This window comes from Pseudoalteromonas sp. DY56-GL79 (assembly GCF_041414765.1).
Classification (GTDB): domain Bacteria; phylum Pseudomonadota; class Gammaproteobacteria; order Enterobacterales; family Alteromonadaceae; genus Pseudoalteromonas; species Pseudoalteromonas piscicida.
This window is the reverse complement of the sequence record NZ_JANHZS010000036.1, coordinates 1-57,671: the sequence shown is the minus strand read 5'-3', so window position 1 is coordinate 57,671 and position 57,671 is coordinate 1. Positions and strand designations below refer to the sequence as shown.

Genomic DNA, 57,671 nt, shown 5'->3' with positions numbered 1-57,671 from the left:
ACGATTTTTGGTTTGATAGAAGTCATTATGCTCGCTTTTTTGTTTATCGGCATTCATTGCGGTTATTCTAAAGTTCCTGCTCACTGTAAAGCAAGAAAGCACGACTAAATTGACCTTGTTGTAAGGTTTTTAGTAAAGATTGTGCTTGATTGTCGTCGGTAATTGGGCCGACTCTAAGCTTGTACAGGTTGTTTTCAAACGTGATGGGTGTACCTAACCCGAATTCTTGTTTTAACTGACCTGCTAATAACTGTATGTTCTCAAGTTTACTGCCAGCAGCAACTTGTACATAGGTTAGCCTTGGAGACTCGCGCGATAGAGTAATGGCTTCGACCTTAACGCGCGCTGTACCCTGAAGGTGATAGCCTAGCTTATAGGCTGCTGCGTAAGATAGGTCGATTAATCTATCGTCGTGGAATGGACCTCGGTCGTTAATTCTAACGATGGCAGAGCGTCCGTTGTCTAAGTTTGTTACTTTAGCGAAGCTAGGGAGTGGCAGTGTTTTATGTGCCGCTGTCATATCGAACATATTAAAAATTTCACCATTGGAGGTGTGGTAGCCGTGGAATTTACGGCCATACCAAGAGGCGATACCTTGTTGCTGATACCCATGCTCGTCCGAAATTGGCGTGTAACGTTTTCCAAGTACCGTGTAGGGGCGATTGGCACTCACGCTCTTTTTCTCGTTGGTGACAATGGCATCTTGCATTTCCAGTTCGGTAGGTTCGCGCAATGGCGCTTTATCATGACGAATATGATAACGGCTACCACAAGCGCTGAGCACGCTTAACAGGGCCAATACTAAAACCAGTTTTGAAATTAGGGTAATACGAACTGTCATTATTTTAACAACATCCTCTTATCTGTTGCGATTGCCATAATAATGCCAAAACCGGCCATTAAGGTCACCATCGATGTGCCACCATAGCTAATTAGGGGCAGTGGTACACCTACTACTGGCAAAAGACCAGAAACCATTCCAATATTTACAAAAACATAGACGAAGAAGGTCAACGTCAGTGCTCCCGCAAGCAGTTTACTGAAAGCGTCTTGTGCTTGCACTGCGATATACAATCCACGACCAATTATAAAAAGATACAAGCTGAGTAAAATAGTGACGCCCAACAAGCCAAATTCTTCGCTCAGCACCGAGAAGATAAAGTCGGTATGGCGCTCGGGTAAAAACTCTAATTGAGATTGGGTGCCATGTAGCCAACCTTTGCCTTCCACGCCACCGGAGCCTATCGCAATTTTCGATTGGATTATATGGTAACCAGAGCCCAGCGGGTCGCTTTCTGGATCTAAAAAGGTCAGAACACGTTGCTTTTGATAGGCATGCATTCCGTAATGCCAAAACGCATAGCCGCCGGGGACCGCAAGTAACAAACCAGAGCCGATTAAACGCCAACTTAACCCAGCTAAAAAGAGCGCAAAAATACCTGAGCTGGCGATTAAGATAGAAGTACCTAAGTCGGGTTGCTCTTTGATCAGGATAGTTGGCACTAACACAATCACAAAGCCGATTGTTAAATTCAAAATACTAGGAGGTAAGTGAGAGCGGCCAATAAACCAAGCGACCGTCATGGGCACTGCTAGCTTCATTATTTCAGAAGGTTGAAAGCGGGTTACACCTAAATCGAGCCAGCGCTGAGCCCCTTTACTACTGACTCCAAAAAACAGCACGGCGACGAGCATACCAAGCCCTAAAAGGTAAACGGGAATTGCCACACGCTTAAGTGTATTGGGGGAAAACTGCGCCATAAATAGCATGGCAACTAACGCACCAAACATGCGTGTGCCGTGGCGCATCATCATGCCCATATCTTGTCCACTAGCACTATAAACAATCGCGAGACTACCAATCATCATAGTGATCAAGGCTGCAAATAACGGTAGGTCGATATGGACTTTTTCAAATAGCGAACGCGGCTTATTCAGCGGGCTCATTGCTGTTGCTCCTTATCAAGCGGGTAGGCTGAAAAGTAATAATCCATCACTTGTCGTGCCATTGGCGCTGCGATAGCACTACCACCACCTTGGTTTTCGACAACCACAGTGATAACAATTTGAGGGTCATCAAAAGGTGCAAAACCTACGTAGATACCATTGTCTCTGTGTTTTTCTTTTAGCTTTTTGGCATCGTATCTTTCGCCCTGAGCAATGCTGACAACTTGTGCGGTACCTGTTTTACCTGCGTGGTCATAGGTCACGCCCTTAAATGCGCTTTTTGCGGTACCTATTTTTACTGTGTTGTGCATGGCTTTTAATGCAATATCCCAGTGATAAGGGTTTTTCAACACAACGGGTGGTTTTTCTTCCGTAAATAGTTGTTCCACTTCAGTGTCTTGCTTAGAAATTTGTACTAAGTGCGGTTGGCGGTGTATACCTTTATTGACCAAAATGCTCAGCGAGTTCGCTATTTGCATTGGCGTGGCAGTCCAGTAGCCTTGTCCTATCCCAACAGAAATCGTATCTCCCGGGTACCACGACTCTTTAAAACGTTCTCTTTTCCATTCTACCGATGGCAAAATGGCAGAGGTTTCTTCATGAATATCGATACCCGAAAGCTCACCAAAGCCAAACTGGTTCATAAAGTCGCTAATTTTGGTTATGCCGAGTTTATATGCGGTTTCGTAAAAATAGGTGTCACAAGACTGTTCAATAGCCTTATACACATCAACATGCTCATGGCCCCAAGGGCGCCAGTCACGCCATTTATGTTTTACATTGGGAATTTGAAAAAAGCCGGGATCCCAAATTTTGGTTGTTTCGGTGACAACACCTTCTTCCAGTGCAAGCACTGCAAGATGGGGTTTCACTGTGGAAGCAGGAGCATAACGGCCTTGAGTTGCACGGTTGATAAGCGGTCTGTCTGGGTTGAGTAAGGCTCGATAGTCTTTGCCGCTGATCCCGTGAACGAACAGATTCGGGTCGTAACTTGGGTTAGAATAGAGCGCTAAAATTCCGCCGTCGCGTGGATCCATAACGATGATCGCGCCTCGGGTGTCTTTTAGTACATGTTGGACGATTTGTTGCAAGCCGATATCAAGCGTTAGCACCAAGTCTTTACCTGGTTGTGGCGTTTCCATGCTTAGCGTGCGAATGATACGGCCGCGATTATTCACCTCGACGCGGCGAGAGCCCACAATACCGTGTAGCTGTTCTTCATAAAACTTCTCGACGCCGAGCTTACCGATATCATGAGTGGCACGATAGTTAGTGTCTTTGCCTGCTAGTTCGAGGTCAAAGAGTTCCTCTTTATTGAGCTTTGCGACATAGCCAAGGGCGTGTGTGAGGGTATCGCCATAAGGATAATAACGGGACAATCGAGCTTCAACACTAAAGCCTGGCAAACGGTGTTGGTTAACCGAAAGAATCGCAACTTCTTCTTCATTCAGACGACCCTTTAATACTTGGCTTTTGAAGCGACGGTTATGCTTGATTTCCTTTTTGAAATCTTCTACTTCTTGCTCAGAAATTTCGATGAGTTGACGTACAGAAGCTAATGATGCTTCGAGATCTTCGACATCTTCTGGGATCACTTCAAGGTTGTAAACAGGGCGGTTTTCGGCGAGCAAGACACCATTGCGGTCGTAAATCAGACCACGATTAGGGGCGACCGGAATGACTTTAATACGGTTATCGTTGGAGCGGGTGCGATAGGTCTCGTGCTCGGTTACCTGAAGCTTGTAGACATTGTGAAACAAGATCCCAACAATAATAACGACAAAAACAAAGCCGACAAAGGCCCGTCTCGCAAAGAGGTTAGCCTCGGCAGAATGATCCCTAATCGTCGGCCGTTTTTTTATCATTATTATTCTCTGTGGTAAGGGTGATTGTTATTTAAACTCCAGCCGCGATACAAGCTCTCGGCAACCACTATACGCACCAAAGGGTGGGGTAGGGTTAAGTTTGATAATGACCATTTTTGTTCAGCCGCAGCAATACATTCTGGTGCAAGCCCTTCAGGGCCGCCAATCAGTAAGCTAACATCACGACCGTCCAACTGCCACTTTTCCATATTGCTCGCAAGTTGGTGTGTATCCCATGGCTTGCCAGTCACTTCTAAGGTTACGATGCGATTGCCTTTTGGAATAGCGGCTAAGGTTTTTTCACCTTCTTGTTGCAAAATGCGTTTAATATCTGCGTTTTTCCCCCGTTTGCCAGCGCTAATTTCAATTAACTCCAGTGGCATATCTTTGGGAAAGCGTCTTTGATATTCGGTGAAGCCAGTTTCAACCCACTTCGGCATTTTGGTACCTACTGCAATGAGTTGGATCTTCACATTAGCCCCACAGCTTTTCTAGGTCATAAAAATCACGGGTTTGGTCTTGCATTACGTGAACAACAACGTCGCCCAAATCAACCAATACCCACTCACCAACGTCTTGACCTTCTTGGCCAATTGGTGTTTCTCCAGCATGACGTGCTTCTTTTGCGACATGATCGGCAATCGATTGTACATGGCGTTTTGAGGTGCCTGTACAGATCACTAAGTAATCGGTGATTGAAGAAGTTTCGCGAACGTCGAGCTTAACAATATCACGCGCTTTCATATCATCTACTTTGTCTAGCGCGAAATCTAATAACTGTTGTGAATCCAAGTTTTTGTCTCTGTATTTCAAATAATCGGCGATTTTAACATGCTTTATAGGGTTAATCAGCATACAAGCCATGGCTATTTATATAATCTATGACAGAAGCAGGCAGCCAATGTTCCAAATATTCTTTGTCATGCTGTGCAATTGCAGCTCTTATTGTACTCGATGCAATGTCTTTTTGCTCACCGTGAAGGAAATAGCAATGTCCAGCCTTGGTGGTTTGGAGCTTATTTAAGTTATCTGTGCGTGCTTTGGCTAAATAAGCCGAGACTTTAGCATCTGGTGAGCAATGTTCTTTTGGGCGTTGATACACCACAAGATGGCACAGCTTTGTGATTTCTTGCCATTGATACCAAGTGTGCAGGCTATTAAACGAGTCCATACCCATTAAAAATAAAATCGGCTGGTCCTGATATTCGTTACGTAGTTCTTGCAGGGTTAGCAGGCTGTAAGAGGGTCCTTGTCGGTCAAGCTCACGTCTATCAATAACCAGTTTTTGTTGCCCTGATAGCAAATTTGCAACCATCGCTAGGCGATGCTCGTCACTGATGCTGGGCTTTTGCTTATGAACCGGTATGGCACAAGGTAAAAACTTTAACTCAGCCAGACTTAACTCGTCGACGCAACGCATCGCCATATTTAAATGACCTAAATGCGGAGGATCAAAAGTACCACCAAACAAAGCTATCATACATGCTCACTCTGGCTAATTGGTAGCGGCATCGTGATAGGTGTAGCAAAGGCCAGCGCGATGTGTGCTAGAGCTTGATATGGCGCAGTGAGCCTGGCTTCTTTATATGCGGTATCAAAGTCTGCCATCATACAAAGCAACTGTTTCATCTGCTCTAGCGTTAATCTATCTAACGCTTGCTGCGTGATGGTTTGCTGATTTTTCCAGACATTATGCTTTTTATAGGCATCTGCAAGAGTAGTGCCGGTTTGCCACAAGGTTTTAACACCCAGCAGGGTGCGTGCTTGGTTTTGCAAGGTCCAGAGAATACTCGCGGGCTCTACATTATCGCTTGCGAGCTTATTCAATACTTTGATGATTTGTTTAGGGTTGCCACTTAGCAATCCGGTATTTAAATCAAAGATATCGAACTTAGATTGATTTAATAAGCCGCTCAGCAATTGCTGTTCATCAACCGGGTTTTTACCAAATAGTAAGGAGAGCTTTTCGAGCTCCTGATGCGTTGCAAGCAAGTTGCCTTCTGTGGCGACGAGGAGGGCGCGCTTGCCTTGTGGAGACACCGACAGCTTCAGCCGCTTACATTCGTCATCAAACCAACGTTCAAGATGACGGCCCGTTAACGCATAGCAAGGGACGAACAGGCCTTTAGGCTCTAATGCTTTGAACCAAGCTGTGCGTTGAATGTCTTGACCCGCGCCCAGTCCTTTAAAAATAACAACGACATCTGGATTGAGCTGTTCGGCCAAAGACTTCAAAACTGCAACACCTTGGGTAGGAACTTTTTGCTCGTTAAAGTCGAACTCGATGAGCGTACGCGCACTGAACAAAGACATACTGTTGTACTGCGCACTGAGCTCTTGCCAGTCAAATCCCGGAAGTAGAGCAAATTTAATGACTTCGTCAAAGCCTTGTTGCTTAGCTGCGGTTCGTATGGCAAGTGCACATTCGCCTTGCTGAAAGGGTTCTTCACCAAAGACCAGATAAAAAGGGGCAAGCCCTTTATTTAGGTAATTGGAGAGTTGATTGGTATAACAACGCATTACAGTTGCGACAACTCTCGAATAATACGTTGGCTTGCAAGACGACGCATCTCGGTTAGGATCAGCTCAAGCTCTTTTGCTTTTGCTAATGCATTGTCTGGGTCGTCCTGATAGTTGCGATACAGCTCGAACATTTGTTTAACGGGTTCTTGGCCCGGACGACTCAAACGGTATGACACGCGATATGCCAGTTCATACTGAGCAACTTGACCATTTTTGAACAAACTGAGTGTTTGACGTTCAAGTGAGTCATTGTACAAGTACAACTCAGCGGCTTGTTTGGTATTTTTTGGCGTAAGGGATACCTGAGCGCGCTGAAGATCGGACTGTAGCTGTTCAAACAAGGCTGAACGCTTGTCGTCACCGCTTAAGGTGATTTCTTTTAGATCGTCAGGCAGATAAGAGGCTTGCTTGAGGTGAAAACCACAGCTCGCCACGAACAAGCAAGCTAGCAAAACTGCTAGCTTGCTGGTGTGCCAAAATAGGCTACGCATCTTAGTTTGCAACCACATTAAGTAGCTTACCAGGAACATAGATCACCTTACGGATGGTCTTGCCGTCAGTAAACTTAGTGACGTTTTCTTCGCTAAATGCAATCGCTTCAACTTGTTCTTGCGTTGCATCTGCCGCCACGGTGATTTTAGAGCGCAGTTTACCGTTGACTTGTACAACGATAAGCTTTTCATCTTCAACGAGCGCACTTTGGTCAACAACAGGCCATGCCGCATCAAGGATATCGCCAGCTTTGCCTAGCTCAGCCCATAATTCGTGACACATGTGCGGTGTGATAGGCGCAAGCATGATCACCATGGCTTCTAGCGCTTCGTTTGCTAGTGCAATGTCTTGCTCATCGCTCAGTGGCGCTTTGATAAGCTTGTTTGAAAGCTCCATCACCGCCGCAATTGCCGTGTTGAACGTTTGACGGCGTTCGATATCGTCTGTCACTTTTGCAATGGCTTTGTGGATATCGCGACGTAGTGTCTTTTGCGCTGCATTTAGTTTGCTTAAATCAAGCTCGGCAGTGCCTGCTTGCTTTACGTCAACCGCGTATTTCCAAATACGACGAAGGAAACGGTGCGCACCTTCAACGCCTGAGTCAGACCATTCAAGCGTTTGCTCTGGTGGAGCCGTAAACATCATGAATAAGCGAACCGTGTCAGCGCCGTATTGCTTGATAACCGTTTGCGGGTCAATACCATTGTTCTTCGACTTAGACATTTTGCTCATGCCTGCAGAGAATACCGGCTCGCCGTCTTCTTTATGCCACGCTTTAGTGATGCGGCCTTTGTCGTCAGTCTCAGTTAATACGTCAGTTGGTGCGATCCAAATATCGCCGCCTTTCTCGTCTTTGCGGTAGTAAGTGTCCGCAAGTACCATGCCTTGACACAGTAGACGCTCAAATGGCTCATCAGAGTTTACTAAACCGAAATCACGTAGCAACTTGTGGAAGAAGCGCGAGTACAACAAGTGCAAGATAGCGTGCTCAATACCACCAATATATTGGTTTACTGGTAGCCAGTAGTTTGCAGCACCTGGTTCAAGCATACCTTCATCGTAGCGTGGGCTACAGTAACGTGCATAGTACCAAGATGATTCCATAAAGGTGTCGAATGTATCGGTTTCGTGGAATACCGCTTCACCATTTATTGTTGCTTTTGCCCATTCTGGATCTGCTTTAATCGGTGAAGTTACTCCATTCATGACTACGTCTTCAGGTAGACGAACAGGGAGCATGTCTTCAGGTGCAGCAAGCTCAGAACCATCTTCTTTGTTTAACATTGGGATTGGCGAACCCCAGTAACGCTGGCGGCTTACACCCCAATCGCGAAGACGGAAGTTTACTTTACGTTTACCTACGCCAAGTGATTCTAGTTTAGTCGCGATGGCGTTAAATGCGCCTTCAAAGTCTAGGCCATCGAACTCGCCAGAGTTTATAAGCGTACCTTTTTCGATAAATGCCGCTTCAGCCAGATTAGCTTCTACTTCTGCGCCGGCTAGAGGTTGAATAACTTGTTTGATCTCAAGACCATAAGCGGTTGCAAACTCATAGTCACGTTGGTCGTGACCCGGTACTGCCATCACGGCACCTGAGCCGTAATCCATTAGTACAAAGTTAGCCACCCAAATTGGCACTTCTTGTCCTGTGAGTGGGTGGATAGCTGTAAAGCCAGTTGCGATGCCTTTTTTCTCCATTGTTGCCATATCCGCTTCGGCAACTTTGGTGTTTTTGCACTCTTCAACAAAACGAGAGATCGCATCACTGTTTTTCGCCGCTTCTTGAGCGATTGGGTGACCTGCCGCAACTGCCACATAAGTCACGCCCATAAAGGTATCAGGGCGGGTGGTGTATACGGTGAAGCTTTCGTCGTTGTCGGCACGTTTAAAGTCGATTTCAACGCCTTCTGAGCGACCAATCCAGTTACGCTGCATGGTTTTAACTTGCTCAGGCCAGTGGTCAAGCTTGTCTAAGTCATCCAGTAACTCTTGTGCATAATCGGTGATCTTAATAAACCATTGTGGAATTTCTTTTTGCTCGACAATGGCACCAGAGCGCCAACCACGGCCGTCAATTACCTGTTCATTTGCCAGTACTGTTTGGTCAACTGGATCCCAGTTTACCGTTGACATCTTTTTATATACTAAGCCTTTTTCGTAAAGCTTAGTGAAGAACCACTGTTCCCATTTGTAATATTCAGGGTGACAAGTCGCGATTTCACGATCCCAGTCGTAACCAAAACCAAGTAACTTAAGCTGGTTGCGCATGTAGTCGATATTTTCGTAGGTCCATTTCGCCGGTGCAGTATTATTTTTAATTGCTGCGTTTTCAGCTGGAAGACCAAACGCATCCCAACCCATAGGTTGCATAACGTTTTTGCCTTGTAGGCGTTGGAAACGAGAAACCACATCACCAATGGTGTAGTTACGTACGTGACCCATGTGGAGGCGACCACTTGGATATGGGAACATTGAGAGACAGTAGTACTTCTCTTTACTTTCGTCTTCGACAACTTTGAAGGTATTGTTTTCTTCCCAGTACGACTGTACTTTGGCTTCGATATCTTGCGGGTTATATTGCTCTTGCATCTAGGTTTCCAAACATCTGGCAAAATTAATAGAAAATTGCTCGATAGCATACCCGAAATTGGCCAGCAATCACAGCACCTAGAGTGGAATTATTTTAGTCGATTGTCGCGGACGAAAGAGCGTGTTGAAGTGGAGATAAACTACGCGAAGACCAGCAGCGGTAAAAGCGTAAATTTTGTGCTGTTGCAAGTAAGAGTTATTATCACTTACTATTGCTAAATATCGAAAGAAGTTTGAGAATTCCCTTGATAAAATTGTGGTTACGCCGTGCTCACCTAGTAATGGCGCTAGTGGTTGGTGCATTTATTATTTGCTTAAGCTTAACTGGGGCACTGCTTATATACGCCAAAGATATTCAATACCTTACCCAGCCTCAGTTGTGGCGAGTTGAGCCGCAGTCTAAGCCTCTTGGGGTAGAGCAAATAGTCACCTCAGTTGAATCTACAACCGCTGAAAAAGTTTCACTGTTTATGCCTGAGCAGCAACCGGATTTGGCGTGGCAACTGAAGTTGTCTAGCGGTGATTATGTCAGCGTTAACCCCTACAGTGGCAAGATCCTTCATCGCTACGAGTATTACTCTACGCTATACGGTTATACGATGGCGCTACATCGTTGGTTGTTGTTTGAAGATGCTGACAACAAAAAGCCGCTTAGAGATTGGGTATCTATTTGTGCACTTGTACTTATTATTGAGCTAGTGCTGGGTTTTTATCTTTGGGTAAAGCCTAAAAATCGTTTGAAACGGCTAGTGATAAAACCAAAAGCTAAGCTAAGGATCCTGCTTTATCAGTTACACACCGTATTGGGTGTATATTTGCTTTTACCTATCCTGCTCATTGCTTTCAGTGGTATGGCGTTTAACTGGCAGCCGCAAACCAAGGCTGTGGTTGAGTGGTTAAGCTTTGATGAGGTCGAAGCAAGACCAAAACCGCCTACTATTGCGGTTAATTTTCATGGCTTACCCTATGATTTAAATAGCGCTACAACACGCGCGAAATCTACCTTCCCAGACAGTCAGTTGTTCCGTATCTATATGCCTGACAAAGCGTCCGACAGCATCGCTTACAGAGTTCAAAATCCAGGCGAAAGTCATGCCTATAGCTGGGTTTGGGTAAACCCTTATAACAGTGAGGTAGTGGCGCAATATGATGCATCAAAAGCGGGAGTCGCTACGCAAGTTTGGAACTTTAAGTACAAGTTTCATATTGGTGATTTTGCTGGCCCCATCGTGCAATTTGTCTGGTTAATGCTTGCCTTAGCTCCGACCTTTTTCACGGTATCCGGCCTGTATTTTTGGTTACAACGCCATCGCAGGAAGAGGTAATTAACTTCACTCTAAGTTACTGTTATGTAGATATAATTGCAAAAAGTGGTGCAGAGTAGGATAATTTTTCAGTAAAGGGTAGTGCAAATTATTCACATTCGCCTTGTTTTTACTGAGGTTTGCCAATATTATATTGCCGCTTTTTACATCATTATTATTCTAAATCCAGCAAGGATAACCATGTTAAAAACTACTCTCAGTATGGTAGCGTTGGCTGTTAGCGCAGCAGCCATTGCAGACGATACCAATGTTAAAGATCTTCAAGCTGCAGATATGGAGCATATCGTGGTCTCGGGCAGTCGTGTGTTTGAAAGCATCGATGAAGTGCCTGCCTCTATTACGATTATTAATCAAAAACAAATCGAAGATCATTTAAAAGTAAATCCAGAACTACAAAGTTTGTTATCTCAAATTGTTCCTGGTCTTGCTCCGGATACGGGTAGTTCAAGTAATACTGGGCAATCGTTGCGTGGACGTGCACCACTGGTGATGATTGATGGTGTACCTCAGTCTACACCACTACGAAATGGTTCTTTAGGTGTAAAAACACTCGATCCAAGTGCCATCGCCCGTATAGAAGTGATCAAAGGGGCAACCTCAATTTATGGCAATGGTGCTTCAGGCGGGATCATTAACTACATCACCAAGCAGGCCAAAAGCGATGGCAAACCAGAAGGTGAAATTAGCCTATCTAGCCGCTTTAGCGCAGTAAAGCTTGCAGAGAGCGCCGGTGCTCGAATTGCGGGCGCGGTTAATGGCCGCGTTGACCAATTTAGTTATTTAGTCACGGCAAGCTATGAAGAAAATGGTGTTCAGCGTGATGCTGAAGGTGATATTCTGGGTTTACAGTATGGTCTGTCGGATACTGTGACAGAAAACTATTTTACTAAGCTTGGCTATGACTTTGATGAAGACAAGCAACTGCAATTTAGCTACAACTTCTACAGTTCTCAGCAAAAAACTGACCTAGGTGATGTGTTTGGTAACATCAATTTAGGTGAAAAATCTTACGCTATTCACGTGCCACCAGCTCAGCAAAAACAAGGTAAGCCTCAAGGGCCAGAAGGTAATGAAAACATTACTTTGAAATACACCGATATAGAAGTTTTTGCTAATACACAAATGACGCTTGATGCGTATATGCAAGACATTGAGAACGTGTTCTTCTTCTCTCCAAGCTTAGCAAACCCTGATGAAGGATACACTGGCGGTCAATCTATCATCCGCTCTGAAAAAAAGGGCGCGCGTGCGACATTTAATACCTTGGTTGATTTTGACAATGTCCAAGCTACCTTCATTTATGGTATCGATGCGTTGAATGATGTGACCTCACAGCCACTTGTCGATGGTCGTATTTGGGTGCCAGAAATGGACATGGAAAGCATCGCAGGTTACCTACAGACCAAGTGGATTGTTGCGGATGACCTAGTGTTAAAAGCGGGAGTGAGACAAGAAAGCATTGATCTTGCGGTAGCTGATTACCAAACACTAAAACTTTGCCGTTCAGCGGGTCAGTGCTCTGTGCCACTTAACGTGAAAGGCGACACCATTGACTATGATGCCACAACTTACAATGTGGGTATTAAATATAACGCAAATGAAAAGTTTAGCCCATTCGCCAGTTACTCGCAGGGCTCTGATATCTCGGATATTGGCCGTCTGCTGCGCAGTGCAACGGTAGAAGACATTGGTCAAATTCAAACAGAAGCATCGATTGTTGATAACTACGAAATCGGCTTTAACTCTCAATTTGAGACGTTACGATTTGAATTTGCGGCATATAGAAGTACGTCTGAGTTTGGTACAACGAATAAATTCAATGAAGTAACCGGAGTTTATGAGCCAGTTCGAGCACCACAAAAAATATGGGGTTATGAGGCACTTGTCGATTACAAGATCAACGACACGCTAAAGCTCATTGCGACATATAGCTATGTAGAGGGTAAAGATACTGAAGCCGATACTTATCTTGGCTCTAGACAAATTAGTCCACCAAAGCTTACGGCAAACCTAAACTGGCAGCCAGTTGATGCGTTATCGATGACATTAAGCTGGTTACATGTCGGCGACCGTAAACGTTTCGAGCGGAACGATAAAGGCAACTATGTTGGCGATCAAGGTCCAATTGACAGCTATAATGTGGTTAACTTTAGTGGTCAATATCAATTCGACCAAAGTTGGCAAGCGTTTGTTGGTATTGAGAACTTATTTAACTCAGACTACTTCCCAGCTCGCGCACAAGCCTATACGTACGGTGGCTATAACATTAAAGGCCTTGGTACAACAGCAACGGTTGGCGTGAAGTATCGTTTTTAAGCTAATAGCAATGACTTTTGGCTTCATAATCTGAAGAAAAATGGGTTTGCTGAGCACCAAGTTCAGCAAACCCTAATACAATGAATGGTATATCTGGTCTACACTTAATCTATTGGCGAAACAGGAGTGTAGCAATGGCGGATTATCAAAAATGGCTGGATCAATTTTCCGATTGGCTCAAAGACGTCAAAGAACATGAAATTGACGATTTATCTAAGCGATTCTGGGAAGCGCAGAGCGCACTGAAAGACTACACCAAACAAACCTATGATGATTATAGTTACTATCTAAAACGTGACTTGGAACATCTTCTCGAAAACAAAACCTTCTACGATGAAGCGGCTTGGAGTGAACTCAAAGCCAACATCTTATTCGAAATATCCCAATTAGAAGATAGAACTCAACTTGAGTGGTCCGCACTTTTAAAAGATTTTGAACACCAAGGCATTTATAAAGAAGGTGAATGGATAGCTTTGGGACAATTAGTGTGTAAGAATTGTGGCTATAAATTAGATGTTTATTATGCCATCAAGATCCCAGCTTGCAGCGAGTGCGGGCATGGGGAATATACTAGAAAAGCATTAGCGCCCTAAAGTGTGGGCGCTCAGCTCGGGAGCACCAAGCTGAGTAGACTAACGTATGCGAATAATACAAAGAAGTTAGAATGACCAAATCTAAATTGTCGTCTGAAAAAGCACTGCCTGCGAGCCAGCTCGCGCCATCAGTTTCGTTGACTCACATAGAAAATTGTATCCAAAACCCTTACCCAGAAGCGCTACCGTTTATTGGCCAGCAGCGCGCTCAAACCGCGCTAGACTTTGCCTTGGGAATGGAGCTTCCTGGTTATAATGTGTATGTCATGGGAGAAGCGGCGCTGGGTCGTTTTACCATGGTAAAAGACAAGCTTGAGGCACACAGTAAAACTAAGCCAACGCCTAAAGAATGGTTGTACGTCAACAACTACGACGACCACCGCGAGCCTATCGCGCTATTTATGCAGGCGGGTGAAAGTAAGCAGCTTGAGGCTGATATTGACGCCTTTATCGATGAGATCTTAGATACTTTTCCTGCAGCTTTTGACAATCCGGGTTATCAACGCAAGAAAAAGTCGCTAGATAAAGAATTCGAACAAAAATACGATGCTGCGATCACCGCTGTTGAGCAGCAAGCTATGAATATGAGCGTTGCACTGATAGAAGATACGGGGACTGTTGGCTTTGCTCCTGTGGTCGATGGTAAGCAGCTCAGTGATACGGAGTTTTCGGCTTTGGACGAGCATGTTCAGGCACACTTTTTAACCGCAATAGAAACATTAGAAGATGCCCTAATCGAATCGCTTATTGAGCTGCCAAGATGGAAGCGTGAATCTTCTGAGCGCTTACGTAATCTTAAAAAAACCACCATCGAAGTTGCGACTAAACCGCTATTAAAAGCACTTGAGCATAAGTATGCCGCACACATTGGCGTGCTGCGTTATCTTAAAGATCTGAAGGTTGAAATTGTCGATGCGGTATTAGATTGGCTAGACGACGATAGTAGCAACGGCGATGAAAACAAAGATGACTTTGACTCAAAGGGAATGCTCACGGACTTTTTTGCGCCCAATATTCTGGTTGAGTTTAAAGAGGACGACCCTGCGCCTGTGGTGTATGAGCCAAATCCGACCTTTGGTAATATTTTTGGTAAGGTGGAATATGCAACCTCTCAAGGTAATTTGATCACCAGCTATCGCTCTATTCAAGCCGGTGCATTGCACCGCGCCAATGGCGGTTATCTGATCATGGATGCTGAAAAGGTCATGGCTAACGCGCAAGTGTGGGATGGCCTTAAACTGTCGTTAAAAACCCACCAAATTAAAAATGACCTACCGTATCAAGACAATTCGGTGGGCAGCAGCTTTACCTTAAAGCCGCAGTTAATTCCATTGGATGTCAAAATTATTCTTTTGGGTTCGAGAGATCTATATTACACCATAGGTGAGTACGATGAAGAGTTTGCAGAACTATTTAGAGTGCTGGCCGATTTTGATTACTATTTACCAAGCTCGGACAAAATGCAGTATCAATTTATCACTAAGGTGATGGAATACTGTAATGATACCTTGAAGATTGAGCTTAGCTCAGCGGCGCTGGCGCGTATGCTTAAATTTAGCTATCGCCAAGCGGAGCACCACAGTAAGCTTTCGGCGCGCTTTGCTGATGTTTTGGAGCTGGTGGCAGAAGCCAGTTTTTATGCCAAGCAAGATGGCGTAAACCAAATAGCCGCTAATCACATCGATGAAGCGATAGCTGGAAAAGAATATCGGACTGGGCAGTTGAGTGAAAACATGCTCAGCGATATTCAAGAAGGGCATACTTTGATTGCAACTGAAGGCACCGCAATTGGTAAGGTAAATGGCCTGACGGTACTGCATATTGGTGACACCGCATTTGGTACGCCTGCGCGTATTACCTCTACGGTATACGCGGGTGCTGACGGGGTGATTGACGTTGAACGTGAGGTAGATTTAGGTAAGTCAATTCACTCAAAAGGCGTGATGCTGCTTACGGGTTACCTAGGTAATAAGTATGCGCAAGACTTTAGCCTGACACTTAGCGCAAATATCGCCATTGAACAAAATTATGGTTTTATTGACGGTGATAGCGCATCACTTGCAGAACTTTGTGCGCTGCTATCGGCGGTGACGCAACTACCCGTAGATCAATCTTTAGCGCTCACTGGCTCAATAAACCAACACGGTGAAGTACAAGCCATTGGTGGTGTAAACGAAAAAATCGAAGGCTTCTTTAAACTCTGCAAAATGCGAGGCCTCACAGGTAAGCAAGGGGTGATTGTCCCTGAATCTAACAAGGTCAACTTAGTGTTAGATGATGAAGTGATTGCGGCTGTTGAAAAAGGCTTATTCCATGTCTACGCCGTTGCCACAGTAGATGAAGCGCTTAGCTTGTTAATGGATAGACCAGCAGGGGCGCTAAGTGATGAAGGCTATCCCGAAAACAGTATCAATGCAGTTGCAATGGCGAAACTTGAACGTATTGCAAAAGTAGTAAACGGCGATGACGACAAAGGAGAAGAAAGCCATGACGACAACTAACATTATCCTCGTTATCGTTGCACTGGTGATTGCAGTGGTGTTTTTTCGAGGTGGTCAGAAACAAAAGCAGCTTGCGCAGTTTAATCGAATTCAAGCGGCAGACTTTTTGAAAGAAAACGAAAAGCGCGCAGAGGTACATAAAACTGACTCAGGTCTTCAGTACGAAATAATCACTCAAACTGACGGCGGCAAACAGCCAAATGCAACGAGCAAAGTTAAAGTGCATTATCATGGCACTTTACTTGATGGCTCCGTATTCGACAGTTCGGTACTGCGTGACCAACCCATCAGTTTTGGACTTAATCAAGTGATCCCGGGTTGGACCGAAGGTGTGCAGTTGATGAGCGAAGGGGATAAATACCGCTTCTGGATTGGTCCGGATCTAGGCTACGGTGACCGCGCAGCAGGTAAAATCGAACCGGGTTCGTTATTAGTGTTTGAAGTTGAGCTGCTCGCGGTAGAGTGATGATCTCAAAGCGATGAGTCCCTAGCAGCTATCTTTATTTGCCCAAGCGTGATTAACCATCGCTACAATTGTTAAAGTGGGCTGCTAGAGAGGAATGATGTTATTTAAGCTCAGGTTATTTAACCTGAGGTTTGGATAAGGAATGTTCCAACTCATTGTTGCTAAAGCACAACTTAGTTTTTTCCTTGTCTAGCCAGAGAGTTTTAGGGAAAACACCGCTTTCGCGTCCTGCTCTCGCTAAGGTACCTACATCCTGTAGGCAAGGCGAATTTACGCACCAATAGCTGGCTATTGGAAGTGAATTCAACGCAGTTAGCGCTAAAACTAGCTGCTAGAAAGGCATTAATTATCCGCAGCTCAGGTTATTTAGAGCCATCCTGTGCTGATTTTGTGACAAGGACGTCACAGAGGATATTTTTGAAGATGTGTATGCCAGCAGCTAATGCTCCTAAAATTAATAGGTTGGAAGATAATGGGTCATCTTCCAATAAGTAGTTATTCAATAATGCTATTAGTAACATCATGATGACTACGAAAATAAGTGGTTTCACACTATGTTTATCAATACTTTTCTTAATCTCTGCTTCTGTCATCGTTCCCTCTTAGGTTGTAGCTTTAACTATTTAAAATAGTTGGAGAATTAATGGGTTGGTATTACTGCTCACTTCTCTTTATTTTCTGTATAGCGACTAAGCAGCATGTTGGCGACTTGCTGTTTTACAGCCCGTTTGTCGTTGGGGTCAACGCCAAAACGTTCCGCCAGTAGTGCGATTTCATCATCGGTTAGATTGAAGGATAAGCGTTGCCGAGTTTTCTTCGATTTAACTTCTAAATTAAGGATCTTTCTGATCATATCGGATGGCGTTAGCTCTTCGTCTATCGCCTGCTTTTTAATGCTTTTTTGTACTTCCGTGGTTAAATCGAAGGCCATTTGTGTGGCCCTCAATGCCACTTCTTGACGTTTCCACTTGTCTTCTCTTGTGGTCACGAGTTAGCTCCAGGAAATAAGTCGACAATATCGCTCAGTGGGCGGCACATAGTTAGTGACACGTCAGTTTCCCCCCCATCCCAGATCTCGATGTTGATAGCGAACTTTTCGTCAGGACTCAGTAACTCGATAACTTCACATACTTCGCCACTTTCATCTTGATAGCGTGGCAAGGTGCGACCGCGATAATCACTATCGTAAAAATAGCAAACGTATGGCGCTTCACTTTGTTGATAGCTTTTGCCTAAAAATCGCTCGAAAATCTCTGGAGTGGTGTGGGTGTTGATGTGGGTCAGTGCTTCTTCATCGAAAATACGCGCAAATTCATCAAGCGTAAAAATAGCATCGACATCTTCTCTTTGGATTTTGATAGAGAAATTCGCGTATTCCTCACCGTCACTTTGTTCAATTTGCAAGAAAGTAATGTTACCTGAATCACTTTCGAGAACAAATTCATATGCAGCGCTGCGCTCAAATTGGTAAGTTTGTACGCCAACAACTTTTAGGGTTTGTCCCTTGAGCCAGCTTGGGTAAGCGAACGAATCGATGATGGTGAGCATGTCCCCAACTTTCAGATCTTTTGCATGAGTAAGTTGTCGCTCAGGAGTTTTTTTTGATTTAAAAAAGCCAAACATAATGCACCTACATAATCAAAAAGGGTAAAAAGGAGGCGAGGCCTCCTTTTTCTAATCAGTAAATATTAGTTGCTTTGTTTAGCTCTAATACGTTCAAGAATATCATTACTCTTTTGCGTAGAGCCAATACCTGCTTCTGCCATTTTAGCTTTTAGATCTGCACCCGTTGCAGCGGCTTCAAGCTCTTTTGCCGCAGCCAGTTGATCTTGCCTATCTTGCTGGCGTTGCTTGATACGCTCAAGCGACTGACGTGCATTTACCATAGATGACGCATTGGTATTTAGCGTACTGTTTACTGCCATGGTTGCTTTTTGAACGCTGTCTGTGGTTTTCACCATTGTCAGCTGGCGTTGGTTTTCTTTAATCGTTTTTTCAGCTTCTTTGATCTGCTGTTTTAACAGGATCACATGTTTACTAAAGCCGTCTAGCACTTGCTGATGCTCTGCGCGCTCAACTTCAAATTCACCGATTTTCTCTGCGATTTCTACCGCTAAAGCTTCGTTACCTTTTTCGAGCGCTTGTCCAGCATAGTTTTCATGCTCGATAATGCTTTCGTCAAGTGCAGCTAATTTGCGTTTTGTCTGCATCTCTTTCGCCATAACTTCTGTTAAGCTTTTTTTGGCTTTAGCTAATGCGTTTTGTGCGTCAGCAATTTCTTGCTCAAAAATACGAATGCCATTTGCATCAACAATTGACTCACCAACTTCTCTAGCGCCACCACGAACAGCAGTAAATAATTTCTTTAAAATACTCATTTCACAACTCCAATATTATTCATTCAAATACACAGTCACTGCATCTAATGCTTCGATTGCATTGTCCGCGAGGGTGACCAGTTCGTGCGTGATCTCATCAATTGAGGAGGAAACGGCTAGAGCACCAAATATCGCATACTGCTCATCAATTTTAGCAAACGCACTCAGCGGGATCGGCACATTCAATTTTAATAGTGCTTCGTTTAACTCGTTTAGCAACTCAGGCTTTACCTCATTCTCTTTAAATAGGTAACTAATGCATACAAGTTGTTCTTCAGTCTGAGTCACAAAAATTGGTAATTCGTCATTTCCGTCAACAATCACTTGCAATACATCTTGCTCGCCTTCATTGGCGATTAAGAAAGATTCGAAGTTAGCACCTTCTGTTTCAAATGATGCTAATTTGATTGATAGTTCATTTAATTCCATCTTCATTTACCTTTTTGTTTTGACATATTATGTCTGAGTTAAGAGTTGCACGTAAGACATAATATGTCAATGGCCGTGCGCTAATTTTTATACAACTCATCTTCTGTTTGCCATGCTTGGCGATAATAATCGTATAGTCTCCCCGTTCCTAACTGGTTGACTTCAATATCTTTTGCTCCGTCAAAAAAGCGATTTGGGAAGGCGAAAGTCGCGAGTAAATACTCTTTATTTATCCAGTTACTTGGAACAGGCAAAGACTCGACTGCCCGGATCCTAGCACTTGCCGGTTGTCCTGCTCTCGTTGCGATTGTCCATCCCCATTGGCCAAATGAGGGAATATTCTGTTGGTATTGCTCAACATGCGTAAACCCGGCATGTTTTACCGTTTTGGCTATGCTAATAAACGCTTTTTTGGCGTGATAGGGAGACGTTGACTGAATAGCGAGTGCACCATCGGGTGCCAGTAATTGACGCACATGATTATAAAAGTAGTCGCTATATAGCTTATTCAAATCAGGGTGATTAGGGTCGGGTAAGTCGATAATAATAGTGTCAAATTGTCTACCTTGGTCGAGCATTTTTTCTACTTCTAAAAATGCATCTGCAACGATAACCGTCGCTCTTGGGTCGTTTAACGCGTCGCCATTCAAGCGGGTTAATTGACTGGTGATATGTGGTCTAGCAGGGTAAGGCTGCCCTTGTAGTCCAAATAATGAAAGTAGTTGTCCATCCAAATCGATTAAGGTTGCATTCTCTACTGGCCATTCCAGTACATCTCGAAGTGCCAGACCATCTCCGCCACCAATGATTAATACCTTTTCGCGACGGTTGGATGCCAGCATTGCAGGATAAACGAGCATAGTGTGATAGATCTGTTCATCCACAGATGAAAACTGTAATCGACCATTTAAGAACAAATCGTTAATTGGCATGGGTTGTGCGCGGCTTAATCGCTCAGTGATGACAACATGTTGATACTTCGTTGACTCTGAGTAGATCACTTTGTCTTTGTAAAGCACGTTGCTGAGGCCCTTCATCCAAAGAGAGCCATGACTCAGGATGACGAAAAAGATACCAAGTAGAACAAAATGGCAAGCAAACAGCAGCTTAGCGAAGCGGACATGAGCATGGTAACGCCATAGGAAGATAAGTCCTGCAACAATATTAAATAGCGCAGTCCACGCTGCTGCTTGCATTATTGGCAACGCAAGCATAATCGTGACCCAAATAGCAGCACCAACACCAGCACCGATATAATCCGCCCCATAAATGGTACCTGCGTTATTTTCAAGGAAGCGGCCATACACTTGTTGACGGATCCTAGCGATCAGCGGAATTTCCATGCCGATTAAAATACCTAGGATGAGGCCGAAAACATAAGGTAGAAATCGGGCAAATGCTTGTAATTGCGCAAATGGCATTCCATCTAAGACACTATCGGGAGGCAGGCTGTATAGGCTAGAAAGTGTATGGGGCAGGGTATAGGTAAGTGCAATAACACTGGCGATCACCAAAATACTGCTCATGCCCAGTAGCGCGATTAGGCTTTCAAGCCAAGCAAAAGCGGTAAAAGGATCTTTAAACCAGCGTGCTAAAAATGCGCCAATGCCCATGGCCACGATCATAGTGCCTATCATGGCATAAATCGCGCTTTCTACGGAGCCTAAAACGCGACCAGCATAATGGGAGAGTAAATATTCGTAGATTAGGCCGCAACCGGCCAAAATAGCCATGACGCCAATTAGTAGGGTGTCGTGACCGAACAACGACCAGTTGCCGGTCACTCTTGCTGAAGTTTGTGGTGCAGATGCGCTCAAGGGTTATGCACCTAACAAACTTGCCATAGTCGTACCAATCGCAAAAGAAAGCGCGGCTGAGATTGCAGCAACACCAACATTCTTTTGTCTGTTCACTTCATCGGAAATATCTTTACCCGCCAGAATAATTTTTATCATGATGAGGTGCAAGATGATGAAAAGCACAATGCTACCCAGTGCCGCAATACTCCAGTACAGTAAACTTGAGTTAATATTGTCCGCTACATACGGCGCTAAACCGGACGCCGCAGTTAGTGCCAGTGCTGAGCCGATTAAAAAGCCCGCGTAGCGGATCCCGACTGCGATATTGTTGTCTTTGATTGCTTGCTGTAAACAGTCGCCACTTTTGTTGGTGCGCTTAAATAGTTGTACTCGGTATTGGCTTACAAGCAGCATACAAATATTACCAATAATGAAGGCCGCAACCACAATCGGTAAACCATACCAGCCCTCTGTGAGTACCCAAAGCAAAGCTGAGCGGATCACAATGGCAACGCTCACCACATGGCCAAAATCAATCAGTGCTGAGGTGACATTACCTTTAACGATTTCGTCATGAAGGTTCACCTTGCGTAACGCGACTTTATCTTGGAAAAAGTGTCCGAGTTTGATAAGAATGATACCAACGATACCATAGCCCGCCATTTGTAGTGCTTCTTGAGCCAAAGAACTGGCAAAAGCACCACTTGAAATACCTGAAATCACAATGGCTAAACCTGCTAAACCACCAGCAAAGCTGAGGCCAAATGCAAAGTTGTCTTTTTCTGTTATTTCATCGTTTGCATGAAGGTTAGATACCCAACCTTTGATGTATTTTAAGCTAACAAACAACGCGACGATCACCGCCATATCTATTAGCAATGCTTGAAAAGTCCAAGCTGTTAATCCGTTAAATTGGTACATGTGTTAACTCCGCTATATATGCGCTATTTGCCCCGGCTTACGCCACGGGAGGTTCTACTTGAGCTATTGCGAACTGAGCCGTAGCTTGAGGTTCGAGAGTAGCTGCTTCGAGTTACTGCTGATGGGGTATTACTACTTCGACTTAACCCTGACGCGCCAGACTTTTTCTTGGCATAGGGACTGGTAAACTGTTTACCCTGTCTTTGATACGATTGTTGAGTACGTTTGGCGAGTTCAGTTTGGCGTTTGTAGCTTTTATAACTGGTGTATCTATGGCGACCATAGTCACTGTAGTAGCTGTATTTGCGGTGTTTACTCCAGCGACCATATTCAACATCACCAACAATATCGCCAAGCATGCGATACATGCCGTACCACATCCAAAAGCTAGTGCCGTTTGAGTTGGTCTGCCATTCGCCATAGTTGGCATTACCAACAAGCTGGTTACCGACACCGGTCTGACCATTTGCTGTTTGTTCTGCTTGCTGACTGATTGCGCCGACTCGCGCTAGCTTCCCATCTGACATATCGGCTAAAACATTGATTGGATCTGTCAGCGCATCATTGAACAAACTGATGGAAGCAGCTTCTTTTAACAAGAGCGCTTGGTTGATAATATCATCGCTGTTCATACTTGGAGCGGGGGACTTGAGGGACTGATAACGAGTCAATAAACTCTGATATAAGGTTCCACTGCTTGTTGCGTCTTGGGAAATAATTTGCGCAATTTCACTGAGCTGAGGTTTTTGCTGACTAAGTACTTTGCCATACTCAGTCAAAAGGTTGGCGTTTCTCACCTGCTTTTTATCAAGGGCGGTTCCCAGCGTATTTATCGCTGTTGAAGCTTCTTGAAGTGTATGTGTAATGGTTTGCTGGATACGTTCTTCTTTCGATTCGCAGCCCAGCATTAGGCTCAAAACACACAGTAGGCTAACCAGTTTCCAAATTCTAAAGTTGGACATTCATTGTCACCTAATCTACCTTGACCATTCGTTTTAATGTGCTGTTTTATTGAGTTTAAGTCAACTCAAACGTGCCGTGATCGGCATGTTAAAGGGGCTTAAATTGTAACAATAAATCAGTCTAGAAAGTTATTACCTATACACCTTAACATTTGTATTAACATAAACCATAGCGTTAGGTGGATTGGGATAATAATAGGGTTTGTTCATATAGAAGTTGCATTCGTATGAATGCAACGATCACCAAAGCATCAATATAAATCTATCAATACTATAAGGTTAATATACCTTAGCAATTCGCCTCTAGAATGTCATAGATAGTATCTTCTAGGTCTTCTAAATCTGCTTCATCTATCAACAATCTGGCTTTTGACTCATCAAGGTCTAGCGCCTCCGCAAAGAAGCCTTTAAAGCCTCGCGCTTTGCGATCAATCTCAAAGATGATTTCAAGTTGCTCACCACGATTAAAGAAAACCACTTCTACCTCATCAAAGCGACCATGGAAGTCACCTGTGATCGTTTTAAACTCTAGTTCTTGTACGAATGGCAGGCGTGAGAATGATACTTCATCAATACCTTCACAGTCTGATTCATAAAGTTTAAAGCCAAGCGCTTCCATCGCATCGATAGCCGCTTGTTGTAGCTCGGTAGGTACGATATGTAAATAGTCCCTATCTGACTTGTCGAGCGCCATATCAATATCAAGGTTGGTAGCGATCCAAGTTTTGGATTGGCCAACAGTAAGCGGGGTTTCTTCAGCGAGGTCAAGCGCGAATGGAATGTGCTTTTCATCACCGGGTTCGATAGTAAATCGTTCGTTGATTTGAAATTTAGCGAGGGTGTGGTTTTTAGTGATGGTCGTTGTTTCACCTTCACTGTCTTCTCTTTCAACTGTGTAGTTGCACATTACGCTAAGATCTATTTTGTTGATCTCTTGAGCAACTTTGCCACCGATGATTTTTACCGTTCCAGAAATTTCTTCGCCAGGGGAGGCATGATGGGTTTCTAAGATGGTATCTACTTTTGCTGCACCGATACCGACTGCGCCAAGGGCTTTTTTGAAAAAAGACATAGTCATCCTTATATATCTTGTGACCTTCCATCATGGAAAGCGCTGCCGTGTCGATTATAGGAATTATTATCAATTCGTCAATTGCTTTTCTCCTTCGAAGCCGATGACTTGAAAATATTTTTTATGATGCAGTCGGTAATTAGCCATAATTCATAAAATTGGTATATTATTTTTATAACGATAGCCGTAGATGAGCTGTGTTCATTGGCATGTTTCAAATTGCAAAGTTCAAGTTTATAGAATTATGGAACAGGATGTTGCAACGCCTCATGATTAAGGACCGTCGTATGGCCCGCACTCAAGCTTTGGTGCAACCGAGCTATGAGGAATTGGCGTCGACATTGAGTGCGATGCCGGACTTGATGTTTGAACTGGACGAAGAGGGGCGACACTGGGACGCCAGAATACTCCGCCCTGAGTTATTAGTCGCGCCTGCAGAACAATTGATTGGCCATACGGTGACTGAAGTGATGCCAGAGCAAGCCGCTAAAATAGTGATGCAGGCATTACAGGAAGCAAAAATTAACGGCTACTCACATGGTAGCCATATTCACTTGTCTACGCCTGTTGGCGAGCGTTGGTTTGAGGTCTCTATTGCCCGTAAGGTTGTCACTGCAAGCGATAATCATGCAGAAACACGTTTTATCGTGTTATCTCGGGATATCAATGACCGTAAGTTGGAGTATCTTGAAGCCGAGAAGCTGGCGTATCATGACCAATTAACCGAGCTACCGAATCGCCATGTTCTCCAACATGGGTTAACGGAGCAGCTCCGTATAGGTCAGCAGCTTGGTAGCTACAGTGCAGTCTTGTTTTTGGACCTTGACGATTTTAAAAAAGTAAATGACTTGCATGGCCATCATGTGGGAGATCAGCTACTTAAGGCAGTTGCCCAGCGTTTGTGTGCTAGCGTACGCCAAGATGATGTGGTGATCCGTTGGGGAGGCGATGAGTTTGTGATTTTAATCACTCACTTATCTCCACAACAGCCTCAAGCCGAATCTCATGTGGTTGGGATCTGCCAGCAAATAATCAACAAGGTAGATAAGCCATATCTCTTTGAAGGCAATAAGCTAAGTTGTCGGATTAGTATCGGCGTCAGTCTATTTAATAACCTCGATATCGAGACTGGGATCCAACAGGCAGATTCCGCTATGTATCAAGCCAAGCAATCTGACAGCGTGCGCTATGCTTTCCACAACAAACCAATTAAGGATGTTGGAACCTAGGGCCTGTTGACCTTTGCTGTTTGATTTTTGTTCTTCTGAGTGTGTTTTGGTAGCGACGCTCGACTTGCCGCCTAGTAATCTAGGCAAAAGTTGAGCAACAATGAACAAAGCGCACTCAGGTGAACCCAAAGGGCAGCGCTTGACTGGCATTTCTACTGTGTTATCACCTGACTTACATAGAATAACTATGCTACGCAGGCTCTGCCTTGTATAAATACCAGTCAAACTGCTGCAAAAACAAACTTGAAAGATCAACAGGCCCTAGATAAATTCATCTGACAATAACGACAACCATGATACACTTCGCGACTTTTCAGCCATTTGAGGTAGAGATTGGAAGTCGGGTTTGATTACGGAAGTTCTCATTGTGCAATGCCTAAAGTGTCATGCAAAATGGTGGAGACTGAGATCCAACAGGCTTATTCCACTATGCTTCTCGCAATAAGCCTATTAATGGTACTGGAACCTAGATAAATTCATCTGACAATAACGACAACCATGATACACTTCGCGACTTTTCAGCAGTTTGAGGTAGAGAATGAAAGTCGGGTTTGATTACGGAAGTTCTAATTGTGCGATGGGTGTCATGCAAAATGGTGAAGTGGACTTACTGCGTCTCGAGCAAGATAAATATTACCTGCCTTCGACTATGTATGCGATGCACAATGCGTTAATTCCTGCATTTGTTAACCGTCATCTGAGTGAACCAGATCCAGTCTACACACAGTCTCGCCAAGGGCTGCTAACGGTAGCACAGCAAGCCAAACGCGATCTCGATTTAGAAGCGCATGAAGCGGGCGTTTTTTTTGGTCAAGCGGCGATTTCTGAGTATATCGAATTTCCCGAAGAAGGTTTTTTTGTAAAATCACCCAAGTCCTTCTTTGGTGCGGTTGGGCTTAAACCTCAACAAATCGCCTTCTTTGAAGATATTGCTGCGGCGATGATGATGGAGATTAAGCGCCGTGCCGAGTCGCAGTTGCAACAGTCCATCACCGACACTGTGATTGGTCGACCTGTTAACTTTCAGTCCGTCGGTGGAGAAGAAAGCAACCAACAAGCGGTTAATATTCTTACCACCGCCGCAAAAAGAGCTGGGTTTAAGGAAGTGGATTTTCTCTTCGAACCGCTCGCAGCGGGGATTGAGTACGAAAGCCGTCTTCAGCAAGATAAACTTGTGCTGGTGGTTGATATCGGCGGTGGTACTAGCGATTGTTCGTTTGTCCGAATGGGGCCAAGCTATCGCAATAACACACAGCGCCAACAAGACTTTTTAGCGCATACGGGCAAACGTATCGGCGGTAACGACTTAGATATTGCGCTAGCTTATCACCAATTAATGCCGTTGTGTGGTCTAGGTTCTAACATGAGTTCAGGTTTGCCGATGCCTAGTCAACTGTATTGGCAGGCATGTAAAATCAATGATATTCAGTCTCAACTAGACTTCTACAGCGATAAATTAGCGCGAGAATTGCAAAGCATGTTGCGAGATGTCGCCGAGCCGCAAAAGCTGGCGCGTTTACTTCATATTCAACAGAACAAACTTACCCATCAAGTGGTTCGTGAAGGTGAGCTTGGTAAGATAGCACTCTCTGAGCAAGCAAAATTTAATGCTGATCTTGGCTTTATTGAGCCACAGTTAACCTCTGAATTTACGCAGCAAGATTTTGCCGAGTCGGTCATGTCGAACATAGAACAGATGGGCATGCTTGCGAAAGAAGCGATTCATCAAGCGGGATCAAAACCCGATGTAATTTATCTGACTGGCGGTAGTGCGCAATCACCGTTACTCAAGGCAACGCTTGCACAGCAAGTTGGTGATATTGAAATGGTGAACGGGGATAACTTTGGTAGTGTTACTGCAGGCTTGACTAAGTGGGCGGATAAAATATTTAAGTAATCGACGTCATCAACAGAGAAGCGGGTCACAAACCGCTTCTATCTATCAATCTAAGCGACTAGCAAGGTACTGCTCATAATCAGGTAAATGCCTTGCGATTGGCTGGTTCATTTTATCGCACGCCATCAGTAAATCTGCCGTTGCTTCATTACAGGCGACGGGAATATTCCAAACAGCAGCGAGTCTCAACAGTGCTTTTACATCCGGATCGTGAGGCTGTGACGCCAGCGGATCCCAAAAGAAAATCAAGACATGAACATCTTGCTCCGCAATTTTGGCACCAATTTGCTGGTCGCCACCCATTGGGCCACTAAATAGCTTTGTTACTTCTAAACCAGTATGCTTTTCTATTAGGTTACCCGTTGTGCCCGTAGCGTAAAGCTTGTGCTGTTTAAGGCTATCTAAGTGAGTCTGACACCACTCAAGTAGGGCTGGTTTCATGCCATCGTGTGCAACCAAAGCAATATGCTTTTTAGCTGGCAGTGGCTGTGAACGTTTTTGCATGTGTACTGCTCCTATTTTGCGTAACTGTTTAGAGTAATAAGTTGACTGCCAATGCGATAAAAATTAAGCCTGAAATTCGATCAATCCACACCGGCGCTGCGGGATGCTGCCTAAAATAGCCCGCGATTTTATCACCACCGTAGATGTACATGCAGTCGATGGGAAAAGCTAAAATAGGATAAAGTAAGCCAAACATGGCCAGTTGCATCGTTGTCGAGGTCGTCAAGCTACTATCGACAAACTGAGGAATAAATGCAATAAAAAACAAGGCGACTTTGGGATTTAAGACTTCCGTCATCATTGCTTGGAACATCACGTTTTTAGGCTTTTTGGTGCTAACGTGTGGTTTTTCCTCGCAAGCTATCTGCCCCTTCCCAAGCGTCTCTTTGATAGTCATTACACCTAGATAAGCTAAGTAAGCTGCGCCGAGGTATTGCACTGTGGTATAGGCGGTCTCTGAGGCTTTTAGGAGTGCCGATAAGCCGACAACGGCAAAGAGTGTGTGGATCACCCCACCGAGTGCAAAGCCTAATGCGCTCTGCATGCCAGCAGCGCGGCCATTAGTAAAGGTCTGCGCCATTAAAAACGCATTGGATGGACCCGGTGCCACGGCAATTACCATGCTGGCGATTAAAAATGAGAATAAGTATTCAAGATTTAGCATCGTATTATTAAATTAGATCTTTACCAATCCATACCACTTTACCGAGAATTTCCAGCTGCTCCAATTCATTCGGCATCACAACTTGTTCTCGGTATTCTTTATTATCGCTAATCAAGCGTACTGAGCCATCAAAGTTTTGTTGTAAGCGCTTGGCATAAAGCTCTTCACCAAGGCGGACAACATAGATCAGGCCTTCGCTTAACTTTTTATCCGATAAATCCACTAAAATTGTATTGTTATTATGAATAGTGGGTTCCATAGAGTCGCCTTTGGCAAACACTACGACCAGCTGTGACTTATCTAGGTTTTTAAATTCAATCCACTTTTTTCTAAATGCAAGATAACGTGCAACCTCGGCACTTTGGTTAAATGCACCATAACCGGTGCTGACAGAGACATGGTAGCCAGGCACAACAACAAAGTCTTCATTGAAGTCTTCCAAGGTAATACTTTGCTGGATGATTGGTGATTCGGTTTTGCAATCAAGTGGGATCCCGGTAACGAGCCACATCAAATCTACGTTGGCCTGTTTAGCAATGCGTTCAATCACACTGAGTTTTGGGTCTTCCCCTTTTAATATTCTGCGCAGCGTCCCTTCAGATACATCAATTTTTAACGCAAAAGCTCTAATACTGTCCGGCTTGATCGCATATTCTACGCGCTCCGCTAGGCTCATGAGACTTTGTTCCATGCGTTGCCTCTTAAATAATGATACGTGTGCGTCATTATATGGGCTATTTTTTGCGAAGTAAAATCATTTTTGACGCAAAAAAGATCCATTTTTTCGTTGTAATGCGTAAAAAACAGATCTATTATCTTCATTAAATTACGCAGTGAATGCATTTAGTCAGTGAGTGCGTAAATAAGTGATTTTTCTAAAAGTCATATATTTGCGCAATTTTTTAAGGAATGAGTGTAATGTTAATGAGCCAACCTTTAATTTCTGAACGCGCGCCGCTTGGTGCTGCCATACTTAGATTTGCACGTAAAAGTCGCGGTTTTACTCAAGCTGAATCAGCCGCAAGCTATGGTATAGAGGAGCGAACATTAAGGCGCTGGGAGAATAACGAATACAACCCTAAATGGAATGATGTGATTGCTTTGGTTGAAGATGTTTATTTAATGGACATTGTTAATGTCATTGTGGGATTAAGGACATCAAGCGCTGCGTAAAAAATTAAAGCCAGCTTATGCTGGCTTTGTTCAATAAAGTCGCTATGTCTAACATAGCGACTTATATTCTCTTACTCTTCGTCTTCAACAAGTGTCATCAGTGAAGTGTTACCACCAGAAGCTGTGGTATCGATACTGATGGTTTTCTCAGTCACAAGACGGTTGATAAGCGTATCGTAGTACTCTGCACTGATCACAGGCAGGATAGCACCTTTGCGCTCTGCAAGTTGCTGTGAGAAGTAACCAAGACGTGAAGAGCGCGCAGCCACAACAGCACCTGCAAGGTGAGGGTGTGCCAAAATCGCTTGTAGCTGGTTTTGCTTCGCTACTTGGAATACGCCTTCAGCAACGCCAGTTGAGATGAACTTATCTCTAAATGCCAATGCTTCTTCATAGAATAAGTCAGAGGCTACTGTGATCACTGTGTTACCGGCAGCAAGTGCTGTGATAATTGAAATCGCCCAGAAGTTGAACGACGTACTCTTATCGGCATATACCACTACACAACCACGCGCTTCTAAGTGCAGCGTGTTCGACTCACCAGTAGGTCCCGGTAGTGTTGTGTAAGTACGCATACGCTTTTCTAAGCGGTTTAGCTGAGCACGTGCATCAGAAAGCGTTAATGATAAATCATCCGCCAGCTCATCAATGATGTCTACTGTTGCTACTTTAGCAAGTAGCTGACGCACTGCCGAAACACGGTCATTAAGCGCAGTACGACGCCAGATCTTCTCATCACGCTTAGAGTTTTGCATCAGTTTTTCAACTTGCTCAACGGCACCTGGGAAGTGGTGGATCTCTAGTTCATCAGGCGTCAGATCTGTCATTTGGACGTTGTCTGGTGACGCTTTTTCTTTCACAAGGCGAAGTAGGTAGTTTGGACCACCTGCTTTTGGACCTGTACCAGATAAGCCACGACCACCAAATGGCTGAACACCAACAATCGCACCAATCATGTTACGGTTCACGTATACGTTACCTGCACGCGACATCTTAGCTAGGTATTCGCAGCGCTCTTCAATACGTGAATGAACGCCCATCGTTAGACCGTAGCCTGTACCATTGATTTGGTCGATCACATTATCAAGTTGATCAGCTTTGAAGCGTACAACGTGGACTACCGGACCGAATACTTCACGCTTAAGCACGGATAGATCAGCAATCTCATATAGGCGCGGAGCGAAGAAGTAAGCGCCGTTCTCGCTGTTATCGGGGATCTTAGCTTCGAATAGTAGCTTACCGTTCGACTTCATGTAATCAACATGCTTAGTCAAAGTGGTCAGCGCTTTTTCGTCGATTACTGGACCTACGTCTGTAGATAGTAGCGATGGGTCGCCGATATGTAGCTCTTTAAGCGCACCTTGGATCATTTCAATGATACCGTCAGCAACATCTTCTTGTAAGAACAACACACGAAGTGCTGAACAGCGTTGACCGGCACTTTGGAAGCCTGAAGAAATAACATCGTCAACCACTTGCTCTGGTAATGCTGTTGAGTCAACGATCATACAGTTTTGACCACCAGTTTCTGCGATCAGAGGAACCTGAATATCGTTACGCTCAGCAAGAATTTGTGAGATAAGCGTACCAGTCTCTGTTGAACCTGTGAACATAACCGCTTGGATACGCTCGTCAGGCACGATGTGTTTACCCACTTCGCTACCGCGTGCGATAACCGGTTGTACTACGTGCTCCGGTAAGCCAACGGTATGCATTAATTCAATACAACGCAGTGCAATCATACTGGTTTGTTCAGCAGGCTTTGCAATAACGGTATTACCTGTCACGATAGCGGCAGCTACCTGACCTAAGAAGATCGCAAGTGGGAAGTTCCACGGGCTGATACATAAAATCACGCCACGAGCTTCAAAGCGCTCATCTTTAGAAAGCTCTTCTGCACGTGCTGCATAGTAGCGACAGAAGTCAACGGCTTCACGTACTTCATCGATGCTGTCTTGGGTTACTTTACCAGCTTCTTTAATACAGATGGCAACAAGTTCGTCATGGTGACGTTCAAGGATGTCAGCAGTACGGCGTAGTAGGTTTGCACGCTCTTCAACTGAGGTTTGAGACCAACTTTCAAAAGCCGCATCAGCATTGGCAAGCACGCTTTGCATGTGTGCTTCATCGTGTAAAGGCACAGATCCAATCACTTGTTTGTGGTTCGCAGGGTTACGAACAGCAAGGTGACCCTCTGGTACTTGGCTTTCATCGATTAGATGTTCGTTAAACCAGTTGTCTAGGTTTTCTTTAAACGGTGTTAAATCGTTGATGTCCGTTAGGTCTTTACCTTTTGAGTTTGGACGCTCATCGCCATAAAGCTCGATAGGTAGTTTAATTTGCGTATTGTAACGGTTACGTAGGCCTTGCAGCGTTTCTACAGGATCTGGAAGTAGTGACTCAACAGGTTTAGTGGTATCAACGATTGCGTTTACGAATGATGAGTTTGCACCATTTTCAAGTAGACGGCGTACCAGATAAGCAAGTAGGTCTTCGTGCTGACCAACTGGTGCATACACACGACACTGAATTCCTTCGTTTTCAACGATTTGGTCGTAAAGTGATTCACCCATACCGTGTAAACGTTGGAATTCGAACCCTTTGTTATCGCCTTTGGCCACTTCTAGAATGGTTGCTGCGGTGTAAGCATTATGCGTCGCAAACTGCGGGAATAGCACATCGCGAGCTTCAAGTAGCTTAATAGCACACGCTTTATAAGAAACGTCAGTCGTTGCTTTACGAGTGAACACAGGGAAGTGCTCAAGACCATCTTGTTGAGTGTTTTTGATTTCTGTATCCCAGTAAGCACCTTTAACTAGACGCACCATCAGTTTACGGCCTACGCGACGAGCAAGTTCTGCTACCCATTCCACAACGAAAATAGCACGTTTTTGATATGCTTGTACTGCAAGACCAAAACCATTCCAGTCGCCAAGCGCGTCGTCTGAGAATACCGCTTCGATAACATCAAGTGAGATATCTAAACGATCCGCTTCTTCCGCATCAACCGTGAAACCGATATCGTATTCTTTCGCAGCAATAGCAAGTTCTTTTAGCTTAGGTACAAGCTCGTCTATCACGCGGTCACGATGTGTGAATTCGTAGCGCGGGTGGATAGCAGAAAGCTTCACTGAGATACCTGGGCTCTTAATTGGGCCACGGCCTTTCGCTGCTTTACCGATCGCGTGAATAGCGGTCATATAGCTTTGGAAGTAACGATCTGCATCACGCATCGTACGTGCGCCTTCACCTAGCATGTCGTACGAATATACATAACCTTTTTGTTCTTTATCAGCGGCACGATCGATAGCATCTTGAATGGTTTCACCCATTACAAACTGCTTACCCATGATCTTCATCGCGTAGTTAACGGATTTACGGATAACCGGCTCACCAAGACGACCAATTGTACGCTTTAACACGCCAAATTGTTCTTCTTTATTCTTGTCTGAATAGTTAACCATTTTACCGGTAACGAGTAGACCCCAGCTTGAAGCGTTAACAAATAGCGAGTCGCTGCTGCCTAGGTGTGAACTCCAGTCGCCTTTTGCGAGCTTGTCGCGGATCAGGCTTTCTTGTGTTGCTTTGTCTGGTACACGAAGTAAAGCTTCGGCCAAACACATCAGTACCACGCCTTCTTCGGTAGAAAGAGAGAATTCATTTAAAAGCGCGTCTACACCGTTTTGACCATCTTGATCTCTACGAATGTTCAATACCATTTGACGTGCACGTTCCCATGCTCGGCTTCGAGCTGTAACGCCTACCTCAGCTAAAGGTAAAATATGATCAATTACTGCATTCTCATCAATGCGGTAAAAATCACGGATCTTTTGTCGGATAGGACAGTTAGTTGTCAAATCGCCGTTATAAAGCATAAGCAACCCTCAAAAATTGGAGTCAAAAATACATGTAATTCGCGCCTGCCTATGGAATCACACACCTTAATGTGCAGATTACAAAACTACATCTGAACTGATGCCAAACTAAGCAACCAAAGGTTGAAAGTGTAGTTTAATTTGTATAGGAAGCCTCAATTACGACAAAATGATGCAGTCACATTGCTAACCATAACACACCCATTTGGGGGTTCAAATTTTAGCCAGAATGCATTATCTAAATGTTCGAACAAAGCCGCGTTAAAGACTGAAATAAGCCGCTTTGCCCTTTATCGTTAATTTCGCGGGCATTCTATCGAAAAGACAGCAGAATATGCTGTTTTATTTTTAAGGAATACGGTAAATTTGCGGGTAATCTCAAACCCTCACAAAATTTTATGCTGATATGACGACTTCCATTAAAACTCGGGTATTAGATCGCATCGATTTAGCAATCTTAGACGCGCTCCAGCGCAATGGTCGGATCTCTAATGTAAACTTGGCGAAAGAGGTAAACTTGAGTCCGAGTCCTTGCCTCGATCGAGTAAAAAAGCTCGAGTCGGAGGGGTATATCGAAGGGTATACGGCAAGATTAAATGCCGCAAAACTTGGCCAGCATTTGGTTGCGCATGTGGAAATCACCTTAAAAAGCTCGACCGAAGCGGTATTTGAGGTATTCAAACAGCATATTGTAAAAATCCCCAACGTCGTTTCTTGTGATATGGTAGCTGGTGGCTTTGATTATTTAGTTAAGATCCGAGTTCAGGATATGCGTCAATATCGTGAGGTATTAGGTCAAATTGTTGAAATACCTGGCGTTGGTACAAATCATACCTATATGGTGATAGAACACGTCAAAGAAGACATGGGTGTAGAAGTACTGAACTATCAGTAGCTGTTGGCCTAATTTAAGGAATAATAAATGCAAAAAGTGGTACTTATCACCGGTGCGAGCCGTGGGATTGGTGCGGCAACGGCTCAACTGCTGGGGCAACAAGGATTTACTGTTGTTATAAATTACAAGCAGAATGTGCAAGCCGCAGAAACGGTTGCAGATACCATCTTAAGTAATAATGGTAAAGCGCATTTGTTACAAGCAGATGTCACAGACGAAAAATCTGTAGAGGCGATGTTTGACAAAATAAAGACTGATATTGGTATGGTTACGCATTTGGTCAACAACGCTGGCGTGCTGAACACGCAGACTCGAGTTGAACACATGACTGCAGCGCGTATCAACAATATGCTCACCAATAATGTTACGCCGTATTTTATTTGTGCTCGCGAAGCAATTAAACACATGCGTTTGAGCGCTGATCCGGCACAGTGCGCGATTGTGAATGTATCGTCGGCAGCTTCTTATTTAGGTGGGGCCAATGAATATGTTGACTACGCGGCTGCAAAAGGTGCAATAGACAGCTTCACTAAAGGCTTATCTCTGGAATTAGCCGCTGAGCAGATCCGTGTGAACTGCGTGAGACCAGGCTGTATTTATACCGATATCCACGGCGACGGTGGCGAACCAAACCGAGTTGATCGTCTAGCCGATTTTTTACCGCTGAAGCGAGGTGGAACCGCAACGGAAGTGGCCAATGCCATCGCTTGGCTTTTAAGTAACGAAGCAAGCTTTGTTACAGGAACTTTTATTGATTTAGCTGGAGGGAAATAGCAATTTATGAAAAATAAAATTGTTTATGTCTCAGGAACATTTGATTTATTTCACAGTAATCATTTAAAAATGATTAGTTATGGCCGAGGTTTAGGAGACACGTTAATCGTTGGTGTGAGCACCGATGAACTTGTTTGTTCTTATAAAAAGCCACCGGCAGTACCATTTGAAGAACGTTTGGCGATTATCGAAGGGTTAAGAGACCCTGATCTTGCTATTCCACAACGTACTTTAGATCATCGTGAAACAGTGAAAAATCTAAATATTGATGTGTTTGTGATTGGCGATGATTGGAAAGGAAAATATGATTATCTGAAAGAGCTTGGAGTTCAGGTATTTTACTTTCCTTATGGTGCTGGTGTTAGCTCTAGTAACTTAAAGCAAAAAATCTACGATCAGTATAAAAAGCTGATTGAGCAAAGCGACAACCATCCAATCCCAGAGCCACAGAAATGAACGTGTTAATAACGGGCGGACAGGGTGGTCTCGCCGCTTATTTAAGCGATGAACTGAAGCGCTTAGGACATGAAGTGGAAGCGCCATCGCGCGCGCAGCTTGATGTCTCTAAACCAGCTGAAGTTGAGCGTTTTTTTGACGACAAATCTTATGACTGTGTGATCAATGCGGCAGGAACGCTTTACTCAAGTTTAGTGGCAGACTCTGATCCAAATCTCTGGATCCGTGACATTGAAGTAAACCTAATCGGTACTTATTTAATTTCTCGTGCTGCAATTAAAGCTAACAAAGCGGTACATTTGATCAATGTGGCGTCGACGGCGGCATTTAACAGCTACAAAGATTGGACGTCTTATTGCGCTGCGAAAGCCGGAGTGGTGACCTTATCTAAAGGCCTTCACAAAGATGGCTACAAAATAACGGTACTCTGTCCCGGGGCAATAGATACGAAGCTGCGCGCTGGTCTTACTATCAATAATCCCAATGTGATGAGCATACCACAAGGTGCTGCGCCAATCTTAGAGGCTGTAACTACACCACAGCACATCGGTAAGCTGTTTTTTTATCGCCTGAATGAAAGTCGTAGAGAGTCGCTTGATTAGACTGTTTTACTAATATTCATTGGCACAATGCGTTTGAGCTACGCGCTCAATATGATTGCGCAAGGTCGGTGCAAGCAGTTTGTAATAGTATGTGGTGGCATGGAAGTCACCGCGCTCATCACTGACAAAATGAGGGATTTGTCCTGCGACTTTAAAGCCCAAACTCTGATATAGGATTTCTGCGTCCGAATCTGATTGTGTATCAAGGACGAGTAACGATATCTGCTGCCGCGTAGATTCTTGCTCTATGGCTTGCATCAGCTTTGTTGCCACGCCTTTTCTTCGGCTGTTTGGATGCACTAATAGCTTTTCCACTTCCGCTCGGTGCTGAGCATTATCTTTTGTTGCTGGTGAGAGTTGCACACAACCCGCCATTACGCCATTAAGTTCAGCGATAATAAGCGTCTTTTGCGACTTGATCACAGCATCGAATACCTGCCACCAGTAGTTTTGTATTGCTCTGCTAGAGGATGAGGGCAAAAAGCCGATAGAGGCGCCAAGATTAATACAGGCTTGCGTCAATGCGCTGAGTTGTTTTACCCAAAGCTGACAATCTAAGCGATTGTATTTCAAGCTAGGCGCCTGAATAATGCGAAGCTGCATAGCGCTATTAGACAAATTGTTCATGCAGTTCCTTATTTATCCGAGCCAGACTTTGCTCAAGCCTTGCCTTTTCATGCATTAATTTTTGCCATCGAGTTTGCTGTTTTTCTTGGGAGCGTCGCAGTGCTTCGTAAAGTGCTCGCTGCGACACATGATAGGCTTTTGCAGCTTGTGATGGGGTGAGCATATCGTTCATTACTGCGTGTACCGCAGTATCTAGTTTGCCAAGTGTCATTGTGCCTTCTCCTTAACATCTGTTGGGTTTGTTGCTGTATCGTGCACAGGCCAGATACTCACATCCAAATGCCAAAGTAAGTACATCGTTTGATATAAAGTGTACATAATTACGCTCCTTTCTTTGTCGTGTTAGTTGATAAGGAAAAACTGTGCCAGAAATTAAAATTATTTAATATCAATAGGATGTGATTTTTGTTGGTCTGTAAGTACGTTCACATTGCACTGCTTTAGTGAGGTGAGTGCAGCATTTGCACCGAATTGAACAGAATTAGCGCGAGAGTGCTTAAAAGTTAATTTGGATCAAATTAAAGTGAATAAAGTAAATAAAGTGTTTATTTTTAATATTTGGATAGTAGGCTTTGTGCGACTTTATTGAAGGAGCATTTTTTCATGTCTGAATTATCCAGAACCCAAGATATTACAGACCCTGAGGGGTTACAGTTCCAAATTCAAATCGACGACATTGCGGTTAATGCATGCGATGGTGAAACCGTGTTGTCTGTTTTGCTTGCGGCAAACTATAAGCAAATCATGGAAAGCGATCGAGAGGCCGTATCTGGTGCTTATTGTGGTATGGGCGTTTGTCATTGTTGTCAGGTAACAATAAACAAGCAACATAAACAAAAGGCTTGCCAAACCTTAGTACAACCTAATATGCAGGTTGAAACCAAACAAAATCGCTTCAAGCAGGTTGGAGTATAGTGTGATGTCTAGTTGTCAAAAAGAAAAAATCGTTATTGTTGGTGCAGGGCCTGCTGGCGTTAGCTGTGCAGCTGAGCTGGCTAAATATGGCATTACTAGCACCTTAATTGATGAAGCACCAAAAATTGGTGGGGTGATCTATCGCGGGCCACTTCGACAAGCGAGCAAGCTTCCTCATTTAGATGAAAATCTTAAACGAGCGATGGCTGCACTAAAGGTACGCTACGACCATCATAAACAAGATATAACACTACAACTACAAACCAAAGTGCTTGGGCCTGAAGGCGAGAGCGGTTTGCTGTTGCAAACACAAAATCAGTTAACACAAATAGACTACACCAAGTTGGTTCTGGCAACTGGTTGTCATGAGCGCAGTGTGCCATTTGAAGGGTGGCAGTTACCTGGTGTGATGTTAATGGGCGGGATGCAACTTCAGCTCAAGAGTGGGTTAGTTCGCCCTGGGAAAAAAGTGGCTTTAGTCGGAACTGGACCATTATTGCCATTGGTTGCTTGCCAGTTACATAAATCTGGTGCACAAGTGGTTGGCGTATATGAAGCGAGTCGCTTTAGTGAACTGGCGAAAGAGACTGTGGCGCTGCTTAATAAACCTAAGCTTACGCTTTCGGGATTGAGTATGTTGGCGTATCTCAAAAAGCATAATATTCCATTCAAGTATGGCTATGGCATTGTGAAAGCAGAAGGCCAAGAAAAACTCTCCAGTGTTACCGTAGCGCCTTACGATGAGCACTGGCATGCGGACTTGTCAAAAGCACAGCATTTAGCCGTGGATAGTCTAGGGGTCGGCTATGGTTTTGTTGCCCGCACCCAGCTTGCCATGCTACTTGGGGTTTCTCATCAGTACACAACCACGAATGGTTATGTGCCTTTATTAGATGACAATTTACGCAGTAGCTTAAATTCAATTTTTGTCTGTGGTGATACCAATGGTTTGCTAGGTGCAGAAGCGGCTATCATTGAAGGGAAAATGGCCGCAACCATGCTTGCCTATGAACAAGCCTGTTTAAGCGAAACGGCCTTCCACACGCGGATGCGCAAGCTCAAAACTAAACGTAAGCAAGCACAGAAGTTTAGAGCCGGATTTGACCGCTTCTCGGCGCGCAGAGAGGGGCTACTAGCGTTAACCCAGCCAGATACTGTGGTGTGTCGCTGCGAACAAGTAAAGCGCCAGCAACTCGATTTAGCGTTGCAACAAGGTGCGAAAGATTTGTCTAGCGTGAAAATGAGAACCCGTATTGGCATGGGAGACTGCCAAGGAAAAATGTGCTCTAGCTATGCACTAGACCGACTGCACGCTGCAGGGCATTTAGATACACTCGGTGTGATAAGGCCAAGATTCCCACTTGACCCAATTCCATTTACTTTACTGGAGAAAAACCATGAAGCAGTATGATGTCATTATCGCAGGTGGCGGTGTAATTGGTGCTGCCTGTGCTTACTTTTTAAGCCGCGATACTAACCTAAAAATCGCGTTAGTGGATTTAAAAAAGCCGGGTAACGCGTCTCGTGCATCTGCGGGTGGATTATGGGCAATTGGTGAGTCGGTTGGACTTGGCTGTGGTGTGATCTTCTTCAAAACCTTGTCGAAGCTCCAAAGTGAAGGAGATACCGAAGCTGCACAAACATTGCGGCCGCATCAATTACCCGAATGCTTTTTTGAACTTGCGCTCAAATCAAACGAGTTATATCCAGCACTGCATGAAGAAATGCTGGCCAGACATGATGTCGACTTTAAGTTTGAACGTACCGGTCTTAAATTCATTATGTACAATCGCGATGATGAAATATATGCAGATAGTATAGTGTCAGGGATCCCTAATTTGTCTTCGCAGATCCGTTGGCTAGACCAACAGCAATTACGTGCAGAGGAGCCTTACATCACTCCTGATGCGATTGGTGCAATAGATTTTATTTGCGACCATCAGGTAAACCCATACCGATTAGTTGATGCGTATACCGAAGGAGCACGCCAAAATGGTGTTGAGTTATTTCTGAATACCGAAGTGTTAGAGGTGCTGCGTGAAGGCAATAAGGTGATAGGCGTGAGGACGCAAGATCAAAGCCTGCATTGCGAGACCTTAATTAATGCCGCTGGTGCCTGGGCGGATGACATTTACCATCAGGCGACTGGTAAACACATGTCAGTTTACCCGGTTAAAGGCCAAATAGTGCTGTCTGAGCGCATGCCTAAAGTATTAAATGGTTGTATCAGTACCAGTGATTGCTACATTGCACAAAAGGACAACGGCGAAATTTTAATTGGCTCTTCTACCGAAGAGAAAGGTTTCGATACCACCAATAGTCTAGATAAAATTACCGAGCTGTCGCAAGGTGCTATGAAGTGTTTGCCGGTGCTAAAAGAGTCGAGTATTAAACGTTGTTGGGCAGGACTTAGACCTGGTACACCGGATGAGCTGCCAATTTTGGGCCCCGTTGATGGAGTAGAAGGTTATATTAATGCGTGTGGACACTTTAGGACGGGGATTTTAATGTCGGCCATTACTGGCACGCTTATTACTGAACTTATGACAGGCAAACCTACCTCTGTTGATTTGGCTCCGTTTCGCGTTGAACGGTTCGAATAAGCGTTTGATTCTGTTGTCTTAATGGGATATATCTAGTTGCTGATGAATATTCCATTAAGACAGGATAAACGGTGCGATTACGCAAGCCTAAAAAACTAAACCGAGGTGATACCCTTGCGATTGTATCAAGTCAGCTCGTCCTCCTGACTGGTTTCGACGCCCATCCATGGGCTACGACATACTTTTCTTTGATGCCCAAAGAAAAGTATGCAAAAGAAAGGGCACTCCCAACATCACACTGACTCCTCAAGTAAATTGCCAATATGAACGTCACCGCTGTGTAAGGGCCATCCTTGGCCCTGTCACCGCTTTTCACGCATCCATGCGTTGAAATGACTCATTGGCAATTTACTTTCGGGTGTGATGAGGGAGGAAAACCGTGCTGGTAGTTTTTTTGGTGCTTGCAGGCAAATTTGCTGCTTTTGAGAGAAAAACTAGAACACGCAGTCAATACTAATCCCCCTTTACCACACCCGAAAAACATAACTTATCGGCGGGTAAACCACCTCCCACAAAACTATCTGCACTGCTAATTAGGAGGCGATGCAGATAGGTTCTGTAATCCTTGCAAGCAGCTTAATCAAAAAATTGTAGAAGATCTCACAAGCAATTTATTCTCCCCTCCATCACACCCGAAAAGCATAAGCTGATATGCAATGTGCCGACAGGATGTCGGCCAAGTCTTGTCTGGCAAAGGGATGTGCCTTACAAGGCGGTTGCACTATATCGGCTTAGGGTTTGAGGATTAAGTGTGATGCTGGGGCGACGTTTTCTTGGTTCGCTCGATCGCGTCGTTTAAAAAGAATGAACGAGGAGCGCATGGATGCGCTTTGATATTAAACATGGAGGTTTATTTTGCTAACAGCTGATAGCTCGAAATTTATCGTAAAGTCAGCTTGTCCTCCTGACAGGTTTCGACGCCCATCCATGGGCTACGACTTACTTTTCTTTGATGCCCAAAGAATCGTTGCGCAAAAGAAAGGGCACTCCCAGCATCACACTGAATCCTCAAGCAAATTGCCAATATGAACGTCACCGCGGTGTAAGGGCCATCCTTGGCCCTGTCACCGCTTTTCACGCATCCATGCGTTGAAATGACTCATTGGCAATTTACTTTCGGGTGTGATGAGGGAGGAAAACCGTGCTGGTAGTTTTTTTGGTGCTTGCAGGCAAATTTGCTGCTTTGAGAGAAAAACTAGAACTCGCAGTCAAAACTAATCCCCCCTCCATCACACCCGAAAAGCATAAGCTGATATGCAATGTGCCGACAGGATGTCGGCCAAGTCTTGTCTGGCATAGGGATGTGCCTTACAAGGCGGTTGCGATACCAATTGTATTAGGTAAATGAGCAATTTGAAGCGGAGAAATAGCTTTAGTAGCTAGGCAAAAATTTTGCTATTTAGTTGTTCTAAATGAGAAATTTTTAACGACGCTAATATGGTATTTCCCCCTTCAAATTGATTGGAGACTTAGTGCAATTGGTATTATATATCGGCTTAGGGTTTGAGGATTGAGTGTGATGCTGGGGCGACGTTTTCTTGGTTCGTTCTTTTTCGTCGTTTCAAAAGAATGAACGAGAAGCGCATGGATGCGCTTTGATATTGAACATGGAGGTTTATGTTGCTAACGGCTGGTAGCTCGAAATGTATCGTAAAGTCAGCTCGTCCTCCTGACCGATTTCGGCGCCCATCCATGGGCTACGACTACCTTTTCTTTGTTTGCCCAAAGAAAAGGTAGCAAAAGAAAGGGCACTCCCAACATCACACCGACTCCTCAAGTAAATCGCCAATATGAACGTCACCGCGGTGTAAGGGCCATCCTTGGCCCTGTCACCGCTTTTCACGCATCCATGCGTTGAAATGACTCATTGGCAATTTACTTTCGGGTGTGATGAGGGAGGAAAACCGTGCTGGTAGTTTTTTTGGTGCTTGCAGGCAAATTTGCTGCTTTGAGAGAAAAACTAGAACTCACAGTCAATACTAATCCCCCTCCATCACACCCGAAAAGCATAAGCCGATTGCACTATATCGGCTTAGGGTTTGAGGATTGAGTGTGATGCTGGGGCGATGTTTTCTTGGTTCGCTCGATCGCGTCGTGTAAAAAGAATGAACGAGAAGCGCATGGATGCGCTTTGATAGCAGCCAAGGAGGGTATGTTTGATTATGGCTGCTTTGTAAAATCAAGTAGTTAACCTGCTTAATTGCTCAGGCTAGCGGCCTCTGTATGCGTAAAAAATATAATTGCTTATTAAGGCAAATTTAGGTGTAATGAATACATAATAAGCGCTGAGCAATGCAGGGAAAGCTTACATAATACTAGCTAAACTGATTACACTAGCTAGGAAAGTGAGAGCCTCCAAAAAGCCTATTTTTTCTAAGTAAGCTATAGCATAAATAACACCAACTCTGACACATCGAGCGGGTAGCGGCTCAGTCCAACAAGCGGTTATGCAACACAAACTGCGTGTTGCATAAATACTAAAGTGTTAATAAGTCTAAATCTAGCATGGAGTGCTAATGTCAGAATCATGTGGTTGCGGCGAGAAGGCCGAAATTAGTGCAACAGTTAAATTTCATTGTAAAACTTGTGCAAGTGTTATTGAAAAATTCACGGTGAAAAAGCCACTAAAAGCTGCAGGTATAGCGGCGATACTTGCTTATGGCGGTAGTCAATTTATAGATTACGCAATAACTGATAACCGTTATCCTCTAAATGTCGAATACGCCGTTTTAGAAGCGTGCTCCAGTTCATATAAGGAACCGCTATCTTACAGAAGTTATGGTTCCAAGAAGAAGTTATGTCTTTGTGCTTTTGAGGATACGATGAACGAAATTTCATATATTAGATACAAAGTTGATGAAGAAGGTTTTTTGAAAGCTTTTGAAAGGAATGCTGAGCAATGTAAGTAGCTTGGTCAAGCCCAAGCTACTTTTGTTTAATCATCCAAGTAATCGTCGTTGTTTGGATTATGGGCATCAGCCCAATCATCCATATCAGCATCGTTATTCGGATTATTGATATCTGACCAAAGGTCTAGTTCCTCGTCAGACATAGTTGATGTATCTGGCATAGATCCCCCTACTTGCTTTTTGGTGGATTGTTACCGCGACCACCGCCAGAAGGATTGCCAGTTTTACTTGGACCGTTAGGGGGAGGAGTGGAGCCTGATTGGCTTGCTGCAGATTGCGCTCTTGCAGCGAATGAACCTTTAGGGACTACTCCGCCATTTGCTTTTGCAGTTGCCGACTGAATTCGAGCAGCAGCGGCTTCTGACATTGAGTTTTTAGACATAATTTACTCCTATTGAGTTATAAAGAATACTGTCCCCGCTGGGACAGCCAGTTAAAAGTAACAGAGGTATCAGAGACAAATGGGGACAATGGAGCTTCAGGAAGAAATTAAAAGGTTGTTAGGTAAGTTAAAGTGGTCGCAAAAAAGGCTTGGTCGAGAACTTTATTACGCAAAATATGATGACGATGATGTTGTTGAAATAAGCCGTCATGAAGAAAAAGTAAAAAAAGATCTAATAAGAAAAAGCACTAAGACTGAGGTGTTACAATCCTACATGGATATTATTGTCAATCATGATGAATTTCAGAAGCTTGATCTCATGGTTCCTAAATACCAAAAAACTGGTGTGTTAAGTGAACATATGGAAAGTGGTATGAATAATATTTCAAGGCTGGTTGGAGATCTAATTTCTAAGTAAACAACTTATAACAAGGCTATAAAGTAGGATTCGTAACAGCTTGCTCGGTTCTACTTCGTTTCACATTTTAGCAAGTTATTACTCACCGCTTATTGCGGCGTTAGCTTTTCATCGACCATCGACCATCGACCATCGACCAAGGAATCAGGTAATAAATGTTTATAAAAATAGTTAAGACGTTTTTGATCGCACTGTCTTGCATAATCACACTAGGAGTTGTTAACGCTTATATGTTTGTTCCTGACCTACAGCGACATGGCGAGATCGTGGCCTATCGAGGAGGGGGAAGCGCAGTTAACTATGAAAAATTAAAAAAAACTGGCTGTACCGCCCTTTCAATAAAAGCATCAAACATCAATGCTGTTGAGAACACACTAGAAGCTGTAGCTTCTTCCGTTGCAGCCGGAGCGAACGTAATTCATCTAAATGTTCACAGAACTCGTGATGATCAACTGGTTGTTTTTCATGACTGGACGTTAGATTGTGCCACAAACGGGTCTGGGCCGGTACATAAAGCATCATTTGAGCAGTTGAAAAGTATTGATGCAGGATATGGATATACGTTTGATGATGGTGCGACTTTCCCGTTTAGAGGAAAAGGTTTTGGGATTTCTAAGTTAGAGGCGTTTTATAAACGGTATCCAAAGCATGAGTTTTGGTTAAACCTAAAGGATAACGACATACGTTCATTCGAAACTCTATATGAGTATCTATCTGGAAAAAATCTAGCCATATTGTAATTACCTCTTCAAAAGGTATGGAGTGGTTTCGAAACAAGGATTCATCTTTACGGTTAGCAAGTGTTGGTAGTGTAAAGAATTGCGGAATAGATTATCTTTTAGTTGGATGGGCGGGATTAGTTCCTGAGTCCTGTAGGAACACCATTCTTTTTATACCTCCCTCGATGACAAAGTATTTTTGGGGCTATCCTGAACGCCTCGCATCAAGATTGCAGAGCTATGGTTCGGATGTTTATCTTTGGTCCCGACATGAATCGATTACCCAATCCTACGATGACGTTGTCGCATCGGGTATTGGAGTTATCACTAGTGATCTTAATTTTATTCGTGCAACACAAGCTAACAAACGCGTCAATCAGGACGCTCGCTAGCTCGCGCTACGCGAGCGTTATAAATACTTTCAGACACTGTGCGTAAATACATTAGGGGATAAATATCTCAGGTTTAATCGGCGTAAATACTAAAGTCTTAGACTTTTTAACAACAAAGAGGATCACTATGAAAATCAAACAGCATTTCACAAAATTATTATTACTATCGGCATTTTTTAGCTCTGGTATTTATGCAAACGAGAGGACTGTCGAGTTTTCAGTGCCTGGAAATCAGTATTGTGATGCGAATCATGTGACTGAGCTATCACTGGTAGTATCAAATTTAAGCGATGTTGAAACAACAATAAAATTAGATCTATACACAATCAAAGGCACTCCTTTGATACATGGAGGAACAGCTAATAACGGTGTGGAATCTGAGCTTACAACAGGACAGGAGCTGGTATTAAGTGGTCGAGCAACTACAACTTATCACATTCCATTTGGTAAAGGGAATGTTGCATGTTCCTCTAGAATCTACCACGGGAAAATAACAGTATCCAGTCTTAATGGTAGAGTCATTGCTTCAGGCTTTATTTCAGGTAGAAATAAAGAGCTCTTCCGAAGTTCTGCGCCAATTATAATTAACGGCGGCAACGCGTTTTAAAATCGAGCAATCGCATTTATCCAGATTAGCACTTGCTCAAATTAGCATAAAAAAACCAGCGTATTGACGCTGGTTTTTTGGGTTACTTTTTCTTTTTAACCTTGGCGGCTTTCTTTTTCGCCTTGATTTTCACCGGATCTTTTTTCTTCTTCGGTGCTTTTGCTTCTTTATGTTTAGGTTCAAGGCCTTTAATTACACGGCGCTTAAGTTTTTGGTCGGTGTAACGCTCAACCTTACCTAAAATCTCAACATCGTGGGCTTCAACCAAGGAAACCGCGGTCCCTTTTTTACCAGCGCGGCCTGTACGACCGATGCGGTGTACATAAATATCTGCGGTGCGCGGCATATCAAAGTTAAATACGTGGCTGATATCCGCAACGTCGATACCACGGGCTGCAACATCGGTTGCCACTAAGATATTCGTCTTACCACTGTGAAAACTTGCCATCGCAGCCATGCGTTTGTCTTGTGGCATTTCACCACGCAGCCAAGTGGTTTTAATGCCTTTAGCAAATAGCTCACCAACGAGTGTTTCTAGGCGTTCACGCGTTTTTACGAAGATAACCGCTTTGGTTACTTCTTCGTCATCAAGCAGTTGTGCGAGCAAATTGACTTTGTGCTCGTAGTTATCTGCAAGATGAACCCACTGATGGATTTTACCTTTTTCTTTACGTGATGGAGTGGCTTCAAGTAATGCTGGGTCTTGTAATATACGCTCAGCAAACTTCTCAACGCTTTCGCCCTCAAGGGTTGCTGAGAATAAAAAGCATTGGCGACGGTTTACCGCTTCAGAGCAAATACGTAGCATTTCTTTTCGAAAGCCCATGTCTAGCATGCGGTCGGCTTCATCTAGGATCAGTAGCTCAACGTTTTCTGCGTGGAAGTTCTCGGTTTCAAGATATTCCATCAAACGACCTGGGGTTGCGATGAGGATATCATTGTTCTTTTCGAAGATTTCTTTGTGACTACCGTAATTAATACCGCCAGTTACCACGCCTATTTTAAGGTTAACACCTGCGGCAAGGAGTTCACATTGCTCGTGTATTTGATAGGCAAGTTCACGGGTTGGCGTCATGATAAGCACACGGGCAAAGCCTGGCTCTTTGCGAGGGAAATCAAGCAAATACTGAATCGCAGGGATCAAGAATGCAGCGGTTTTACCCGTACCGGTTGGTGCGCTGGCGAGAATATCTCGGCCAATTAGCGCTTCAGGAATAGCCATCTGTTGAATGCTGGTGGGAGTATCGAAACCCATTTTTTTAATCGCACTAATCAGCTTGCTGTCTAAATCAAATTCAGTAAATTGCATATTGCATCACAAATAAAGGACAATAGCGGAATTATACGTTGCTATTGCATTTTCTCAAAGGTATAGGATGTCTCAGTTTGCATTTAAACAGTTTTCGGTGACCCAGCATCATGCGGCAATGAAGGTTTCGACCGATGGTATTTTGCTTGGCGCGTGGGTTCCACTCGCTGAAGCCAAGCGGGTTGTTGATGTCGGAACGGGAACTGGGCTTATCGCATTGATGTGTAAACAGCGAAGTCCAATGAGCACAGTCCATGCGGTTGAGCTTGATAACGATGCGTTAAAAGATGCAGAGTTTAATATCAAGCACAGCCCGTGGCCTGATATTGAGCTGCATCGCTGTGCAATACAAAAGTTTGATAGCGAGCTGCGCTTTGATCTCATGGTATCAAACCCACCTTACTTCAACGCGAGTTTGAAAGGAGAAAATCAAGCGAGAAATAGAGCGAGACACACGGACAGCCTAAGTTTTGATACGTTGCTTGATGCCTTCGAAAAGTTTACGACGGATGCTGGGCAACTTGCGGTAATTTTACCCTATAAAGAGAGTTTGCTCTTTTGTCAGCTTGCCAAAGCGCGAAATTGGTTTCTTGTTTCAAGCTGTGCGATTAAAACTACCCCGAGTAAATCTTACTCTCGCAGATTGCTACTGATAGGCAAACAAAACCTAGCACAACCAAGTCATGAGCAATCGTTGGTGATATACGATGTAGATAACCAATATACGAATGATTTTGTTTCTTTATGTCATGAGTTTTACCTAAAAATGTGATGGATGTTTTTTGCTCGTATCGTGATTTATCTTCTACACTTTAGCTGAGAAATAGTCAGAATCATCGTGTCAAAAGTGCAGTCTGATTTACGTGTACTTAGCTGGTTTAATTCGCTTGTGTAGGTGTTCATGAAAAAAGCCGAGATCCCAAATAACGAAGAAAATCGTCTCAAAGCGCTGCGCGAATATAAGGTATTGGATACTGCTGCAGAAGCAAATCTTGATGAAATTACGCAGTTGGTGTCAGAGATCTGTGAAACGCCTATCGCGCTTATTAGCTTGATAGACACAAATCGCCAATGGTTTAAGTCCAAAGTGGGGCTAGATGTGGATGAAACCCATCGAGATATCTCCTTTTGTTCTCATGCTATTTTGCAAGAAGATGTATTTGAGGTGCAAGACGCCATAGAAGATGAGCGCTTTTTTGACAATCCACTGGTTACTGGCGGTCCGAAAATCCGTCATTATTCCGGTGCACCGCTGATTAGCTCTGGCGGTTATAAGGTAGGCACTATTTGTGCTATCAGTGATAAGCCCAAAAAACTTACTGATTTGCAAAGGAAAACACTTGTCACCTTGGGTCGTCAGGTAATTCGGCAACTTGAACTGCGCAGAGAAGTAAACGTACTTAAGCTGCTCAATGATTCCAAAGACAATTTCTTATCTGATATCAGCCATGAATTACACACTCAACTTAATGCCATCATTGGCTTTAATGATGTGGTACTCAACTCAGCTGAAGCTGAAGGGTTTTCTGAATCTACGACAAGCTACCTGCAAAATATAGAAACGGGGGGGAGTAAACTGCTTACTGTCATTGATTCCGTATTAGAGCTTGAGCTTATTGAAGGTGAAAAAGTTCAGTTTGAACCCATTCTTTGTTCATTATCCGATCTACTCAAGCAGTCAGTTGCTCGTTTTGCTACTGAGGCAAAACAACACGATATTACGATTACGCACTCTATTGCTGGCGTCTATAAAGGTGAGGCTTTGATGCTCGATAAGGATAAAGTGTCGCGCGTTATAGAGACTTTACTCGACACTGCAATTCAGAGCAGCGAGGCTGGGCAAGAGGTGGTGCTCAGAGCATATGTCATTGGTAATGAAATACAGTTTATTGTAAAAGACAGTGGTAAAGGCCTTTCGGCGCTTGAGCAAAGTAATCTATTTGACCGCTTTAGCATGTTTGAGGGCAGAGGAAACTTAGGGGTTGGATTAAGCCTATGTGTGACTAAAGCACTTATTGATATTATGGGGGGGCGGATCAGCGTTTCCAGCCAAGAGGGTGAAGGGACTGAGGTGGTGTTTATTATTCCGTGCAAAAGCGAAAGTGGAGTCAAAGTCGCTTCGCCACCAAAAACAGAGCATATCGCCATTTTCTATCATCAGATTGGTGTGATAGAAGACAACCCGCTTAATCAGCTACTGATCACTGCGATACTCGACAAACTTAGTTGTAGCTATGATATTTTCGAATCTGCTGAAGCCTATTTTGAAGTGGCAAAAGAAAAACACTTTGACATCATTTTTATGGATGTGAATCTTCCGGGTATGAGTGGTACAGAGGCCGCACATTTAATCAAACAAGAAAATTCAAGGTTACCGATTTTGGCGATAACCGCTGATATTTTCTTAACTCAAGCTCAAAATGAAGTTTTCGATAATGTGATCCATAAACCGTATAAGCTATCACAAATTGAGGCCGCATTGAGCCAGTTTTACAGCTGATAGTAGGATTGGGCGTTACCACTTTGGGTTAGTGCTAACGCCTACCGCGCTAAACATCTAATTCGGCGTATTCCGTCATGATTTGCTCTATCCAAGTTGCGATACGCTCGTCGCTTTTGTCGTATTGACTGTCCTCATCTAGTGCTAGGCCAACAAACTGATTTTTATCTTCGGTAAGTGCTTTTGACGCTTCAAATTCATAGTCGTCTGAATTTGGCCAGTAACCTAAAAAAGTGACGCCTTGAGGGGCAATTTTTTCATGTAGCATACCTAGTGCATCTTGAAACCATTCACCATAACCTTGTTGGTCACCCATGCCGAATAGTGCTATCACTTTGTTGCTCAGATCAACGCTGTCGATATCGTCCCAGTGAGACTCCCAGTCTTCTTGAAGTTCGCCGAAGTCCCATGTTGAGATACCAAAAATGAGGAAGTCAAACTGCTCAGCTTGTTTTAGCGGCTCGTCCTTAATATTAAATAAGGTAATTGTGTCTTTGCCGATGATTTCTTGAATCTTTTCTGCGGCCATTTCTGTGTAACATGTTGTCGAGCCGTAAAATAACCCAATTTGCATTGTATTTATCACTTTCAATTTGACTGGTATTATAGGTGGCAAGTCTACATCATGACGTTAATAATTAATACAGGTACTCTGTGAGCGAACACCAAGCAACTACCCATACACTGTCCGATCTGCAATATATAGAAGCCTTTTTAGATGCGCTATTTTTGGAGCAAGGGCTCAGTGAAAATACCATTGCAGCCTATCGCAGTGACCTTGAAAAGTTTCTCTTATTTATAAAAGCAGAAACCTCGGTGTCTTCTTTACTGGCAATCACAAGTCAGGACGTCGAGGCTTATTTGGCACACAGAATAGACAAGGGCTTAAAAGCAAAGAGTAACGCGCGAGCCATCAGTGCATTAAAGAGATTTTATTTATATTGGTTGCGAGAAAAACAAATCGCGCAGTCTCCACTGGATACTATTGCGCAACCCAAAACAACCCCGTCGCTGCCAAAAACCTTGTCAGAGCAAGAAGTTGAGGCCTTGTTAAATGCTCCTGATTGTGACGACCCTATGGGGTTGAGAGATAAAGCAATGCTCGAACTCTTGTATGCCACGGGGTTGCGCGTGACCGAGTTAGTCGGGCTAAGAATGGAGCAAGTCAACATGAGACAAGCTGTTGTACTTGTGCGGGGTAAGGGAGGCAAAGAACGCTTAGTGCCTATGGGTGAAGAAGCATTGCATTGGATTGAACAATTTCTCAAAAAAGGGCGGGGCTTAATGATCAAGCATGCTACCGATTTTGTCTTTCCATCTAAGCGCGGTATAGGTATGACGCGACAAACTTTTTGGCATCGCATAAAACACTATGCTATTTTGGCAGACGTTAAGTCGCCGTTATCGCCACATACGCTACGTCATGCTTTTGCAACACATTTATTGAATCATGGCGCTGACTTGCGAGTTGTGCAAATGATGCTTGGCCATAGCGACTTGTCGACGACTCAAATTTATACACATGTTGCCAGTGAACGTTTAAAAACATTGCACCAGCAGCATCACCCAAGAGCTTAATTTTTGTTGCTTGGGAATTATTTATGGTTACTCCGGTCTTAGTGAGTAGCACAAAGGGGCGCGTGAACCCCTCAAATAACAGGTTTAGAGAGAACATAATGAAAAAACTAATAGTTGCCGCTTCACTGGCATTGAGCTTTGGCGCTTTCGCTGAGCAAGTTGAGGGTCCTGTCGCACCAACAGCACAAGTAGACCCAATTACGACGCAATTTAGCGGATTAGGTATAACGGTTAAGCAAATCAAAGATAGTCCGCTTGCTGGCTTAAAAACAGTGATCACAGATAAAGGGGTACTGTATTCAAGTGCTGATGGTAAATACCTAATTCAGGGCACTATGATTGATCTTGATAACCGCCGTAATATCACCGAAGACGCGTTGAGTGATGTGCGCCAAAAAGGTATTGCTGAATACGAAGACTCAATGATCGTCTACAAAGCGGAAAATGAAAAGCATCAAATCACGGTATTCACAGACATTACTTGTGGCTACTGCCGCAAACTTCACCGTGAACTAGAAGATTACTTGGCCGCTGGTATTACCGTGAAATACCTAGCTTTCCCACGTGGTGGTTTGCGTGGTTCAGGCTATGAAGATTTAAAAAATGTATGGTGTGCAAAAGATGCCGCTGCTGCACTTACTGAGGCGAAAGCTGGTGGTGAAGTGAAACCAGTTGAAAACTGCCAAGCGCCAGTAGCCGAGCACTATCAACTAGGGCAAAGCTTTGGCATTTCAGGAACACCAGCGATCATACTTGAAGATGGTTCAATGATCCCAGGTTATCAACCTGCAGCAGCTATCGCACAAATGCTAGATGCAAATAGCCCTAAGTCATAATGACTCACGCTTAGCGATGGAGTTCGCGTTGAGAACTCGATAAGATAGCAAGATAAAGAATATAAAAGGCCATTTTGGCCTTTTTTGTTTTGTGAAAAAGTATGCATACAGAAATTAAACCAAGAGAGCGGGTTGATGACAGCCATTTACCGGCTTCACTACATCCCGTGATCAAACAGCTTTATGCTGCCAGAGGGGTTAAATCGGTCGTTGAACTCGATAATAGCGCCGCAACCTTACACGATTTTAAATTATTTAAAGACATCGAGCTTGCAAGCCAAATTCTGGCTGAAGCACTTTCTTTGCAACAACAAGTGTTGATTGTTGGTGACTTTGACGCCGATGGCGCAACGAGCACCGCCGTGTTAATGGAGGGGTTGCCTCAGTTTGGTTTTCAGCGGGTGGATTACCTCGTGCCAGATAGATTTAGCTTGGGGTACGGCCTAAGTCCAGCATTGGCCGAGCAAATCGTTGCCATAAAACCTGATTTGGTGATCACCGTAGATAACGGTATTTCCTGTATTCGCGGTGTCGAAATCGTGAAGCAAGCGGGTATTAAAGTGATTGTTACTGATCACCATTTACAAGGTGATGAGTTGCCGGTTGCCGATGCGATTGTTAATCCAAATCGTCTTGACTGCGATTTCCCGTCTAAGTCTATCGCGGGCGTTGGGGTTGCCTTTTATCTGCTGATAGCACTAAGGCATTACTTAAGAGCGCAAAACTATTTTGTGGAGCGAAATATCGCGATGCCAAATTTGGCGGCATTATTAGATATTGTCGCCCTAGGCACCGTGGCTGACGTTGTGGCTTTGGATGCGAATAACCGCACTTTGGTATATCAAGGGCTCGCCCGGATCCGCAGTGGTCAAACGCGACCGGGGATCCAAGCGCTTATCGAGGTTTCTAACCGTAATAATGCTAGATTAAGTGCCAGTGATTTTGGCTTTGCGTTAGCACCAAGACTCAATGCCGCGGGGCGTCTTGACGATATGAGTTTAGGTATTGCTTGCTTGTTATCGAAAGACATTAATCAAGCCCGCCGTATTGCGTCTGAGCTCGATAGTCTAAATATAGAACGACGCGAGATTGAGCAAAGTATGCAGCAAGAGGCGCAAGCGGTATTAGAGCGTTTGGTACTTAAAAGCCAAGAAGTACCAGATGCCTTGTGTTTGTATCAAGATGATTGGCATCAAGGTGTGATAGGTATTCTAGCGGGACGCTTAAAAGAAAAATATCACCGCCCGTGTATTATTTTTGCACAAGGCGACAACGGCGAGATCAAGGGCTCATGTCGTTCTATTGAAGGTCTACACATGCGTGACCTGCTGGAGTCAATCAATACCCAGCACCCAGAATTAATTGTAAAATTCGGTGGTCATGCGATGGCAGCAGGATTGACCATTTTAGAGTCTGAATTTGCGCGGTTTAAACAGGTATTTGAACAAAACGTCAGTGCGACGCTGAGCGAAGAAGCAAAGCAAAGCATTCTGTTGACGGACGGTGAGCTGCCGGGCGATTGCTTTACCATGGATTTTGCTTTTGAACTACAGCAGGCAGGTCCGTGGGGGCAGCAATTTAGTGAGCCGGTATTTCAGGATGTATTTGAGTTGGTGCAGCAACGTATTGTTGGCGACAAACATCTAAAACTTGTGCTTAAGCATCGTTCAGGCCGATTGGTTGATGCGATAGCATTTAACGTTGACGTTCGGGCTTGGCCAAATCTCCAGGCAACTCATGCTTTGTTTGCCTATCAATTAGATATTAATGAGTTTCGTGGTAAATATAATTTGCAGCTTATTGTGCGTGAACTTCAGGCGCAATCGAATTAATAGAGATGTGCGTACTGAGTTTGTTAAAAAACTCCCAAAATTCTCACTTTAAGGGATGCTAAGCGCGGTTATTATTTGATACTATTGGTCGCTTAAATCTATGGTCTGACCCGTTGTCAGACCTGTTTGTGTGAATTCACAAACCGACAAATTTAGTTCTGGAGTAATGGTAAATGTTTGAAGTGAATCCTGTGATTAACCAAATCAAGGAAATTCGCGAACGTACAGAGCTTCTTAGGGGGTATCTTTGACTACGCTCTAAAGCAAGAGCGTTTAGAAGAAGTTAATGCCGAATTAGAAGATCCTGCTGTATGGAACGAGCCGGAAAGAGCCCAAGCACTGGGCAAAGAAAAATCGAATTTAGAAGTGATTGTTGAAACCATCGATAATCTCGTGTCTGGTGCCGATGATGCAGAAGGTTTGGTTGAGCTTGCCGTAGAAGCCGAAGATGAAGAAACCTTCACTGAAGCAGAGCAAGAGGTCAACGGCCTTGTTGAGCAGCTGGAAAAACTAGAGTTTCGTCGTATGTTCTCGGGCGAGCAAGATGCCAACGATGCGTACATCGACTTACAGTCAGGCTCTGGCGGTACTGAAGCTCAAGACTGGTGTAACATGTTGCTGCGTATGTACTTGCGCTGGGCTGAGGCGAAAGGTTTTAAAGCCGAAATCGTTGAAGCGACCGATGGTGATGTTGCTGGTATTAAGGGCGCAACAGTTAAAGTCACGGGCGAATATGCTTACGGTTGGCTTCGTACAGAAACGGGCGTACACCGCTTAGTACGTAAGAGTCCTTTTGATTCAGGCGGTCGTCGTCATACTTCGTTCGCTTCTGTATTTGTTTACCCAGAAATTGACGACAATATCGAAATCGATATTAATCCTGCAGATCTTCGTATCGATGTATATCGTGCATCGGGCGCGGGTGGTCAGCACGTTAACCGTACAGAGTCAGCGGTACGTATTACGCACTTACCAACCAATACCGTAGTGCAGTGTCAGAATGATCGTTCGCAGCACAAGAACAAAGATCAAGCGATGAAGCAGTTAAAGGCGAAATTGTTTGAACTTGAACTGCAAAAGCAAAACGCTGAAAAGCAAGCTCAAGAAGATGCAAAATCTGACATCGGCTGGGGCAGCCAAATCCGTTCATACGTGCTAGATGATTCACGTATTAAAGATTTGCGTACAGGTATTGAAAATCGCAATACCCAAGCCGTACTAGACGGCGATTTAGACAAATTTATCGAAGCAAGCCTGAAATCAGGCCTTTAATCCACAAGCTAAACTAAGAGCTAAACAATGACAGATCACAATCAAGACGAAAATAAACTTATTGCTGAGCGTCGTGGCAAGCTAGATGCGATCCGGGAAAATTGCCCTGCGAATGGCCACCCGAACTCATTCCGCCGCGAAGACTACACACAAGATCTACAAGCTAAGTTTGGTGATAAATCGAAGGAAGAGCTAGTAGAACTTGATCATCATGTTTCTGTTGCGGGTCGTCTGCTTGCGAAACGTGGTCCTTTCTTAGTGTTGCAAGACATGAAAGGTCGTATTCAGGCTTATGCTTCAAAAGACGTACAAAAAGACCTAAAAGAGAAGTATGGTCAATTAGATATCGGCGATATCGTTGGTGTTAAAGGTCCGCTTCATAAATCAGGTAAAGGCGATTTATACGTCGACATGGTTGAGTATGAACTACTGACTAAGTCGCTACGTCCACTACCTGAAAAGTTCCACGGTCTGACTGACCAAGAAGCAAAGTACCGTCAGCGTTATGTTGATTTGATCACTAACATGGACACGCGCGAAACATTCCGTATTCGTTCAAAAGTGATTGAAGGTATTCGCCGTTTCTTAGCTGAACGAGACTTTATGGAAGTCGAAACGCCGATGCTACAGGTTATTCCAGGTGGCGCGTCTGCACGTCCATTTGTAACGCATCACAACGCGCTAGATATTGATATGTATTTACGTATCGCGCCTGAGCTATATCTTAAGCGTCTAGTGGTTGGTGGTTTTGATCGTGTGTTCGAAATCAACCGTAACTTCCGTAACGAAGGTTTATCTACGCGTCATAATCCAGAGTTCACTATGATTGAGTTCTATCAAGCATACGCGGATTACAATGATTTGATGAACTTGACTGAAGACATGTTACGCACCGTGGCACAAGACGTGTTAGGCACTACTACAGTTGTTAATACTGTGAAAAATGCTGAAGGCGAAGTGACAGAGACGATTGAGTATGACTTTGGCAGTGCGTTCCAGCGTTTGTCTATGGCTGATGCTATTTTACAATACGGCCCAGATGCTGAAGCACAAGCTGAAATCTTCAAAGATCCAGAAAACCACTTTGAAGCACTAAAAGCATACGCTAAGAAAGTTCACGTTAAGATCCCTGAAAACTGTGTATGGGGCCCAGGTAAGTTCCTATGTGAAATCTTCGAAGAAGTTGCTGAGCACAGACTTATCCAACCGACATTCATCACTGAATATCCTTGGGAAGTGTCTCCGCTTGCGCGTCGTAACGATGAAAATCCATTTATCACAGACCGCTTCGAGTTCTTCGTGGGTGGCCGTGAGCTTGCAAATGGTTTCTCTGAGCTTAATGACGCTGAAGACCAAGCTGCGCGCTTTGCTCGCCAAGTGGAAGAAAAAGATGCGGGTGATGATGAAGCAATGCACTACGATGCGGATTATATTCGTGCGCTAGAGCATGGTTTACCACCAACAGCAGGTGAGGGGATTGGTATCGATCGCCTTGTGATGTTATTCACAGACTCACCGACTATTAAAGACGTTATCTTATTCCCACACATGCGTCCTGAAGTACAAGCTGAACAGTAAGTATTTTCACGTAATCTGAAAGTACATCTAGAAAAGCGCCTAATGGCGCTTTTCTGTTATTTGCGTAAGATAAATCTCACAGTATTTTTAAATACTTAGTTTTATTATGTAGTTATTGCCAACTCCTATTCATAATAAAAGTTGTTTCTCATTTGAAACTAGATTATCCCAATTTCCTAACTAGTCTTTTTCAAGTTCTAATGTTGCGTTAAAAATAACAAATAGGGAATCCAATAAGATGAGCAATAATGAGTTTGAAAATGTTGATGAGCACGAGCAAGCGAGAATTTTATACTATCGGGCTTGTATTGCTGAGTTTCAGCAGCTTGGTTATCAAGAAGCATTTTTGGACGAAGTTTTGCGTCAACAACGTGCATTAAGAAATACCTACAGCGATCCTAACCCCCTACAAAATGAGTAAAAATTGGCGTTAGTGCCGAGTAACTAAGCAGACTGCACAATCTATCACCATTCAGTGCTTTTTTACAAGAAAAGTATTTGACATATTTTTTCTAACCTATATTATACGCCCCACAAGACGGAGAGGTGGCCGAGTGGCCGAAGGCGCTCCCCTGCTAAGGGAGTATAGGGTTTGTAGCCCTATCGAGGGTTCGAATCCCTCCCTCTCCGCCATTTTTAATGGTTGTCTTGTACGGACGCATAGCTCAGCTGGATAGAGTACCTGGCTACGAACCAGGCGGTCGGAGGTTCGAATCCTCCTGCGTCCGCCACTTTTCCTTAAGTGGTTAAATAATAAAGGTAGGAAACAGGAAGCTGGAGGTTCACCTTCAAAAAACACGTCCTGCGTCTGCCACTTTTCTTTTAGTGGTTAAAAATAAAGAAGTTGGAAAACTATACATTCGTAACGGACGCATAGCTCAGCTGGATAGAGTACCTGGCTACGAACCAGGCGGTCGGAGGTTCGAATCCTCCTGCGTCCGCCACTT

At 44.0% G+C, this 57,671-nt stretch carries 56 protein-coding genes and 3 tRNA genes (1 of these 59 running past the window's edge); 30 read left to right on the top strand and 29 right to left on the bottom strand.

Features of this window, described 5'->3' with window-relative positions; all coding sequences use genetic code 11:
• The 10 genes in view from NO992_RS21570 to leuS are tightly spaced (at most 52 nt apart) and all read right to left on the bottom strand, a layout consistent with a single transcriptional unit that may run on beyond the window.
• Positions 1-26, bottom strand: the beginning of a protein-coding gene (locus NO992_RS21570; RefSeq protein ID WP_010372052.1) for a serine hydrolase. The gene continues 1,138 nt to the left of window position 1, outside the view; the window shows 26 of its 1,164 coding nt (coding positions 1-26); the start codon lies at positions 24-26; the stop codon falls past the left edge of the window.
• Between the two features lie 41 nt (positions 27-67).
• Positions 68-841: a septal ring lytic transglycosylase RlpA family protein gene (locus NO992_RS21565; protein ID WP_253105514.1), complete on the bottom strand. Its 774-nt coding sequence runs from the start codon at positions 839-841 to the stop codon at positions 68-70.
• Positions 841-1,947, bottom strand: a complete 1,107-nt coding sequence (gene rodA / locus NO992_RS21560; protein ID WP_017216356.1) for a rod shape-determining protein RodA — start codon at positions 1,945-1,947, stop codon at positions 841-843. The genes NO992_RS21565 and rodA overlap by 1 nt, the downstream gene beginning before the upstream one ends.
• Positions 1,944-3,812, bottom strand: coding sequence for a penicillin-binding protein 2 (gene mrdA, locus NO992_RS21555; protein ID WP_371380408.1), 1,869 nt, complete (start codon positions 3,810-3,812; stop codon positions 1,944-1,946). The genes rodA and mrdA overlap by 4 nt, the downstream gene beginning before the upstream one ends.
• 2 nt (positions 3,813-3,814) lie before the next feature.
• The gene (gene rlmH, locus NO992_RS21550; RefSeq protein WP_010372039.1) at positions 3,815-4,285 is read right to left on the bottom strand and encodes a 23S rRNA (pseudouridine(1915)-N(3))-methyltransferase RlmH; all 471 of its coding nucleotides are present in this window, start codon (positions 4,283-4,285) and stop codon (positions 3,815-3,817) included.
• Position 4,286: 1 nt separating this feature from the next.
• Positions 4,287-4,604 (bottom strand): ribosome silencing factor, encoded by a 318-nt coding sequence (gene rsfS, locus NO992_RS21545; RefSeq protein WP_010372036.1) that lies wholly within the window; start codon positions 4,602-4,604, stop codon positions 4,287-4,289.
• 52 nt (positions 4,605-4,656) lie between these two features.
• Positions 4,657-5,292, bottom strand: coding sequence for a nicotinate-nucleotide adenylyltransferase (gene nadD / locus NO992_RS21540; RefSeq protein WP_253105515.1), 636 nt, complete (start codon positions 5,290-5,292; stop codon positions 4,657-4,659).
• Complete coding sequence (gene holA / locus NO992_RS21535; protein ID WP_371380405.1) at positions 5,289-6,332, bottom strand: DNA polymerase III subunit delta; 1,044 nt, start codon at positions 6,330-6,332, stop codon at positions 5,289-5,291. The genes nadD and holA overlap by 4 nt, the downstream gene beginning before the upstream one ends.
• Positions 6,332-6,844, bottom strand: a complete 513-nt coding sequence (gene lptE / locus NO992_RS21530) for an LPS assembly lipoprotein LptE (protein WP_017216350.1) — start codon at positions 6,842-6,844, stop codon at positions 6,332-6,334. The genes holA and lptE overlap by 1 nt, the downstream gene beginning before the upstream one ends.
• Positions 6,828-9,416 (bottom strand): leucine--tRNA ligase, encoded by a 2,589-nt coding sequence (gene leuS, locus NO992_RS21525; RefSeq protein ID WP_371380403.1) that lies wholly within the window; start codon positions 9,414-9,416, stop codon positions 6,828-6,830. Before leuS ends, lptE begins: the two co-directional genes overlap by 17 nt.
• A gap of 248 nt (positions 9,417-9,664) precedes the next feature.
• Here leuS and NO992_RS21520 point away from each other — a divergent pair, with 248 nt between their 5' ends.
• The 5 genes from NO992_RS21520 (at position 9,665) to NO992_RS21500 (ending at position 16,617) form a co-directional block, all read left to right on the top strand.
• On the top strand, positions 9,665-10,741 hold the full coding sequence (locus NO992_RS21520) for a PepSY-associated TM helix domain-containing protein (RefSeq protein ID WP_371380414.1): 1,077 nt from the start codon (positions 9,665-9,667) through the stop codon (positions 10,739-10,741).
• A gap of 180 nt (positions 10,742-10,921) precedes the next feature.
• Positions 10,922-13,057, top strand: a complete 2,136-nt coding sequence (locus tag NO992_RS21515) for a TonB-dependent receptor (RefSeq protein WP_371380401.1) — start codon at positions 10,922-10,924, stop codon at positions 13,055-13,057.
• A gap of 134 nt (positions 13,058-13,191) precedes the next feature.
• Positions 13,192-13,650: a hypothetical protein gene (locus NO992_RS21510; RefSeq protein ID WP_010372012.1), complete on the top strand. Its 459-nt coding sequence runs from the start codon at positions 13,192-13,194 to the stop codon at positions 13,648-13,650.
• Positions 13,651-13,721: 71 nt separating this feature from the next.
• Positions 13,722-16,151 carry a Lon protease family protein gene (locus NO992_RS21505; RefSeq protein ID WP_371380399.1) on the top strand — a complete coding sequence of 810 codons (2,430 nt, stop codon included), beginning with the start codon at positions 13,722-13,724 and terminating at the stop codon, positions 16,149-16,151.
• Positions 16,138-16,617, top strand: a complete 480-nt coding sequence (locus tag NO992_RS21500) for an FKBP-type peptidyl-prolyl cis-trans isomerase (protein ID WP_017216344.1) — start codon at positions 16,138-16,140, stop codon at positions 16,615-16,617. Before NO992_RS21505 ends, NO992_RS21500 begins: the two co-directional genes overlap by 14 nt.
• 362 nt (positions 16,618-16,979) lie before the next feature.
• Here NO992_RS21500 and NO992_RS21495 read toward each other — a convergent pair whose 3' ends face one another.
• From NO992_RS21495 to NO992_RS21455, 9 genes are all read right to left on the bottom strand, one after another.
• Positions 16,980-17,210, bottom strand: a complete 231-nt coding sequence (locus tag NO992_RS21495) for a hypothetical protein (protein WP_371380397.1) — start codon at positions 17,208-17,210, stop codon at positions 16,980-16,982.
• Positions 17,211-17,278: 68 nt separating this feature from the next.
• Positions 17,279-17,605: a hypothetical protein gene (locus NO992_RS21490; protein WP_017216343.1), complete on the bottom strand. Its 327-nt coding sequence runs from the start codon at positions 17,603-17,605 to the stop codon at positions 17,279-17,281.
• On the bottom strand, positions 17,602-18,240 hold the full coding sequence (locus NO992_RS21485; RefSeq protein WP_253105520.1) for a DUF4178 domain-containing protein: 639 nt from the start codon (positions 18,238-18,240) through the stop codon (positions 17,602-17,604). The genes NO992_RS21490 and NO992_RS21485 overlap by 4 nt, the downstream gene beginning before the upstream one ends.
• A 65-nt stretch (positions 18,241-18,305) precedes the next feature.
• Positions 18,306-18,995 carry a PspA/IM30 family protein gene (locus tag NO992_RS21480; protein WP_010371996.1) on the bottom strand — a complete coding sequence of 230 codons (690 nt, stop codon included), beginning with the start codon at positions 18,993-18,995 and terminating at the stop codon, positions 18,306-18,308.
• Between the two features lie 15 nt (positions 18,996-19,010).
• Positions 19,011-19,424, bottom strand: coding sequence for a DUF2170 family protein (locus tag NO992_RS21475; protein ID WP_010371994.1), 414 nt, complete (start codon positions 19,422-19,424; stop codon positions 19,011-19,013).
• 80 nt (positions 19,425-19,504) lie between these two features.
• Positions 19,505-21,157 carry a polyamine aminopropyltransferase gene (locus NO992_RS21470; protein WP_371380411.1) on the bottom strand — a complete coding sequence of 551 codons (1,653 nt, stop codon included), beginning with the start codon at positions 21,155-21,157 and terminating at the stop codon, positions 19,505-19,507.
• 87 nt (positions 21,158-21,244) lie between these two features.
• Entirely contained in the window at positions 21,245-22,144 is a 900-nt protein-coding gene (locus NO992_RS21465; RefSeq protein ID WP_349197934.1) for a DUF350 domain-containing protein, read from the bottom strand.
• Between the two features lie 23 nt (positions 22,145-22,167).
• Positions 22,168-23,106 (bottom strand): hypothetical protein, encoded by a 939-nt coding sequence (locus tag NO992_RS21460; RefSeq protein ID WP_017216338.1) that lies wholly within the window; start codon positions 23,104-23,106, stop codon positions 22,168-22,170.
• Between the two features lie 289 nt (positions 23,107-23,395).
• The gene (locus tag NO992_RS21455) at positions 23,396-24,178 is read right to left on the bottom strand and encodes a sporulation protein (RefSeq protein WP_371380394.1); all 783 of its coding nucleotides are present in this window, start codon (positions 24,176-24,178) and stop codon (positions 23,396-23,398) included.
• A gap of 287 nt (positions 24,179-24,465) precedes the next feature.
• Here NO992_RS21455 and NO992_RS21450 point away from each other — a divergent pair, with 287 nt between their 5' ends.
• Together NO992_RS21450 and yegD are read left to right on the top strand one after the other, a co-directional pair.
• A complete protein-coding gene (locus tag NO992_RS21450) occupies positions 24,466-25,407 on the top strand; it encodes a diguanylate cyclase domain-containing protein (protein WP_371380392.1) in 942 nt (313 codons plus the stop codon).
• Positions 25,408-25,945: 538 nt separating this feature from the next.
• On the top strand, positions 25,946-27,304 hold the full coding sequence (yegD, locus tag NO992_RS21445; protein ID WP_371380390.1) for a molecular chaperone: 1,359 nt from the start codon (positions 25,946-25,948) through the stop codon (positions 27,302-27,304).
• Positions 27,305-27,349: 45 nt separating this feature from the next.
• Here yegD and NO992_RS21440 read toward each other — a convergent pair whose 3' ends face one another.
• The 3 genes from NO992_RS21440 to NO992_RS21430 are packed head-to-tail and all read right to left on the bottom strand — an operon-like array spanning position 27,350 to position 29,163.
• Positions 27,350-27,808: a methylglyoxal synthase gene (locus tag NO992_RS21440; protein WP_102057321.1), complete on the bottom strand. Its 459-nt coding sequence runs from the start codon at positions 27,806-27,808 to the stop codon at positions 27,350-27,352.
• A gap of 28 nt (positions 27,809-27,836) precedes the next feature.
• Positions 27,837-28,472, bottom strand: a complete 636-nt coding sequence (locus tag NO992_RS21435) for a LysE family translocator (RefSeq protein ID WP_010371975.1) — start codon at positions 28,470-28,472, stop codon at positions 27,837-27,839.
• Positions 28,473-28,479: 7 nt separating this feature from the next.
• Positions 28,480-29,163 (bottom strand): S24 family peptidase, encoded by a 684-nt coding sequence (locus NO992_RS21430; RefSeq protein ID WP_010371973.1) that lies wholly within the window; start codon positions 29,161-29,163, stop codon positions 28,480-28,482.
• 227 nt (positions 29,164-29,390) lie between these two features.
• On the opposite strand from NO992_RS21430, the gene NO992_RS21425 reads away from it, so the two are divergent.
• Positions 29,391-29,645 (top strand): helix-turn-helix transcriptional regulator, encoded by a 255-nt coding sequence (locus NO992_RS21425; RefSeq protein WP_010371972.1) that lies wholly within the window; start codon positions 29,391-29,393, stop codon positions 29,643-29,645.
• Between the two features lie 71 nt (positions 29,646-29,716).
• On the opposite strand, the gene putA is transcribed toward NO992_RS21425, so the two are convergent.
• A complete protein-coding gene (gene putA, locus NO992_RS21420) occupies positions 29,717-33,520 on the bottom strand; it encodes a bifunctional proline dehydrogenase/L-glutamate gamma-semialdehyde dehydrogenase PutA (protein ID WP_371380386.1) in 3,804 nt (1,267 codons plus the stop codon).
• 406 nt (positions 33,521-33,926) lie between these two features.
• On the opposite strand from putA, the gene NO992_RS21415 reads away from it, so the two are divergent.
• From NO992_RS21415 to NO992_RS21400, 4 genes are read left to right on the top strand one after another with little or no spacing between them, the layout of a single operon-like run.
• Positions 33,927-34,415, top strand: coding sequence for a winged helix-turn-helix transcriptional regulator (locus NO992_RS21415; protein ID WP_010371968.1), 489 nt, complete (start codon positions 33,927-33,929; stop codon positions 34,413-34,415).
• A gap of 27 nt (positions 34,416-34,442) precedes the next feature.
• A complete protein-coding gene (locus tag NO992_RS21410; protein ID WP_305776512.1) occupies positions 34,443-35,189 on the top strand; it encodes an SDR family oxidoreductase in 747 nt (248 codons plus the stop codon).
• Positions 35,190-35,195: 6 nt separating this feature from the next.
• A complete protein-coding gene (locus NO992_RS21405; RefSeq protein ID WP_010371961.1) occupies positions 35,196-35,645 on the top strand; it encodes an adenylyltransferase/cytidyltransferase family protein in 450 nt (149 codons plus the stop codon).
• Complete coding sequence (locus tag NO992_RS21400; protein ID WP_371380383.1) at positions 35,642-36,247, top strand: SDR family NAD(P)-dependent oxidoreductase; 606 nt, start codon at positions 35,642-35,644, stop codon at positions 36,245-36,247. The genes NO992_RS21405 and NO992_RS21400 overlap by 4 nt, the downstream gene beginning before the upstream one ends.
• Before the next feature lie 9 nt (positions 36,248-36,256).
• On the opposite strand, the gene NO992_RS21395 is transcribed toward NO992_RS21400, so the two are convergent.
• Together NO992_RS21395 and NO992_RS21390 are read right to left on the bottom strand one after the other, a co-directional pair.
• Entirely contained in the window at positions 36,257-36,874 is a 618-nt protein-coding gene (locus NO992_RS21395; protein ID WP_305776511.1) for a GNAT family N-acetyltransferase, read from the bottom strand.
• Entirely contained in the window at positions 36,858-37,085 is a 228-nt protein-coding gene (locus NO992_RS21390) for a helix-turn-helix domain-containing protein (RefSeq protein ID WP_039493629.1), read from the bottom strand. The genes NO992_RS21395 and NO992_RS21390 overlap by 17 nt, the downstream gene beginning before the upstream one ends.
• A 392-nt stretch (positions 37,086-37,477) precedes the next feature.
• Here NO992_RS21390 and NO992_RS21385 point away from each other — a divergent pair, with 392 nt between their 5' ends.
• From NO992_RS21385 to NO992_RS21370, 4 genes are all read left to right on the top strand, one after another.
• Complete coding sequence (locus NO992_RS21385) at positions 37,478-37,789, top strand: 2Fe-2S iron-sulfur cluster-binding protein (RefSeq protein WP_010371949.1); 312 nt, start codon at positions 37,478-37,480, stop codon at positions 37,787-37,789.
• Positions 37,790-37,793: 4 nt separating this feature from the next.
• Positions 37,794-39,200 (top strand): FAD-dependent oxidoreductase, encoded by a 1,407-nt coding sequence (locus tag NO992_RS21380; RefSeq protein ID WP_371380381.1) that lies wholly within the window; start codon positions 37,794-37,796, stop codon positions 39,198-39,200.
• Positions 39,187-40,392, top strand: coding sequence for an NAD(P)/FAD-dependent oxidoreductase (locus NO992_RS21375; protein WP_371380379.1), 1,206 nt, complete (start codon positions 39,187-39,189; stop codon positions 40,390-40,392). The genes NO992_RS21380 and NO992_RS21375 overlap by 14 nt, the downstream gene beginning before the upstream one ends.
• A 2,516-nt stretch (positions 40,393-42,908) precedes the next feature.
• Positions 42,909-43,301 carry a hypothetical protein gene (locus NO992_RS21370; protein WP_371380377.1) on the top strand — a complete coding sequence of 131 codons (393 nt, stop codon included), beginning with the start codon at positions 42,909-42,911 and terminating at the stop codon, positions 43,299-43,301.
• 26 nt (positions 43,302-43,327) lie between these two features.
• On the opposite strand, the gene NO992_RS21365 is transcribed toward NO992_RS21370, so the two are convergent.
• Positions 43,328-43,462, bottom strand: a complete 135-nt coding sequence (locus tag NO992_RS21365) for a hypothetical protein (protein WP_256260991.1) — start codon at positions 43,460-43,462, stop codon at positions 43,328-43,330.
• Between the two features lie 8 nt (positions 43,463-43,470).
• Positions 43,471-43,683 carry a hypothetical protein gene (locus NO992_RS21360; protein WP_371380375.1) on the bottom strand — a complete coding sequence of 71 codons (213 nt, stop codon included), beginning with the start codon at positions 43,681-43,683 and terminating at the stop codon, positions 43,471-43,473.
• An 88-nt stretch (positions 43,684-43,771) separates the two neighbouring features.
• Here NO992_RS21360 and NO992_RS21355 point away from each other — a divergent pair, with 88 nt between their 5' ends.
• The 3 genes from NO992_RS21355 (at position 43,772) to NO992_RS21345 (ending at position 45,819) form a co-directional block, all read left to right on the top strand.
• Entirely contained in the window at positions 43,772-44,101 is a 330-nt protein-coding gene (locus tag NO992_RS21355) for a hypothetical protein (RefSeq protein ID WP_371380373.1), read from the top strand.
• 155 nt (positions 44,102-44,256) lie between these two features.
• Positions 44,257-44,841, top strand: a complete 585-nt coding sequence (locus NO992_RS21350; RefSeq protein ID WP_371380371.1) for a glycerophosphodiester phosphodiesterase family protein — start codon at positions 44,257-44,259, stop codon at positions 44,839-44,841.
• Between the two features lie 498 nt (positions 44,842-45,339).
• Complete coding sequence (locus tag NO992_RS21345) at positions 45,340-45,819, top strand: hypothetical protein (RefSeq protein WP_099030193.1); 480 nt, start codon at positions 45,340-45,342, stop codon at positions 45,817-45,819.
• A gap of 82 nt (positions 45,820-45,901) precedes the next feature.
• Here NO992_RS21345 and srmB read toward each other — a convergent pair whose 3' ends face one another.
• The gene (srmB, locus tag NO992_RS21340; protein ID WP_010606189.1) at positions 45,902-47,128 is read right to left on the bottom strand and encodes an ATP-dependent RNA helicase SrmB; all 1,227 of its coding nucleotides are present in this window, start codon (positions 47,126-47,128) and stop codon (positions 45,902-45,904) included.
• A gap of 67 nt (positions 47,129-47,195) precedes the next feature.
• On the opposite strand from srmB, the gene NO992_RS21335 reads away from it, so the two are divergent.
• Together NO992_RS21335 and NO992_RS21330 are read left to right on the top strand one after the other, a co-directional pair.
• The gene (locus tag NO992_RS21335; protein WP_371380369.1) at positions 47,196-47,900 is read left to right on the top strand and encodes a tRNA1(Val) (adenine(37)-N6)-methyltransferase; all 705 of its coding nucleotides are present in this window, start codon (positions 47,196-47,198) and stop codon (positions 47,898-47,900) included.
• Between the two features lie 129 nt (positions 47,901-48,029).
• Positions 48,030-49,628: a response regulator gene (locus tag NO992_RS21330; protein WP_371380367.1), complete on the top strand. Its 1,599-nt coding sequence runs from the start codon at positions 48,030-48,032 to the stop codon at positions 49,626-49,628.
• A gap of 49 nt (positions 49,629-49,677) precedes the next feature.
• Here NO992_RS21330 and fldB read toward each other — a convergent pair whose 3' ends face one another.
• Positions 49,678-50,202 (bottom strand): flavodoxin FldB, encoded by a 525-nt coding sequence (gene fldB / locus NO992_RS21325; RefSeq protein WP_088529990.1) that lies wholly within the window; start codon positions 50,200-50,202, stop codon positions 49,678-49,680.
• 80 nt (positions 50,203-50,282) lie between these two features.
• On the opposite strand from fldB, the gene xerD reads away from it, so the two are divergent.
• The 9 genes from xerD to NO992_RS21280 all read left to right on the top strand — a co-directional run bounded on the left by xerD (position 50,283) and on the right by NO992_RS21280 (position 57,668).
• The gene (gene xerD, locus NO992_RS21320; protein ID WP_017216320.1) at positions 50,283-51,206 is read left to right on the top strand and encodes a site-specific tyrosine recombinase XerD; all 924 of its coding nucleotides are present in this window, start codon (positions 50,283-50,285) and stop codon (positions 51,204-51,206) included.
• Positions 51,207-51,304: 98 nt separating this feature from the next.
• On the top strand, positions 51,305-52,042 hold the full coding sequence (gene dsbC, locus NO992_RS21315) for a bifunctional protein-disulfide isomerase/oxidoreductase DsbC (RefSeq protein WP_010375978.1): 738 nt from the start codon (positions 51,305-51,307) through the stop codon (positions 52,040-52,042).
• A gap of 101 nt (positions 52,043-52,143) precedes the next feature.
• Positions 52,144-53,874, top strand: a complete 1,731-nt coding sequence (gene recJ, locus NO992_RS21310; protein ID WP_371380364.1) for a single-stranded-DNA-specific exonuclease RecJ — start codon at positions 52,144-52,146, stop codon at positions 53,872-53,874.
• A gap of 173 nt (positions 53,875-54,047) precedes the next feature.
• Positions 54,048-55,146, top strand: a protein-coding gene (gene prfB, locus NO992_RS21305; RefSeq protein ID WP_099030198.1) for a peptide chain release factor 2 whose coding sequence is annotated in 2 segments (ribosomal slippage) — positions 54,048-54,122 and positions 54,124-55,146 — 1,098 coding nt in all. Because the reading frame shifts where the segments join, the coding sequence is not laid out codon by codon here.
• A gap of 27 nt (positions 55,147-55,173) precedes the next feature.
• Complete coding sequence (lysS, locus tag NO992_RS21300; protein WP_010375973.1) at positions 55,174-56,724, top strand: lysine--tRNA ligase; 1,551 nt, start codon at positions 55,174-55,176, stop codon at positions 56,722-56,724.
• 238 nt (positions 56,725-56,962) lie between these two features.
• Positions 56,963-57,145, top strand: a complete 183-nt coding sequence (locus NO992_RS21295) for a hypothetical protein (protein WP_010375970.1) — start codon at positions 56,963-56,965, stop codon at positions 57,143-57,145.
• A 119-nt stretch (positions 57,146-57,264) separates the two neighbouring features.
• Positions 57,265-57,357 (top strand) — tRNA-Ser (locus tag NO992_RS21290).
• 21 nt (positions 57,358-57,378) lie between these two features.
• Positions 57,379-57,455, top strand: a tRNA-Arg gene (locus NO992_RS21285).
• Positions 57,456-57,591: 136 nt separating this feature from the next.
• A tRNA-Arg gene (locus NO992_RS21280) sits at positions 57,592-57,668 on the top strand.
• Positions 57,669-57,671: the final 3 nt, after the last annotated feature.

Bases quoted from the DNA above. Each gene is read 5' to 3' on its own strand.
- srmB (WP_010606189.1), bottom strand. From the start codon at position 47,128: ATGCAATTTACTGAATTTGATTTAGACAGCAAGCTGATTAGTGCGATT.
- NO992_RS21565 (WP_253105514.1), bottom strand. From the start codon at position 841: ATGACAGTTCGTATTACCCTAATTTCAAAACTGGTTTTAGTATTGGCC.
- NO992_RS21515 (WP_371380401.1), top strand. From the start codon at position 10,922: ATGTTAAAAACTACTCTCAGTATGGTAGCGTTGGCTGTTAGCGCAGCA.
- NO992_RS21370 (WP_371380377.1), top strand. From the start codon at position 42,909: ATGTCAGAATCATGTGGTTGCGGCGAGAAGGCCGAAATTAGTGCAACA.
- NO992_RS21450 (WP_371380392.1), top strand. From the start codon at position 24,466: ATGGCCCGCACTCAAGCTTTGGTGCAACCGAGCTATGAGGAATTGGCG.
- NO992_RS21295 (WP_010375970.1), top strand. From the start codon at position 56,963: ATGAGCAATAATGAGTTTGAAAATGTTGATGAGCACGAGCAAGCGAGA.
- NO992_RS21395 (WP_305776511.1), bottom strand. From the start codon at position 36,874: ATGAACAATTTGTCTAATAGCGCTATGCAGCTTCGCATTATTCAGGCG.
- NO992_RS21500 (WP_017216344.1), top strand. From the start codon at position 16,138: ATGACGACAACTAACATTATCCTCGTTATCGTTGCACTGGTGATTGCA.
- NO992_RS21365 (WP_256260991.1), bottom strand. From the start codon at position 43,462: ATGCCAGATACATCAACTATGTCTGACGAGGAACTAGACCTTTGGTCA.
- NO992_RS21460 (WP_017216338.1), bottom strand. From the start codon at position 23,106: ATGTCCAACTTTAGAATTTGGAAACTGGTTAGCCTACTGTGTGTTTTG.
- NO992_RS21415 (WP_010371968.1), top strand. From the start codon at position 33,927: ATGACGACTTCCATTAAAACTCGGGTATTAGATCGCATCGATTTAGCA.
- NO992_RS21350 (WP_371380371.1), top strand. From the start codon at position 44,257: ATGTTTATAAAAATAGTTAAGACGTTTTTGATCGCACTGTCTTGCATA.
- NO992_RS21380 (WP_371380381.1), top strand. From the start codon at position 37,794: ATGTCTAGTTGTCAAAAAGAAAAAATCGTTATTGTTGGTGCAGGGCCT.
- NO992_RS21465 (WP_349197934.1), bottom strand. From the start codon at position 22,144: ATGTACCAATTTAACGGATTAACAGCTTGGACTTTTCAAGCATTGCTA.
- NO992_RS21510 (WP_010372012.1), top strand. From the start codon at position 13,192: ATGGCGGATTATCAAAAATGGCTGGATCAATTTTCCGATTGGCTCAAA.
- NO992_RS21400 (WP_371380383.1), top strand. From the start codon at position 35,642: ATGAACGTGTTAATAACGGGCGGACAGGGTGGTCTCGCCGCTTATTTA.
- NO992_RS21390 (WP_039493629.1), bottom strand. From the start codon at position 37,085: ATGACACTTGGCAAACTAGATACTGCGGTACACGCAGTAATGAACGAT.
- NO992_RS21410 (WP_305776512.1), top strand. From the start codon at position 34,443: ATGCAAAAAGTGGTACTTATCACCGGTGCGAGCCGTGGGATTGGTGCG.
- NO992_RS21425 (WP_010371972.1), top strand. From the start codon at position 29,391: ATGTTAATGAGCCAACCTTTAATTTCTGAACGCGCGCCGCTTGGTGCT.
- fldB (WP_088529990.1), bottom strand. From the start codon at position 50,202: ATGCAAATTGGGTTATTTTACGGCTCGACAACATGTTACACAGAAATG.
- NO992_RS21375 (WP_371380379.1), top strand. From the start codon at position 39,187: ATGAAGCAGTATGATGTCATTATCGCAGGTGGCGGTGTAATTGGTGCT.
- NO992_RS21430 (WP_010371973.1), bottom strand. From the start codon at position 29,163: ATGGAACAAAGTCTCATGAGCCTAGCGGAGCGCGTAGAATATGCGATC.
- NO992_RS21335 (WP_371380369.1), top strand. From the start codon at position 47,196: ATGTCTCAGTTTGCATTTAAACAGTTTTCGGTGACCCAGCATCATGCG.
- NO992_RS21480 (WP_010371996.1), bottom strand. From the start codon at position 18,995: ATGAGTATTTTAAAGAAATTATTTACTGCTGTTCGTGGTGGCGCTAGA.
- NO992_RS21435 (WP_010371975.1), bottom strand. From the start codon at position 28,472: ATGCTAAATCTTGAATACTTATTCTCATTTTTAATCGCCAGCATGGTA.
- NO992_RS21345 (WP_099030193.1), top strand. From the start codon at position 45,340: ATGAAAATCAAACAGCATTTCACAAAATTATTATTACTATCGGCATTT.
- lysS (WP_010375973.1), top strand. From the start codon at position 55,174: ATGACAGATCACAATCAAGACGAAAATAAACTTATTGCTGAGCGTCGT.
- putA (WP_371380386.1), bottom strand. From the start codon at position 33,520: ATGCTTTATAACGGCGATTTGACAACTAACTGTCCTATCCGACAAAAG.
- NO992_RS21475 (WP_010371994.1), bottom strand. From the start codon at position 19,424: ATGGAATTAAATGAACTATCAATCAAATTAGCATCATTTGAAACAGAA.
- leuS (WP_371380403.1), bottom strand. From the start codon at position 9,416: ATGCAAGAGCAATATAACCCGCAAGATATCGAAGCCAAAGTACAGTCG.
- NO992_RS21385 (WP_010371949.1), top strand. From the start codon at position 37,478: ATGTCTGAATTATCCAGAACCCAAGATATTACAGACCCTGAGGGGTTA.
- NO992_RS21330 (WP_371380367.1), top strand. From the start codon at position 48,030: ATGAAAAAAGCCGAGATCCCAAATAACGAAGAAAATCGTCTCAAAGCG.
- nadD (WP_253105515.1), bottom strand. From the start codon at position 5,292: ATGATAGCTTTGTTTGGTGGTACTTTTGATCCTCCGCATTTAGGTCAT.
- NO992_RS21505 (WP_371380399.1), top strand. From the start codon at position 13,722: ATGACCAAATCTAAATTGTCGTCTGAAAAAGCACTGCCTGCGAGCCAG.
- NO992_RS21405 (WP_010371961.1), top strand. From the start codon at position 35,196: ATGAAAAATAAAATTGTTTATGTCTCAGGAACATTTGATTTATTTCAC.
- holA (WP_371380405.1), bottom strand. From the start codon at position 6,332: ATGCGTTGTTATACCAATCAACTCTCCAATTACCTAAATAAAGGGCTT.
- recJ (WP_371380364.1), top strand. From the start codon at position 52,144: ATGCATACAGAAATTAAACCAAGAGAGCGGGTTGATGACAGCCATTTA.
- NO992_RS21470 (WP_371380411.1), bottom strand. From the start codon at position 21,157: ATGGCTATTTTGGCCGGTTGCGGCCTAATCTACGAATATTTACTCTCC.
- NO992_RS21360 (WP_371380375.1), bottom strand. From the start codon at position 43,683: ATGTCTAAAAACTCAATGTCAGAAGCCGCTGCTGCTCGAATTCAGTCG.
- NO992_RS21495 (WP_371380397.1), bottom strand. From the start codon at position 17,210: ATGACAGAAGCAGAGATTAAGAAAAGTATTGATAAACATAGTGTGAAA.
- NO992_RS21440 (WP_102057321.1), bottom strand. From the start codon at position 27,808: ATGCAAAAACGTTCACAGCCACTGCCAGCTAAAAAGCATATTGCTTTG.
- yegD (WP_371380390.1), top strand. From the start codon at position 25,946: ATGAAAGTCGGGTTTGATTACGGAAGTTCTAATTGTGCGATGGGTGTC.
- NO992_RS21455 (WP_371380394.1), bottom strand. From the start codon at position 24,178: ATGTCTTTTTTCAAAAAAGCCCTTGGCGCAGTCGGTATCGGTGCAGCA.
- lptE (WP_017216350.1), bottom strand. From the start codon at position 6,844: ATGTGGTTGCAAACTAAGATGCGTAGCCTATTTTGGCACACCAGCAAG.
- NO992_RS21355 (WP_371380373.1), top strand. From the start codon at position 43,772: ATGGAGCTTCAGGAAGAAATTAAAAGGTTGTTAGGTAAGTTAAAGTGG.
- NO992_RS21485 (WP_253105520.1), bottom strand. From the start codon at position 18,240: ATGTTTGGCTTTTTTAAATCAAAAAAAACTCCTGAGCGACAACTTACT.
- rodA (WP_017216356.1), bottom strand. From the start codon at position 1,947: ATGAGCCCGCTGAATAAGCCGCGTTCGCTATTTGAAAAAGTCCATATC.
- mrdA (WP_371380408.1), bottom strand. From the start codon at position 3,812: ATGATAAAAAAACGGCCGACGATTAGGGATCATTCTGCCGAGGCTAAC.
- dsbC (WP_010375978.1), top strand. From the start codon at position 51,305: ATGAAAAAACTAATAGTTGCCGCTTCACTGGCATTGAGCTTTGGCGCT.